Source organism: Myxococcus sp. XM-1-1-1 (assembly GCF_020037095.1).
In the GTDB taxonomy this organism is placed as follows: Bacteria; Myxococcota; Myxococcia; order Myxococcales; family Myxococcaceae; genus Myxococcus; species Myxococcus fulvus.
Window position 1 is genome coordinate 1 of record NZ_JAIQDH010000025.1, and the last position, 57,671, is coordinate 57,671.

General features: G+C 71.1%; 35 protein-coding genes (1 of these 35 running past the window's edge). 10 read left to right on the plus strand and 25 right to left on the minus strand.

Annotated features, from left to right (window positions below; translation table 11 throughout):
* The 6 genes from K8640_RS34895 to K8640_RS34920 form a co-directional block, all read right to left on the minus strand.
* The coding region (locus K8640_RS34895) for a condensation domain-containing protein (RefSeq protein WP_223751027.1) at positions 1 to 1,566 on the minus strand (1,566 nt) is incomplete at its 3' end.
* Between the two features lie 106 nt (positions 1,567 to 1,672).
* Positions 1,673 to 6,046, minus strand: a complete 4,374-nt coding sequence (locus K8640_RS34900) for a type I polyketide synthase (RefSeq protein ID WP_223751028.1) — start codon at positions 6,044 to 6,046, stop codon at positions 1,673 to 1,675.
* A 20-nt stretch (positions 6,047 to 6,066) separates the two neighbouring features.
* Positions 6,067 to 7,365 carry a glycosyltransferase gene (locus K8640_RS34905; protein WP_223751029.1) on the minus strand — a complete coding sequence of 433 codons (1,299 nt, stop codon included), beginning with the start codon at positions 7,363 to 7,365 and terminating at the stop codon, positions 6,067 to 6,069.
* A gap of 31 nt (positions 7,366 to 7,396) precedes the next feature.
* Positions 7,397 to 12,073 carry a type I polyketide synthase gene (locus tag K8640_RS34910; protein WP_223751030.1) on the minus strand — a complete coding sequence of 1,559 codons (4,677 nt, stop codon included), beginning with the start codon at positions 12,071 to 12,073 and terminating at the stop codon, positions 7,397 to 7,399.
* A 19-nt stretch (positions 12,074 to 12,092) separates the two neighbouring features.
* Positions 12,093 to 16,673, minus strand: coding sequence for a type I polyketide synthase (locus K8640_RS34915; RefSeq protein WP_223751031.1), 4,581 nt, complete (start codon positions 16,671 to 16,673; stop codon positions 12,093 to 12,095).
* A 7-nt stretch (positions 16,674 to 16,680) separates the two neighbouring features.
* Entirely contained in the window at positions 16,681 to 23,145 is a 6,465-nt protein-coding gene (locus tag K8640_RS34920; RefSeq protein ID WP_223751032.1) for a MupA/Atu3671 family FMN-dependent luciferase-like monooxygenase, read from the minus strand.
* Between the two features lie 378 nt (positions 23,146 to 23,523).
* Between K8640_RS34920 and K8640_RS34925 the strand changes: the two genes are divergently transcribed.
* The gene (locus K8640_RS34925; RefSeq protein ID WP_223751033.1) at positions 23,524 to 24,873 is read left to right on the plus strand and encodes a cytochrome P450; all 1,350 of its coding nucleotides are present in this window, start codon (positions 23,524 to 23,526) and stop codon (positions 24,871 to 24,873) included.
* A gap of 28 nt (positions 24,874 to 24,901) precedes the next feature.
* Here the strand turns inward: K8640_RS34925 and hppD are convergent, their stop codons facing one another.
* Entirely contained in the window at positions 24,902 to 25,975 is a 1,074-nt protein-coding gene (gene hppD / locus K8640_RS34930; RefSeq protein WP_223751034.1) for a 4-hydroxyphenylpyruvate dioxygenase, read from the minus strand.
* A gap of 158 nt (positions 25,976 to 26,133) precedes the next feature.
* Positions 26,134 to 27,774: a cyclic peptide export ABC transporter gene (locus K8640_RS34935; RefSeq protein ID WP_141322873.1), complete on the minus strand. Its 1,641-nt coding sequence runs from the start codon at positions 27,772 to 27,774 to the stop codon at positions 26,134 to 26,136.
* A gap of 164 nt (positions 27,775 to 27,938) precedes the next feature.
* Here K8640_RS34935 and K8640_RS34940 point away from each other — a divergent pair, with 164 nt between their 5' ends.
* Positions 27,939 to 28,955 (plus strand): DUF4105 domain-containing protein, encoded by a 1,017-nt coding sequence (locus K8640_RS34940; protein WP_223751036.1) that lies wholly within the window; start codon positions 27,939 to 27,941, stop codon positions 28,953 to 28,955.
* Here K8640_RS34940 and K8640_RS34945 read toward each other — a convergent pair.
* The 3 genes from K8640_RS34945 to K8640_RS34955 form a co-directional block, all read right to left on the minus strand.
* A complete protein-coding gene (locus K8640_RS34945; protein ID WP_223751037.1) occupies positions 28,944 to 29,693 on the minus strand; it encodes a hypothetical protein in 750 nt (249 codons plus the stop codon). The genes K8640_RS34940 and K8640_RS34945 overlap by 12 nt on opposite strands.
* 82 nt (positions 29,694 to 29,775) lie before the next feature.
* On the minus strand, positions 29,776 to 30,732 hold the full coding sequence (locus K8640_RS34950) for a ketopantoate reductase family protein (protein WP_223751038.1): 957 nt from the start codon (positions 30,730 to 30,732) through the stop codon (positions 29,776 to 29,778).
* 56 nt (positions 30,733 to 30,788) lie between these two features.
* Positions 30,789 to 32,096: a styrene monooxygenase/indole monooxygenase family protein gene (locus K8640_RS34955; protein WP_223751039.1), complete on the minus strand. Its 1,308-nt coding sequence runs from the start codon at positions 32,094 to 32,096 to the stop codon at positions 30,789 to 30,791.
* 240 nt (positions 32,097 to 32,336) lie between these two features.
* On the opposite strand from K8640_RS34955, the gene K8640_RS34960 reads away from it, so the two are divergent.
* Entirely contained in the window at positions 32,337 to 33,347 is a 1,011-nt protein-coding gene (locus K8640_RS34960; RefSeq protein ID WP_223751040.1) for a nucleoside 2-deoxyribosyltransferase, read from the plus strand.
* A 1-nt stretch (position 33,348) separates the two neighbouring features.
* On the opposite strand, the gene K8640_RS34965 is transcribed toward K8640_RS34960, so the two are convergent.
* The 3 genes from K8640_RS34965 to dacB form a co-directional block, all read right to left on the minus strand.
* A complete protein-coding gene (locus K8640_RS34965) occupies positions 33,349 to 34,449 on the minus strand; it encodes a D-TA family PLP-dependent enzyme (protein ID WP_223751041.1) in 1,101 nt (366 codons plus the stop codon).
* A 123-nt stretch (positions 34,450 to 34,572) separates the two neighbouring features.
* A complete protein-coding gene (locus tag K8640_RS34970; protein ID WP_141322867.1) occupies positions 34,573 to 36,750 on the minus strand; it encodes a prolyl oligopeptidase family protein in 2,178 nt (725 codons plus the stop codon).
* Between the two features lie 168 nt (positions 36,751 to 36,918).
* Positions 36,919 to 38,406 (minus strand): D-alanyl-D-alanine carboxypeptidase/D-alanyl-D-alanine-endopeptidase, encoded by a 1,488-nt coding sequence (gene dacB, locus K8640_RS34975; RefSeq protein ID WP_223751042.1) that lies wholly within the window; start codon positions 38,404 to 38,406, stop codon positions 36,919 to 36,921.
* 102 nt (positions 38,407 to 38,508) lie between these two features.
* Here dacB and K8640_RS42705 point away from each other — a divergent pair, with 102 nt between their 5' ends.
* Positions 38,509 to 38,631 carry a hypothetical protein gene (locus K8640_RS42705; protein WP_255653719.1) on the plus strand — a complete coding sequence of 41 codons (123 nt, stop codon included), beginning with the start codon at positions 38,509 to 38,511 and terminating at the stop codon, positions 38,629 to 38,631.
* Here the strand turns inward: K8640_RS42705 and K8640_RS34980 are convergent, their stop codons facing one another.
* Together K8640_RS34980 and K8640_RS34985 are read right to left on the minus strand one after the other, a co-directional pair.
* Complete coding sequence (locus K8640_RS34980; protein ID WP_223751043.1) at positions 38,632 to 40,578, minus strand: sulfatase-like hydrolase/transferase; 1,947 nt, start codon at positions 40,576 to 40,578, stop codon at positions 38,632 to 38,634.
* A 199-nt stretch (positions 40,579 to 40,777) separates the two neighbouring features.
* Complete coding sequence (locus K8640_RS34985; RefSeq protein ID WP_223751044.1) at positions 40,778 to 42,898, minus strand: DUF4114 domain-containing protein; 2,121 nt, start codon at positions 42,896 to 42,898, stop codon at positions 40,778 to 40,780.
* Positions 42,899 to 43,099: 201 nt separating this feature from the next.
* Here K8640_RS34985 and rdgC point away from each other — a divergent pair, with 201 nt between their 5' ends.
* Both rdgC and K8640_RS34995 read left to right on the plus strand, forming a co-directional pair.
* Positions 43,100 to 43,750 carry a recombination-associated protein RdgC gene (gene rdgC, locus K8640_RS34990; protein ID WP_141322884.1) on the plus strand — a complete coding sequence of 217 codons (651 nt, stop codon included), beginning with the start codon at positions 43,100 to 43,102 and terminating at the stop codon, positions 43,748 to 43,750.
* The gene (locus K8640_RS34995) at positions 43,737 to 44,426 is read left to right on the plus strand and encodes a hypothetical protein (RefSeq protein WP_141322863.1); all 690 of its coding nucleotides are present in this window, start codon (positions 43,737 to 43,739) and stop codon (positions 44,424 to 44,426) included. The genes rdgC and K8640_RS34995 overlap by 14 nt, the downstream gene beginning before the upstream one ends.
* A gap of 45 nt (positions 44,427 to 44,471) precedes the next feature.
* Here the strand turns inward: K8640_RS34995 and K8640_RS35000 are convergent, their stop codons facing one another.
* On the minus strand, positions 44,472 to 45,338 hold the full coding sequence (locus K8640_RS35000) for a hypothetical protein (protein WP_223751045.1): 867 nt from the start codon (positions 45,336 to 45,338) through the stop codon (positions 44,472 to 44,474).
* A 41-nt stretch (positions 45,339 to 45,379) separates the two neighbouring features.
* A complete protein-coding gene (locus K8640_RS35005) occupies positions 45,380 to 45,820 on the minus strand; it encodes a hypothetical protein (RefSeq protein ID WP_223751046.1) in 441 nt (146 codons plus the stop codon).
* A 130-nt stretch (positions 45,821 to 45,950) separates the two neighbouring features.
* Here K8640_RS35005 and K8640_RS35010 point away from each other — a divergent pair, with 130 nt between their 5' ends.
* Positions 45,951 to 46,991 carry a cupin-like domain-containing protein gene (locus tag K8640_RS35010; protein ID WP_223751047.1) on the plus strand — a complete coding sequence of 347 codons (1,041 nt, stop codon included), beginning with the start codon at positions 45,951 to 45,953 and terminating at the stop codon, positions 46,989 to 46,991.
* 15 nt (positions 46,992 to 47,006) lie between these two features.
* Here the strand turns inward: K8640_RS35010 and K8640_RS35015 are convergent, their stop codons facing one another.
* A complete protein-coding gene (locus K8640_RS35015) occupies positions 47,007 to 47,174 on the minus strand; it encodes a hypothetical protein (protein WP_223751048.1) in 168 nt (55 codons plus the stop codon).
* A 117-nt stretch (positions 47,175 to 47,291) separates the two neighbouring features.
* Between K8640_RS35015 and K8640_RS35020 the strand changes: the two genes are divergently transcribed.
* Both K8640_RS35020 and K8640_RS35025 read left to right on the plus strand, forming a co-directional pair.
* Entirely contained in the window at positions 47,292 to 48,287 is a 996-nt protein-coding gene (locus tag K8640_RS35020) for a cupin-like domain-containing protein (RefSeq protein ID WP_223751049.1), read from the plus strand.
* Positions 48,284 to 49,021, plus strand: a complete 738-nt coding sequence (locus K8640_RS35025; protein WP_223751050.1) for a hypothetical protein — start codon at positions 48,284 to 48,286, stop codon at positions 49,019 to 49,021. Before K8640_RS35020 ends, K8640_RS35025 begins: the two co-directional genes overlap by 4 nt.
* Here K8640_RS35025 and K8640_RS35030 read toward each other — a convergent pair.
* From K8640_RS35030 to K8640_RS35040, 3 genes are all read right to left on the minus strand, one after another.
* Positions 48,990 to 49,388 (minus strand): hypothetical protein, encoded by a 399-nt coding sequence (locus tag K8640_RS35030; protein WP_223751051.1) that lies wholly within the window; start codon positions 49,386 to 49,388, stop codon positions 48,990 to 48,992. The genes K8640_RS35025 and K8640_RS35030 overlap by 32 nt on opposite strands.
* 8 nt (positions 49,389 to 49,396) lie before the next feature.
* Positions 49,397 to 50,668 carry a hypothetical protein gene (locus tag K8640_RS35035; RefSeq protein WP_223751052.1) on the minus strand — a complete coding sequence of 424 codons (1,272 nt, stop codon included), beginning with the start codon at positions 50,666 to 50,668 and terminating at the stop codon, positions 49,397 to 49,399.
* An 82-nt stretch (positions 50,669 to 50,750) separates the two neighbouring features.
* Positions 50,751 to 53,516 carry a CHAT domain-containing protein gene (locus tag K8640_RS35040; RefSeq protein WP_223751053.1) on the minus strand — a complete coding sequence of 922 codons (2,766 nt, stop codon included), beginning with the start codon at positions 53,514 to 53,516 and terminating at the stop codon, positions 50,751 to 50,753.
* Positions 53,517 to 53,698: 182 nt separating this feature from the next.
* Between K8640_RS35040 and K8640_RS35045 the strand changes: the two genes are divergently transcribed.
* Positions 53,699 to 54,658: an FAD-dependent oxidoreductase gene (locus K8640_RS35045; protein WP_223751054.1), complete on the plus strand. Its 960-nt coding sequence runs from the start codon at positions 53,699 to 53,701 to the stop codon at positions 54,656 to 54,658.
* Here the strand turns inward: K8640_RS35045 and K8640_RS35050 are convergent.
* The 3 genes from K8640_RS35050 to K8640_RS35060 all read right to left on the minus strand — a co-directional run.
* Complete coding sequence (locus K8640_RS35050; RefSeq protein ID WP_223751055.1) at positions 54,637 to 55,521, minus strand: hypothetical protein; 885 nt, start codon at positions 55,519 to 55,521, stop codon at positions 54,637 to 54,639. The genes K8640_RS35045 and K8640_RS35050 overlap by 22 nt on opposite strands.
* A 217-nt stretch (positions 55,522 to 55,738) precedes the next feature.
* On the minus strand, positions 55,739 to 56,434 hold the full coding sequence (locus K8640_RS35055; protein WP_223751056.1) for a hypothetical protein: 696 nt from the start codon (positions 56,432 to 56,434) through the stop codon (positions 55,739 to 55,741).
* A 272-nt stretch (positions 56,435 to 56,706) separates the two neighbouring features.
* Positions 56,707 to 57,671, minus strand: partial view of a WD40 repeat domain-containing protein gene (locus tag K8640_RS35060; protein WP_223751057.1) — the 3' portion only. It continues 1 nt past the right edge of the window; 965 of the gene's 966 nt are visible here — the last part of the coding sequence; its start codon straddles the right edge of the window (only 2 of its three bases are visible, at positions 57,670 to 57,671); its stop codon occupies positions 56,707 to 56,709.

Genomic DNA, 57,671 nt, shown 5'->3' on the forward strand with positions numbered 1-57,671 from the left:
GGCCTGGGCCTCGAAGAGGGAGTGGAGGGTGGCGTCCTCGGGGTAGCGGACGTGCTCGCCCTGGAAGTCGGAGAGCAACTGGACGTGCTCATCCTGGGTGAGCAACGGCAGCTCGGACAGACGGGTGTCCGGGTTGGCGGCCACCGCGCCGAGCAGCGTGTAGAAGTGCCCACGCAGCCGCTGGACCGTCGTCACGTCGAAGAGGTCGGTGTTGTACTCGAGCCAACCGAAGATCTCGTCCGGCCGGTCCTCGCGCAGCTCCAGCAGCAGGTCGAACTTGGCCGAGCCCGGGTCCACGAGCAGATACGTGGACTGGAGCCCCGGCATGGACAGGTCCTGGCGCGGGGTGTTCTGGAAGCTGAACATCACCTGGAACAGCGGGTGACGGCTCAGGTCGCGCGGAGGCTGCAGCTCCTCGACGAGCTTCTCGAACGGCAGCTCCTGGTGCGCGTACGCCGCCATGCACACGTCCTTCGCGCGGCGCAGCAGCTCGCGGAAGGTGGGGTTGCCGCCCAGGTCGTTGCGCAGCACCAGCGTGTTGACGAAGAAGCCGATCAACGACTCCAACTCCGGCACGTTGCGGCCGGCGATGGGAGAGCCGACGGTGATGTCCGTCTGCCGCGAGTGACGGTGCATCAGCGTCTGGAACGTCGCCAGCAACGTCATGAAGAGGGTGGCGCCCTCCTGCTGGCTCACTTCCTTGAGCGCGCGCGTGAGCGCCACCGGGAGCGTGACGAACTGACGCGAGCCCCGGTACGTCTGGCGCACGGGACGCGGCCTGTCGGTGGGCAGCTCCAGCGGCGCGGGCAGCGTCTTCAGGTGCTGCTTCCAGAAGTCGAGCTCGACGCGCAGCCGCTCGCCCTGCATCCGCTCGCGCTGCCACTCCGCGAAGTCCGAGTACTGGATGGCGAGCTCCGGAATCGCGGGCGATTGTCCCGTGACCTCCGCGGCGTAGAACGCCATCAGCTCGCGCACGAAGACGCCCAGCGACCAGCGGTCCGTCACCAGGTGGTGCATGGTGACGAGCGCCACGTGGTTGTCGGGCCCCAGGCGCAGCACCTTGCCTCGCAGCAGCGGACCCTTCGCCAGGTCGAACAGGCGCTGGGACTCCTCGCTGGTACGGCGCTCCACCTCCGCGTCCTGCTCCTCCTTGGCCAGCGCGGAGATGTCCTCCACGGGGATGCTCAGCGTCAGCTCCGGCAGGACGACCTGCACGGGGAGACCGTCGTCGCGCGCGGCGAACACCGTGCGCAGCGACTCGTGCCGGCGCACCACCTGGTTCACGCACCGCTCCAGCAGCGGGATGTCCAGTGTGCCGGTGAACTGCACGGTGATGTGGACGTTGTAGGCGAACGCCTGGCCGCCCTCGAGCTGGTCCACCACCCACAGCCGCTGCTGCGGGAAGGACGCGGGCGCCGGCTCGGTGCTGGCGCGACGCGGAATGGTCCGCTCGAGTGCCTGGGCCGACGAGGCCTGCAGCTGGCCCTTCTTCTCCTTGAGGAGCAACTCGTACAGCGCGCGCTGCTTGGGAGTGAGCTTGTCGAGGTTCTTGGAACTACCGCTCATTGCTGGACTCCGGGTCCTCCGGTGGCTGGGGATGGCCCAGGGCGGAGGGAAGTTCGAGGGGACCGGACGAGCAGGGCTCTCCGGTCCAGGAAAGGTTCAGGGCCGGCTATCGCGAGCGACGCGCGAGCTCGGCTTCGATTTCTTCGTCACTGAGGTTGGCCAGCTCATCGAGCGCGGCCTGACTGGCGGCCTCTTCCAGCGCCGCCTGATGGTCCGCCACCAGCTTCGCCAGCGAGGCCACCGTGGCGGCCTCGAAGAGCTTCGCCAGGGGAATGTCCAGGTCGAACTGGGTGCGCAGCCGTCCCGCCACGCGCGTGGCCAGGAGCGAGTGGCCACCCAGGTCGAAGAAGTTGTCGTTGAGGCCCACGGAGTCGACGCCGAGGACCTCCTGCCAGAGCGCCGCGAGCTGCTTCTCCAGCTCGGAGCCGGGCGCGACGAAGGGCGTCTTCGAGCGACGCGGCTTGCCGGCCGCGCGGGCTCCCGCGGTGGGCTGCGACGTCTCCCGCTGAATCCACAGCCGCCAGCGCTGCGCCAGGTCACCGGTGGCGACCACCACCTGACCATCCACGCCGAGCGTCACCAGCCGGCGCACGGCCTCCGCGCCCTCCGCGGGCGTCATGGCGTACTGGTCCATGCTGGTGCGCACGTTCGTGTGCTTCGTCTCCTCGGGCCACGGGTCCCACGACGCGCTCACCCAGCGCGTCCCCGTGCGGCCCGCGCGCGCCTGCGCGAAGGCATCCATGAACAGGTTCGAGGACGCGTACGTCAGGTAGCCCAGGCCGCCGAGCACCGCGGCGTTGGACGAGAAGAGCAGCACGAAGTCCGCCGAGCGCCGGCTCAGCACCTGCTCCAGGGCATAGGTGCCGTGGACCTTGGGACCGAACTGCGTCTCGGACTCGCTCCGGCCGATGTCCGTCAGCGGGTTGTAGAGCGACGGGCCCTGCGTGACGCCCGCGCAGTGGAGCACGCCGTTCAACGCGCCGAAGCGGGCCTCCACCTTGGCGACGGCCGCCTCCAACCGCGCCGCGTCCGCGACGTCCGCCTGCACCACCATCACCTGGGCGCCCGCCTGCTCCAGCTCCCGCACGCGGAGGATGCGGCGCGCCACGGCATCGTCCTCGGGATGCGTGGCCAGGTAGGAATCCCACTCGGAGGGCGCGGGCAGCGCCGTGCGACCCAAGAGCGCGATGCGCGCGTGGAGCGTGCGCGCCAGGTGCTCGGCCAGCATCAGGCCGACCCCGCCGAGGCCGCCCGTGATGAGGTACACGCCCTGCTCACGCAGCGGCGTGGGAGCCTCGCCGGCGGGCTCCAGGCGCAGCGGCGAGTGCGTCTGCGCGTAGCGGAGGCTGCCGCGCCATGCGACCACGGCGTCACGCGAGCGCTGGCTCAGCTCGGCGAGCAGTCGCTCCGCGAGCTTCTCCACCGCCGGGCTTCCGGGCGCGGGGGCGACGACGTCGAGGCAGCGTGTGGAGACGTGCTCCTGCTCCTGCGGAATCACCTTGCAGGGCCCCAGCAGCGTGGCCTTCTCGGGGAGCGCCGTGCCCTCGCCCGCGACGTCCTGCACGCGGTCCGTCACGACTTCAACGCGCACCGGGCGCGACGTGTCGCCCTTCGCGAGCGCCTGCCCCAGGTGCAACAGGCTGTAGTAGCCCGTGTCCTGGACCTTGCGGAACAGCTCGGGGCTGGACGGCTCGTCGCCCGAGGAGCCCAGGCTCCACAGGTGCACCACCACCGAGGGGCTCAGGTCCTGGTCGGCCAGGTCCTTCCACAGCGTCGCGTAGTCACCGCGCAGCCGGGCATCCAGCGCGTAGCGCTTCGCCGCGTCGCGCATGAAGGCGCCGCCCTGGCGCACGCGCACCACGTCCTGCCCGGCCTCCTCCAGTCGACGGGCCAGCGCCTCGCCGACGCCCAGGCCGTCCACGAAGAGCACCCAGCACCGGCGCTCCTGCAGCGCCTTGCGGTCCAGGGCGATGGGCGCCGTGCGGTGCCACGCGGGGACATGGAACCAGTCCGCGACGTCCGCGAGCTTTCCTTGCGGCGTCTGGGACGACACGGCCTGCGTGGACTCGGCGCGCGCGGCGGGGGCCACCCAGTAGCGCTGTCGCTCGAAGGGGTAGGTGGGCAGCGGCACGCGGCGAAGGCCACGGTCCTCGTTCACGTCGTCCCAGTCCACCTCCACGCCGTCCAACCAGAGCTGGCCCAGGGTGTTCAGCACTGAGGCCAGCGCGGGCAGCGAGTCCGCGAGGCTGGTCCTGATCGCGCGCGTGCCCGTGGTGCCGGCCAACGCACGGGCGCGCTCGACCAGCGCCCCCGGGGTCCCCATCGTGAGGACGACGCGGGTGGGCTCCTTCACCAGCTCGCGCAGCGCATCGTCCAGGCGGGACGTGTTGCTCGCCGCGTCCAGCCAGGTCTCCGGGCGCACGGCCTCGGCGTCCGTGACGAAGGCGCCTGTCGCGGAGGAGAGCAGCGGCGTCTCGGGAGCCTTCAGCCCCGAGCCCGTCAGGCCCGCACGCTGACTGCTCGGGTCCCCGAGCAGCGCCATCGTCAGGGCCTTCTCCAGCGGGAGTGCTCCCGAGAGCGCCGCCGCGACCCACGCGCCGGTGCCCTCTCCGAGCACGGACTCGGGCACCAGGCCCCAGGCCATCCACAGCCGCGCCAGCGCGTACTGCTCGACGAAGCGCGCCATCGTGCCCAGCGGGGCGGGGAGCGAGGGACGGCTGCCGTCCTCGGGATACATCGCGGCGCTCAGGTCCAGGTCCAACGGCGAGCGCAGCAGCTTCGCGCACGCGTCCACCTCCGCGCGGAACACCGGCTCCGAGCGGTAGAGCGACTCCAGCGGCGTGCCCGCGCCGGCATCGGAGAAGAGGAACGACACGGGCCGCTGGCTCGTCTCGTGCGTCGCCGTGAGGACGCGCTGGGGCTCGGCCATGCGCAGCACACGCACGGCGTCCTGGACGTCACGGGCGACGAGGACCCGGCGATGCGAGTGCGCCTTGCGACCCACCTGGAGCGTGTGGGCCACGTCCGCCAGCGACAACCCGGGCTGCGACTCCAGGTGCTGCGCGAGCCGCGCCGTCGCCGTATCGAGCGCCGTGTGACTGCGCGCCGACAGCACGAGCAGCTCCCAGGGCCGGCTCACGGACGACGCGGGCGTGGCGGGTGCCTCCTCGAGGATGACGTGTGCGTTGGTGCCGCCGATGCCGAACGAGCTCACGCCCGCGCGCCGGGGCGTGCGCCCACGGGGCCACGGCTGGAGCGTGGTGTTCACGTAGAAGGGGCCGCTGTCGAAGTCGATCTGCGGGTTGGGTGACTCGAAGTGGAGGCTGGGCGGGAGCTGCTGGTGCTTCATCGCCAGGATGGCCTTGAGCAGGCTCGCGCTGCCGGCCGCCGCGTCCAGGTGTCCCACGTTCGTCTTCACCGAGCCGATGGGGATGGTGCGGCGCCCCTTCGTCTTGTTGCCGAAGGCCTTCGTCAGCGCGCGGAGCTCGATGGGGTCGCCCAGCGCGGTGCCGGTGCCGTGCGCCTCCACGTAGTGGATGCTGTCGGCGGACACCTCGGCTGCGGCGAGCGCGTCCTTGATGACGGTGGCCTGGCCCTGCACGCTGGGCGCGGTGAAGCTGGCCTTCACGGCGCCGTCGTTGTTGATGGCGGAGCCCTTGATGACGGCGTGGATGGTGTCACCGTCGGCGAGCGCGTCCTCCAGCCGCTTGAGGACGACGAGGCCGATGCCGCTGCCGAAGATGGTGCCCGCCGCCTTCGCGTCGAACGCGCGGCAGTGGCCGTCCGGCGAGACGATGCCGCCGTACTGGTACAGGTAGCCCACGTTCTGCGGGACGTTGATGGCCACGCCGCCCGCGACGGCCATCCGGCACTCGTCGGCGAGCAGCGCCTGTCCGGCCAGGTGCAGGGCGACGAGCGCGGTGGAGCACGCGGTGTGCACCGAGTACGCGGGGCCGCGCAGGTTGAGCCGGTGCGCCACGCGCGTGGTGAGGAAGGCCAGGTCGTTGCCCAGGCCGATCTCGAACGGGTCCAACCCGCCCAGCGCGGCGGGGTTCGAGAAGAGGTTGAAGACGTACGTGTCCGTGCGCGCGCCGGCGTACACGCCGATGCGGCCCTTGAAGCGCTCGGTGTCGTAGCCCGCGTGCTCCAGGGCCTCCACGGCGCACTCCAGGAACACGCGCTGCTGCGGGTCCATCACCTCCGCTTCCTTGGGGGTGACGCCGAAGTAGCCCGCGTCGAACAGGTCCGCGTCCTCGAGGACGGCCGCGGCCTTCACGTAGTTCGGGTCCGAGCGCACGGCGGCGGTGTCGAGCGCGCTGGGCTCCAGGTCCGCGTCCTCCAGGAACCGGATGGACTCCACGCCGTCGCGCAGGTTCTTCCAGAAGGCCTCCAGGTCGCGCGCCCCCGGGAACCGCCCCGCCATGCCGATGACGGCGATCTCCAGTCCGGTGGTGTCCGCGTTGGACGAATCCGTGGCCATGTCTCTCTCCCGAGTCCCGCTCAAGTGTCGACCTTCCTCGCCCGCTGCTGCTTCAGCGCGCTCCTGCGCCGCTGACGCCGCCCCTCGTCTTCCGCGTCCTCATCGCCCTCGTCCCCGCTCACCGGGTCCGAGGCGAGCCCCACCCGACGGACCAGGTCCTCGATGTGGTGACGCGCCTTCGTCGTTCCATGTTCTTCGCGGAGCTGCTCGCCCAGCCGCGCCGCCGTGGCGCGCAGGCCAGTGTCCTCGTGCGCCGCGCGCAGCGCCGTCGCGAGCCGCTCCACGCTCAGCTCGCCGATGGGAATCGCCGGTCCACCGCAGCCGCGCTCCTGGACGACCTCGCCCCAGGTGAACTGGTCATACGTGTGCGGCACGACGACCTGGGAGATGCCCGCTCGGAACGCCGCGCCCGTGGTCCCCGCGCCGCCGTGGTGCACCACGCACGACACCCGCGAGAACAGCCACGAGTGCGGCACCTGTCCCAGCGCGTGCGCCGTCGGAGGTAGGGCGCGCTGGCCCAGGCCGCTCCAGCCCTGCTGGATGAGGGCCCGTCGTCCCGCGCGCTCGGCGGCGGCCACCAGCGTGTCCGTCAGCGCCGCCGGGTCCGCGTGCGTCATGCTGCCGAAGGTGATGCACACCGGCGGCTCGCCTTCCGCCAGGAACGCGGCCAGCTTCGGGTCCGGCGTGAAGTCCGGCTCGTCGAGCAGGCAGTAGCCGACGGTGTGGTGGTGCGCCGGCGCGTCCGAGGCGGGCGGACGCACGTGCCGGCTCAGCGCGGTGAGGACCAGCTGCGGTGACAGTCCATCCACCAGCGGATTGTCGAGCGGAGGCAGTCGCAAGGACTCGCGCAGCGGGTTCACCAGTCCGCGCACCGCGGCCTGGAACGCCGGGCTCCCGCCGCCGCTGCCGCTGTGCTCCACGAGCACCGTCACGAAGGGCAGGTGCGTGAGGTCGTGCACCATGCGGGCGGCGGGCTGCACGCGTCCGCTGACGAGGACATCCGCGTTGCGGCATGCCGCGCGCAGGTCCTCCAGCATGAGGGGCACGGCCTCGGCGAGCGGCTGGAAGAGCTGGAGCATGCCTCCGGCGGAGTGGGCGACCGCGGGGTTGCCCATCATCGCCTGGGTGATGCCGCTCTGTGCGTCCCTCAGGTCGGGACCCACCGGGGCGAACTCCAGGCCGTGGTGCCGCGCCAGCGCCTCGTACGAGGGCGCTGCGGCGAGCACCGGCTGATGGCCGTGGCGCTTGAGCTCGACGGCCAGGGCCACGAAGGGCTGGACGTCACCGAGAGACCCGAAGTTGGTGAGGATGACTCGCATGGTGCGCGGGCAGGGTCGACTGCGGGCCGACTCAGCCCTCGTCCTCCACTTCCTCGTCGTCGGAGCGCCGCCGGGAGCGCTGCCGCTGGAGGTTCTGCTTGCGGCGCTGCACCGTGGACTCGCGCTCGTCCGTCTCCGCCTGCACCGTGCCCGCCTCGGGAGGCTGGAGCAGGGCGGCCAGGGCCTTCACCGTGACGCCTTCGTAGAGGCTGGAGGCGGGCACGCTGATGTCCAGGCGCCGCTTGAGCCGATCACTGAGCTGCACGGCGATGAGGGAGTCACCGCCCAGCTCGAAGAAGTTGTCCTGGATGCCGATGGGCGCGACACCGAGCGTCTGCTGCCAGAGCTCCGTGAGCGTGCGCTCCATCTCCGTCGTGGGCGCGACATAGGCGCTGCGCAGGTTCGATGGCCGGGGATGCTGAGGCCGCGCGGCCGGGGTGGCGGAGTCCACCGCCTCGACGGCGCGGGGGCGGGCCTGTCGCGCCACCGGGTCGTGCGTGGACACCACCCACCAGCTGCCCTCGGACTGCGAGAGCACGCGCGCGAGGGCCTCGGCGCCCTGCTCGGGGGCGATGGCCAGCCGGTCCAGGGCCTCTCCGCGTGCACCCGGATGCGCGCCGTAGTCCTCCACGCGCACCACGTCCCAATCCAGGCTCACCCAGCGCCGCCCCGCGCGAGTCGTCGCCTGGGCGAACGTGTCCTGCCACGCGCTCGCCGCGGTGTGCGCGACGGTGGCCATGCCGCCCAGCACGGAGGAGATGGAGGACGCCACCACGCGGAAGTCCAGGGGACGCTCGCCGAGCACCTGGTCGAGCAGCGCCAGTCCCCGCACGCGCGCATCGAAGTGCCACGCGCTCTCCTCGGGCCCCGTCTCGGAGACGAGCCGCGCCACCAGCTCGCGCGGCAGCCAGGCCCCGTACACCACGCCGTGCACGGTACCGAAGCGCGCCAGCACGGTCTCCACCGCTTCGCGCAGGGACTCCTGCCTCGTCACGTCGCCGGAGATGACGGTGACCTCGGCGCCCAGGCTCTCCAGCTGACGAGCCCGACGGATGCGCTGCGACGAGGGATGCGCCTCGCCGTGCTGGGACAGGTGCGTGTCCCAGTGCTCGCGTGACGGCAGGTCCGCGGGCTCCAGGCAGACCAGCTTCGCGCCGGGCGAGATGCCCGCGAGGGCGCGGGCGTTCATCGCGCCCACGCCGCTGAGGCCATGCACCAGCAGGTACACGCCACCCGGGCGCGAGAGGACCTTCGCGCCCGTCGCGTCGGGCAGCGGCAGCGGCTCCAGCGTGCGGACCCAGCGGTGCGGACCTCGCAACGCGACCACCGTGTCCAGAGCCGTCGAGCGCAGCTCCGCGCGCAGGGACTGGAGGCTCGCGGGGGGCAGCTTGAAGTCCGCGTCCGTCACCACGTCGATGTGGCGCAAGCGCAGGAACGGCTGCTCCTGCGAGACGACCTGGCAGGGGCCCAGCACCGTGGCCTTGTCCGGCGAGAGGGCTTCGTCGCCCGTCACCTCGTGGACGTGATTGGTCACCACCCAGATGGAGCAGGGCTTCTCGGGGGCGTGCTCGACGAGGGCACGCGCGAGGGCGACGAGCGAGTGGTACCCGCTCGCCTGCGCCTGCGCGAAGGACGTGGGCAGCCCGGGCGTGAGGCTCCACAGGTGCAGCACGGCGTCGGGCAGCAGGCCCGCGTCACGCAGCGCGCCGAGCAGCGCGCGGAAGTCCGACAGCGAGCCGGGCGCGATGGTGAACTCGGAGTCCCCCGTGCGACTGAAGGCCGTACCCGGGCGCACGCGGAGGACTCGCCGCTCCTCACCAGGGGCGGCAGCCAGGAGCGCGTCGGTGGGAGAGGCCTCGTCCTCGAACACCAGCCAGACGCGAGGCGTGGCCTCTCGCGCGACGAGCGAGGACGACAGCGGGGCGCGCTTCCAGGACGGCACATGAAACCAGCGCTCCATCGGCTCCTGGACGAGGGCGGCCTCCGTGGCGACGGGCGTGCGCTTCGCTTCGGAGGACGGCGTGCTCCGCGTCTCCGGCTCCACCCAGAAGCGCTGACGCTCGAACGGGTAGGTGGGGAGGGGGAGCCGCTGGCGTCGCTCCTCGCCGTGGAAGCCCTTCCAGTCGATGGTGACGCCCGCGAGCCAGAGGCCGCCCAGCGTCGAATACGCGATCGGTGGTGCGCCCGGCGCGACGGTGTCCTGCGACGTCGGCATGGACGCGAGCACCGGGCGCGACGCGACGGTGTCCGGATGTCTCCGCGCGAGCCTGCTGAGCACCTGTCCCGGGCCGCATTCGAGCAACACGCGCTTCGGGTCCGACAGCAGGGCGTGGAGCCCATCGGCGAAGCGCACCGCGCCGCGCAGGTGCTGTGCCCAGTAACGCGGGCTCGTCGCCTGCTCGGTGGTGATCCACGTCCCGGTGACGTTGGAGACGAAGGGCAGGGTGGGCGGCCGCAGCGGCATGGCCGCCGCGCGAGCGGTGAAGGCGTCGAGGATGGGGTCCATCATCGACGAGTGGAACGCATGCGACGTGGCGAGCACGTGGCTGCGCACGCCGGCCTCCTCGAGCAGGCGGCGCACGCGCTCCACCGCCTCATGCGGCCCGGAGACGACGCACTGCATGGGCGAGTTCACCGCGGCAAGGCTCAGCTCGGTGCCCAGGTAGGGGCGCACCTCGTCCTCGCTCAGCGGCACGGCAAGCATCGCCCCGGACGGGAGCGACTGCATCAGCCGTCCACGCGCCGCCACCAGCTGGAGCGCGTGCTCCAACGAGAAGACACCCGCGAGGCACGCGGCCACGTACTCACCAATGCTGTGGCCGAGCATCGCCGCGGGCTTCACGCCCCAGGACATCCACAAGCGCGCGGTGGCGTACTCGAGGACGAAGAGCGCGGGCTGGGTGAGCTCCGTCCTCGCCAGCGTGCGCTCGTTCTCCTCCGGCGTGCCGGACTTCGGATACAGCACGTCGCGCAGGTCCTTGCCGCCCAGGTGCGGAACCAGCAGCGCCGCGCACCGGTCCACCTCTGCCCGGAACACGGGCTCCGCGTCGTACAGCGCGCGGCCCATGCCCACGTGCTGCGAGCCCTGGCCGGGGAACAGGAACGCCACCGGCCGGTCCACGCTGTCCAGGGACTCGGGGGCTGACTGCTCGGCGGGAGTCCGGGTCAACGCCTCCACCGCGTCGCCTACGTCGCGCGCGAGGATGAAGCGGCGGTGCGAGAAGCGCTGACGACCCGCCTGGAGCGTCCACGCCACGTCCGCGAGCTTCGCGTCGGGGAGACTCTTCAGCGCCTCCGCCAACCGCTGCGTGCTCGCCTCCAGCGCGGAGGGCGTGCGGGCCGACACCGGGAGCAACTGCCACGCGCGGCGCGGAGTCGCGCTGTCGAGCGGACGCGGCGGCTGTTCCAGGACGACGTGCGCGTTGGTGCCGCCCACGCCGAACGAGCTCACCCCGGCGCGGCGAGGCATGGCGGTGGCGGGCCACGGCTTGAGCGTCGCGTTGACGTAGAAGGGGCTGTTGTCGAAGTCGATGGCCGGGTTGGGCCGCTCATAGTGGAGGCTGGGCGGCAGCTCGCCGTGCTTCACGGCCATCGCCGCCTTGATGAGGCCGGTGACGCCGGCCGCGGCGTCCAGGTGGCCCAGGTTGCCCTTCACCGAGCCGAGCGCGCAGTAGCGCCGTCGCTGCGTGGACGCGCGGAAGGCTCGGGTGAGCGCCTCCACCTCGATGGGGTCACCCAGCGGCGTCGCGGTGCCGTGCGCCTCCACGTAGCCGATGTCGTCGGCCTCCAGCCCCGAGGCCGCCAGCGCCTCGGCCACCACCTGTGCCTGCCCCTCGACACCCGGCGCGGTGTAGCCCGCTTTGAGCGAGCCGTCGTTGTTGATGGCCGAGCCCTTGATGACCGCGTGCACGGTGTCGCCATCGCGCACCGCGGCCTTCAGCTTCTTGAGCACCACCACGCCCGCGCCGCTGCCGAACAGCGTGCCTCGCGCCTTCGCGTCGAAGGGCCGGCAGCGTCCATCCGGAGACGCCATGCCGCCCTCCACGTGCCGATAGCCATGGAGGAAGCTCACGTTGACGGAGGCGCCGCCCGCGAGCGCCATGTCGCACTCGCCGTTGAGCAGGCTCTGGCAGGCCAGGTGCACCGCCACCAGCGACGTCGAGCACGCGCTCTGCACCGCGTGGCTCGCGCCCCGGAGGTTCAGCTTGTACGAGACGCGGGTGGCCAGGAAGTCCGTGCCGTTGCCGATGTTCACCTGCACCGGCTCCACCGACTCCAGCACGCGCGGGTTGCGCGCCAGGTTCATCAGCAGGTACGTGTTGAGCGTGGCGCCGCCGTACACGGAGATGGCGCCCGGGAAGTCGCGCGGCGAGTAGCCCGCGTGCTCCAGCGCCTCCCAGCAGACCTCCAGGAAGACGCGGTGCTGGGGGTCCGTCAGCTCCGCCTCACGGGGCGGCATGTCGAAGAACGCGGCGTCGAAGGACTCGGGCTCGGGCATCACCGCGGCGGCGCGCACGAAGTCCGGGTCCTCCACCTGCTCCGGAGCGACGCCCGCGGCGAGGCTCTCCTCGGGCGTGAAGAAGCGGATGGACTCCACGCCGCCGCGCAGGTTCGCCCACAGCTCGGCCGTGCTCCGCGCGCCAGGGAAGCGCCCGGACATGCCGATGATGGCGAGGTCCGCGTCGTCGATGTCTGACGGCTGCTTCACGTCCACGGCGTCCGCTCCTTCACTCACGGCGGCTGCGCCGCTCGCGTCGCGCGGCTCCACGGTTCTGACTCGACTCGAACCCGGGCGGGTCCGAAGGGGCGCCGAGCGCTCCCAGCTTCTTCGCCAGCGCGGCCACCGTGGGCGCCTCGAAGACGGAGGTGAGGGGAACCTCGCGCCCCAGCTCCCGCTTCAGCCGTCCGACGATCTTGAGCCACAGGAGCGAGTTGCCGCCCAGGTCGAAGAAGTTGTCATGGATGCCCAGCCGCGACAGCCCGAGCTGCTCCTGCCACACCTTCGTCAGGGCCAGCTCCAGGTCGCCGGTGGGCGCCACGTACTCGGTGCCCAGCTGCGGCCGCTCGTGCGTCGCGCCGCCCGAGGTGTCCTGGTTCTTCTGCCCACCCTCACGCTTCAACCAGCGCGCCACGCGCGCCTCCAGGTCTCCGGTGGAGACCACCACCTGCCCGCCCAGAGAGGACTCCGCGACGCGGCGGAAGGCCTCCACGGCCTCGTCCTCCGTCATGGCGAATGCGTCCAGGCTCGTCTTCGTCTCACGGGACTCCTCGTCCACCGAGGGCCACCCATCCCAGTTCGTGCTCACCCAGCGCGTCAGCCCCTGCTTCGAGCGCGAGGTCGCGAACGCGTCGAGAAAGGCATTCGCCGCGCCGTACGCCGCGAGCCCCAGGCCCCCGAGCACCGAGGCGTTGGACGACACCAGCATCACGAAGTCGAGCTCACGGCCCGCCAGCGCCAGCTCCAGCGCGTACGTGCCCTGCACCTTCGCGCGGAAGTGGGGCTCGCACGCGGCGGCATCCAATCCGGAGAGCAGCGCCACGGCGCCTTCGCCCGCGAGGCCCGCGGCGTGGATGACGCCGTGCACCTCGCCGAACTGCATCGCCCCCTGGGTGATGGCGACGCTGAGCAGCATGTCATCCGCCACGTCCGCGCGAGCCAGCAGCACCTCGGCGCCCGCCGCCTCCAGCTCCCTCACCGCGTGGCGCTTGTGGCCGCCGCGGTCCATCTCCAGACCCCACCGGCTCACGAGCACGAGCCGCGCCTGATGCTGGCGCGCCAGGTAGCGGGCGATCATCAGGCCAACGCCGCCCAGGCCGCCGGTGATGACGTAGACGCCCCGGTGACGGAAGGGCCGCGCGGGCTGGGTGTCCGCCTCCAGCCGCACCGGCTCATGCGTCTGCACCAGCCGAGTCGTCCCGCGCCAGGCGACGACGGGCTCGCGAGCCTCCGTGGCCGTGCTCGTCACCTCCTGCAGCAGCGCCCGTGTGTCGAGCGCCACCGGGCCACGGCCCAGGTCCACGTAGCGGCAGGAGAGGAAGTCGTGCTCCTGCGGGATGACCTTGCACAGGGCCGGAAGCGTGGCGCGCTCGGGGGCGACTTCATCCGAGCTCTCCACGTCGAGCGCCTGACGACCGACGACCGTCAGCTCCACGGGGCCGGGGAGCTCCGCCTCCGTGAGCGCCCGCGTCAGGCGGAGGAGCGGATGGAACCCTCGCGCCTGGGCCTGCTCGAAGCGCTCGTTGCCGAAGGCGTCCTGCTCGCCCTCGCGAGAATCCAGGCTCCACAGGTGGACGATGTTCTCCACCTTGAAGTCCTTCGACTTCAGCGCGAGCAGCAGGAAGCCCGGCTCGTCGGCATCCGCCGGGTCCAGGCTGAAGTGGTTCTCGCCCAGCTCCTCGAGCCTCGCGCCCGGAGTCACCCGCGCGACGCGATGTCCCTGCTCCTCCATCGCCATCGCCAGGGCCGAGCCCACGCCGGTGGAGTCCAGGAACACGACCCAGTCCTTCGGCGTGACGGCCCCGGCGCGCGGCGGCGCCAGCGGGGCGCGCTTCCAGGACGGCAGATAGAACCAGTTGGAGACATCCGCGCTCTTGTTCGCCGCGGACCGCCGACGCGCGGAAGGGGCCTGGGGCGCGAGCCAGTAGTCCTGTCCCTCGAAGGGGTACGTCGGCAGCGGGACGCGCAGCCGCCGCGCCTTGCCGCGCACGGCCGACCAGTTCACCTCGACGCCCGCGGCCCAGAGTCGCCCGAGCGTCGCGGTGAGGTGCTCCTCGTCCGCCACCGGGTCCTGCGGATGGCGCAGGGACGAGAGCACCGCCGGCGCGGAGGGGCCGTTGACCTGGAGCCGCGCGAGCGTGCTGAGCGTCCGGCCCGGACCGACCTCCAGGTAGACGCGCGCGGGGTCCTTGGCCAGCTCGCGGATTCCGTCGCCGAAGCGCACCGTCTGCCGCAGATGCTTCACCCAGTACGACGGGTCCAGCGCGTCATCCAGGTCGATCCACGTGCCGGTGAGGTTCGACAGGAACAGCACGTTCGTCGGCGGGTTGAGCTTGATGGTGCGGATGAAGTCGCTGAAGCGGTCGAGGATCGGGTTCACCACGTACGAGTGCGCGGCGACGTCGATGGGGATGTGACGGAACTCCACCTCGCGGCGGGTCAGCTCCGTGGCCAGGGCTTCCACGGCCTCCACCGTGCCCGCGACCACGCACTGCGCGGGGCCATTCACCGCCGCCAGGGACAGCGTCTCCCCGAGCAGAGGACGGACCTCCGACTCGGGCAGCGGCACGCTGAGCATGCCGCCACCGGGCAGCTCCTCGAAGAGCTTGCCGCGCATCACGACCAGCGCGAGCGCGTCCTCGAGCGAGAAGATTCCCGCCAGGTGCGCCGCCATGTACTCACCCAGGCTGTGGCCGATGACCGCTTCCGGCTTCACACCCCAGGACTCCCACAGCTTCACCGTCGCGTACTCGATGGTGAACAGCGCCGGCAGCGCCAGGGAGGTGCGCTTGAGGCGCTGGCCCGCGCTCTCCGCCGAGGCCGCGTCCGGGTACATCACGGGCTTCAGGTCGAAGCCCAGCTTGGGCCGCAAGAGCTTGCAGCAGTGGTCCACCGCCTCGCGGAACGCGGGCTCGGCGTCGTAGAGGCCACGGCCCATGTCCGGGTACTGCGCGCCGCCCCCGGGGAACATGAAGACCAGCGACACCGACGTCGTGCCGGGCGAGTGCGTGAAGAACCGCTGTGGATCCCGCGTCTCCAGGACCCGCACCGCGTCCTCCCGGTCCTTGCACACGATGACCCGGCGCAGTTCCAGGGCCTTGCGGCCGGTCTGCAGCGTCCACGCCACGTCCGCGAGCTGCTGCTCGGGATGCGCCTTCAGGTGGGCGAGCAGCGCCGAGGTCTGGGCCTCCAGCGCCGTCTGCGTCCGCGCGGAGAGCACGAGCGACTGCCAGGCGCGAGAAGCGTCGCCCGGCTGGGTGAACGGCGGCTCCTCCACGATGAGGTGCGCGTTGGTGCCGCCGATGCCGAACGAGCTCACCCCGGCGCGGCGCGGCGTCGGCCCCTCGGGCCACGGCGTGAGCTTCGTGTTGACGTAGAAGGGGCTGTTCGCGAAGTCGATGCGCGGATTGGGCTTCTCGTAGTGGAGGCTCGCGGGCAGCTCCGCGTGCTCCAGCGCGAGCACCGTCTTCACCAGGCCCGTCACGCCGGCCGCCGCGTCCAGGTGTCCGACGTTCGTCTTCACCGAGCCGAGCCCGCAGAAGCCGCGCTTGTCGGTGCTCCGGCGGAACACCATGTCGAGCGCCTGCACCTCGATGGGGTCGCCCAGCGGCGTGGCCGTGCCGTGCGCCTCCACGTAGGTGATGGAGTCCGCCGGCGTCTCCGCGAGGCTCTGCGCCCGGGCGATGACCTCCGCCTGTCCGCTCAAGCCCGGAGCGGTGAAGCCGACCTTGAGGGCTCCGTCGTTGTTGATGGCCGAGCCACGGATGACGGCGTGGATGGTGTCGCCGTCCGCCAGCGCGTCCGCCAGGCGCTTGAGGACCACCACGCCCGCGCCGCTGCCGAACAGGGTGCCCTGGCCCCGCTCGTCGAACGCGCGGCAGTGCCCGTCCGGAGAGGTGATGCCGCCTTCCTGATAGTGGTAGCCCGTGCGCTGCGGCATGTGCACGGAGACGCCGCCGGCCACGGCCATGTCGCACTGGTAGCCGAGCAGCGACTGGCAGGCCAGGTGCGTGGCCACCAGCGATGTGGAGCAGCCCGTCTGCACCGTCAGCGCCGGGCCGCGCAGGTCCAGGTGGTAGGCGACGCGCGTGGCGAGGAAGTCCTTGTCGTTGGCCACCATGGCCGGGAAGGTGTCTTCGGCCCGTTGGAACTCCTCGCGCGACAGCAGGTTGAAGAGCAGGTAGCTGCTGAGGCTCGAGCCCGCGAAGACGCCCGTGGAGGTGCCCGGGAGCCGTCCCGTGGAGTAGCCGGCGTGCTCCATCGCCGTCCACACGCACTCGAGGAAGACGCGGTGCTGCGGGTCCAGCAGCTCCGCTTCCCGAGGGGCGTAGCCGAAGAGGCCCGCATCGAAGCGGCCCGGGCGCTCCAGCACGGCCCCGGCGCGCACGAAGTTCGGGTTGGCCAGGAACGACGGGTCGACCCCGAGGGACTTCAGCGCGTCGTCGGAGAAGAGGGTGATGCCCTCCACTCCGTCGCGCAGCATCCGCCAGAACGCGTCCACGTCCGCGGCGCCGGGCACACGCACGGCCATGCCGACGATGGCCACCGCCAGCCCCGAGTCACCCTCGTACACCTTGTGACGACGACCCATGACGGACCTATCCCTGTTTCCTTGCCCGTTGCTGCTGTCGCTTCAGGCTCTCGAGCTGGCGTTTCGCGCGGTCCTGCGCCGTCTCCACCGGATTGGCCTGCGGCGTGGTGGCGCCCTGGCGCAGGTGACGCGCGAGCGCGCTGACGGTGGGGTATTCCAGCAGCTTCAGCAGCGGCAGCTCCCCACCGAGCACCGCCCTGAGCCGCGCGTGGACCTGGACCATGAGCAGTGAGTGCCCACCCAGGTCGAAGAAGTTGTCGTTCACGCCGACCTGCTCGACCTTGAGCACCTGCTTCCAGATGTCGGCGATCTGCTGCTCGAGCTGACCCTGCGGCGCCACGAAGGCCGCGCGTGAGCTCCGCGTCGCGCTGGGGGCGGGCAGGGCCTTGCGGTCCACCTTGCCGTTGGGCGTGAGCGGCAGCGCCGGCAGGTCCACCACCACGGAGGGCACCATGTGCTCGGGCAGCTTCTGCGCCACCGCGTCGCGCAGCGCCGTCGCGTCCACCGTCTGCCCGTCGCGCGCCACCACGTAGGCCACCAGCCGCACGTCGCCCGGTGAGTCCTCGCGGGCCACGACGACCGCCTCGCGCACCTCGGGGCGTGCGCTGAGCACCGCCTCGATTTCACCCGCCTCGATGCGGAAGCCGCGCACCTTGAGCTGGTGGTCCACGCGGCCCAGGAACTCCACCGTGCCGTCGTCGCGCCAGCGGGCCCGGTCTCCGGTGCGGTACAGCCGGGCGCCCGGCTCGGAGGAGAACAGGTCCGGCACGAAGCGCTCGGCCGTCAGCTCCGGACGCGACAGGTAGCCGCGCACCACGCCCGCGCCGCCGATGTAGAGCTCGCCCGGCACGCCCACGGGCACGGGCCGCAGCCGCGCGTCGAGCAGATAGAAGCGGGTCCGGAGGAACGGCGTGCCGATGGACACCACCGGCCCCGACTCGCCGCGCACGTCGTGCGTGGAGGACCAGATGGTCGTCTCCGTGGGGCCGTACATGTTGAGCAGCCGCGCGTCCTCGGGGAGCACCTGTCGCAGCGACGTCGCCAGGGAGGAGGGGAGGGCCTCGCCGCCCACCATCCACCGCTTCAGGCCACGCAGGGCCTCGGTGGACTCGGAGTCCGCGAGGAGGGCGCGCGCCAGCGAGGGCGTGCACTGCAGATGCGTCACGGCGTGCTCACGCAGGTTGAGCGGGATGGAGCGCGCGGTGCGCTGGCGCGCGCCGTCACGGTCCGCCTGGCACTTCACCTCGTGCAGCAGCGGCAGGCTGGCCAGCACGGTGTCCGCGGGGATGCCGAAGTCGATGAGGCAGCCCACCTCGTCCACGCCCAGGGCGCGCAGCTGCTCCATCCGCTCGCGCACGGAGCGCGGCGTGCCGAACAGTCCGCTCGTCTCGAAGTAGCGCTCGAAGGCCTGCGCGGCCAGCCGGTCCAGGTCCGCCTCGGTGGCGGTGTCCAGGTCCACGCCCAGCGTGCGGCCGAGTCCGCGCATCAGGTCCGCGGAGCTGCGCAGGTAGTTCCGGAAGGGCTTCTCCACCACCGAGCGCACCGTCGCGGCGTCCTCACCGATGAACGTGTGCAGCATCAACGTGACGTGTCCGTCGCCCGCGTGTCCCGCCGCGCGCCAGGCCTCACGGTAGAGGGCCAGCTTCTTCTCCAGGTCCTCCCACGTCTGCCCCAGCAGGTGGGTGAGGACGTTGCAGCCCAGGCGCCCCGCGGTGACGAACGTGTCGGGGTTGCCCGCCGCCGTGAGCCACACCGGCAGCTCCTGCTGCACCGGCCGCGGCCGCAGGGTGACGTCCACCTGGGCACCCGCGCCGCCCGGGAAGCGCAGCGTGTCGCCGCGCCACAGGCGGCGCACCGTGTCCAGCCCCTCCAGCATCAGCTCGCGGCGCTGCTCGTAGCGCTCGGGCGCGAAGACGAAGTCGTTCGCGTGCCAGCCGGAGGCGACGGAGATGCCCACGCGGCCTCGCGACAGGTTGTCCACCAGCGCCCACTCCTCCGCGACGCGCACCGGGTGGTGCAGCGGCAGCACCACGCTGCCCGCGCGGATGGCCACGCGCTCCGTCACCGCGGCGATTGCCGCGCCCGCCACGGACGGGCTGGGATACAGCCCACCGAAGGCATGGAAGTGACGCTCCGGCGTCCACACCGCCGCGAAGCCGTGACGGTCCGCGAACTTCGCGCCCTCCAGCAGCAGCTTGTAACGGTCGCCGGCCGAGGCCTCCGCGTCGTCCGCGAAGTAGAAGAGGCTCATCTGCATCGGCGTGGCACGCGCGGCCGAGGCCCGGGCCGGCGCCTTGATGGACGCGCCCTCGCCCTGGACCACCACCTTGAAGCCGCGCGTGAGCGTCCACAGCAGCTCCAACACGGAGATGTCGAAGGAGATGCTCGTCACGGCCAGCCACGTGCCCGAGGGCGGATGGCCGATGCGCGTGTCCATGGCCGAGAAGAAGTTGGCCACCCCTCCGTGCGGCACCATGACGCCCTTGGGGCGGCCCGTGGAGCCGGACGTGTAGATGACATACGCCAGGTGCCCCGCGCCCGTGGTCGACGGCGGAGGCGTGTCCCGCTGCGTGCCCTCCGTCAGGGACAGGTCCTCCAACGCGACGACGCGCGCGCTGCCCGTGGGGATGGCGCCGCGCAGGTGCGTCTGCGTGAGCAACACCGGCGCGCCCGAGTCCTCCAGCATGTACGCCAGTCGCTCGCGGGGATACTCGGGGTCCAACGGCACGTATGCGCCGCCGGCCTTGAGCACCCCCAGCATCGCCACCACCATGGCGGCCGAGCGCTCCACGCACAGCCCCACGCGCGTCTCGGTGCCGACGCCCTGGGCGCGCAGGTGCCACGCCAGCGCGTTGGAGCGCGCGTCCAGCTCCGCGTACGTCAGCGTCGCGTCGTCACCTGCCACCGCCACCGCGTCGGGAGTCCTGGCCACCTGCGCCCGGAACTGCGCGTGGATGGAGGTGTGCTCGGTGCTCGCGGGCGTGAGGTCGTTCCAGTCCACCAGCAGCTGTCGCGACTCGTCCGCGCCGAGCAGCGGCAGGTCGTCCACCCGCGTCTCCACGGTGTCGACGACCGCGCGCAGCAGCGTCTCCAGCTGTCGGGCCAGCCGCGCCACGGTGGCGGGGGTGAACAAGTCGGTGCGGTACTCGAGCGCGCCGGTGAGGCCGTCCGCGCCCTCCGCGAGCGAGAGCTGGAGGTCGAACTTCGACGTGCCCTCCACCGCGCCATCCGGCACCGGCAGCACCGGACGCCACTGCATGCCGGGCACCGACAGGTTCGTCGGGGGCAGCGCCTCCAGCAGCAGGGCCGTCTGGAACAGCGGATTGTCCGCGCCGCCCCTCGGCGCACGGGCCGCGCCCACGACTTCCTCGAAGGGGAGGTCCGCGTGCGCCAGCGCCTCGTGGAACGTCTGCCGCGTGCGGGAGAGCAGCTCGCGGAAGCTCGGCGTGCCGGAGAGGTTCGCGCGCAGCACCAGCGTGTGCGCGAAGAAGCCCACCACGCCGCGCAGCTCCGGACGCTCGCGGTTCGCCACCACGGTGCCCACGGCGAAGTCGGCCTGTCCGCTGTAGCGGTGCAGCAGCGCCGTCCACGCGGCCGTCAGCGTGACGAAGAGCGTGCAGCCCTCGCGACGCCCCAGCGCGCGCAGGGATTCGACGAGCGAGCGCTCCAGCGCGAGGTGATGCAGCGCGCCCTGGAACCCGGGCTCGCGCGGACGCGGGAAGTCGGTGGGCAGCTCCAGCCTTGGCAGCCCCGCAAGCTGCTTGCCCCAGTATGCGCGCTGCGCGTCGAGCAGCGGCCCCAGGCCCTGCTGCCACCGGGCGAAGTCCGTGTACTGGAGCTTCACGGCGGGCAGCTCGGTGGCCGCGCCCGTCACCTGCGCGCGGTACAGCGCCGCCAGCTCATGCGCGAGCACGCCGATGGACCAGCCGTCGGTGGCGATGTGGTGCTGCGTCATCAGCAGCACATGCTCGTGTTCGCCCAGCGTCACCAGGGACGCGCGCACCGTGGGGCCCTCGGCCAGCCGGAAGGGCTCACGCGCCTGCTCCAGCGACAGACGGCGCAGCTCCGCGTCACGCGCCTCGGACGCGATGGAGCGCAGGTCCACGACGGGGAACGACAGCTTCACGCTGGCGCGCACCAGCAGCCGGGGCTGTCCGTCGACCTCCGGGAACGCCGCGCCCAGCACGGGGTGACGCTCGACGAGCGCATCCAGGCTCCGCGCCAGGGCCCCGGTGTCCAGCGCACCGGTGAGCCGGAGCTGGAAGTGGAGGTTGTACAGCGCGCTGTCGGGGACCAGGCGGTCCAGGAACCACAGGCGGAGCTGACCGGAGGAGAGGGGATGCTCGCCCTCGCGAGGTCCCGCGCTCAGCGGCGGCGCCACCAGCGAGTGCTCGGGCCGGACGCCACGCCACGCCTCCAGGAGCCGCAGGGCCGCGGCCTCCAGCGTGGGGCTCACCCAGAGGAATGCAGCGGGCAGCGCCACGCCCAGCTCCGACTCCAGCTGGCCGTGCACCTCCAGCACCATCAGCGAGTCGAGCCCCAGGCCCGCGAGCTCCGTGTCGCCCGGGAGCGTCGAGGCATCCAGCCGCAGCGCGCGCGCCACGGCCCGGCGCAGGAAGTCCTCCACCAGCGCGAGCCGCTGGCCGTCCTCCGCCGTGGCCAGCTGCTCCTTGAGCGGGATGGCGGACTCGGGGACGCTCGGCGAGGGCTCCGCGGCGGCGACCGAGGCCTCGACGATTTCGAGCTCACCTGCGAGCCAGGCCGCCTTCGTGGCGCGGCGCTGAATCTTCCCGCTCGACGTCTTCGGGATGCTGCGCGCCTGGAGCAGGACGACGGCGTGCGCGTGGACGGCATGCTGCTCCGCCAGCGCCTTGCGCACGGCGGCCACGACGACGCCCGCGTCGAAGCCGTCGCGCACGTCGACCTCGGCCGCGACCACCAGCCGCTCCTCGCCCTCCACCTCCACGCTGAAGGCGGCGCAGCAGCCCGCGCGGATGGCGCGATGCGCGCGCTCGGTCTCCAGCTCCAGGTCCTGGGGATACAGGTTGCGGCCGCGGATGATGAGCAGGTCCTTCAGCCGGCCGGTGACGAACAGCTGCCCCGCCTCCGACAGGAAGGCCAGGTCACCGGTGCGCAGGAACGGCCCCTCGCCCGACGCGAGCCGCGCGTCGAACGCGTGCGCGGTCTCCTCGGGACGCTCCCAGTAGCCCGTCGCCACGCTGGGGCCGCGCACCCAGACCTCGCCCACCTGGTTCGCGCCGAGCCGCTCGCGCGTCTCCGGCTGGACGATGAGCACCTCCTGGTCCACCGCGCTCACGCCCGAGCCCACCAGCGTCCGCGCCCGCGTGTCTCCGCTCTCCGGCGCCGCCGCGCGACCCTGCTCCAGCGCGTCCGCGGAGAAGTCGCCGTGGACGAACGCCTCGCCCTGCGTGCCGCCGGTGACGATGAGCGTGGCCTCCGCCAGACCGTAACAGGGGTAGAATGCCGTGCGCTTGAAACCACAAGGCGCGAAGGCTTCCGCGAAGCGCTCCAATGTCTCTCGCCGCACCGGCTCCGCGCCGTTGAACGCCAGCTCCCAGCTGCCCAGCTTCAGCTTCGCGCGGTCCTCGTCGGTGGCCTTCCGGACGCACAGGTCGTACGCGAAGTTGGGCCCGCCGCTGCACGTCGCCTGGAAGTGGGAGATGGCCTCCAGCCAGCGCAGCGGACGCTGGAGGAACGAGATGGGCGACATCAGCGTGCACGGGAAGCCCAGGTACAGCGGCTGGAGCACCTTCCCGATGAGCCCCATGTCGTGAAACATGGGCAGCCACCCCATCCCCGACGAGCGCGACGCCTCCAGCCCGAAGCCCCGGGTGATGAGCGCCTCGTTGTGCAGGATGTTGGCGTGGCTGACCATCACCCCCTTGGGGTTGCCCGTCGAGCCGGAGGTGTACTGGAGGAACGCCGTCGTGCCGCCCGTCAGCTCCGGCCGCCGCCAGTCCGCCGCCATCGACTCCGGCACCGCGTCGCTGGCCAGCCACTGCAGCGCGGCGAGCTCCGGCGCCTGCGGCTTGAACAGCTCCGACATCTCCAGGATGAAGCTCGTGGTGAGCACGTAGCGCGCGCCACAGTCCTGCGCGATGGCCCGCAGGCGGGGCAGGGTGCGCTCCAGCCGCGTCGGGTCCGGCGGATAGCACGGCACCGCGACGACGCCCGCGTACAGGCAGCCCATGAAGCCCGCCACGAACTCCATCCCCGGCGGATACAGCAGGAGCGCACGGTCTCCCGGTGAGCCCGAGGCCCGCAGCAGCGCGCCCAGCGCCCGCGCTCGCGCGTCCAGCCGGGCGTAGCTCCACTCCTCCACCGGGCCGTCCACGTCTCCCGTTTCGAGAAAGCGATACAGCAGCGCGTCGCCCTGGGTGCCCGCCCGATGGCACAGCAGGTCCACGAGGTGGTGGAAGTCCCCCGCGGACGTCTCATGGTGCTGTTTCATGCGTGCTCCCCGGCGGACGACTCGCGATGGTGGTACCGCGGGCCCGGGCGTGGCCGTCCCGGTACCGCTTCACGTCCTGGTGGCTGGTGGGGGTCTGGCGTCTAACAGCGACGACACGAAACGCCGCGGCGCCTCAGGGGGGACGCTGTCCCGATCCGCCCCTGGCTCTGCCGCGAGTGGCCCGCTACCGCACGCCGGCACGGCACCGTCGTCCGGAGCCGTGAGTGAGGAAAATTAGGTCGAAGGTGAAGCATGCCCTCTGCCTTCATCCCTTGTTTTATCTGGAATGTCTAGTCAGCCACGAACCGCTCTAACTCCTTGGTTTGTCAGGGGGTCAGGCTCTTCTGATAAACTGGAGAACTTCGCTCGCGAGACCTCATGGCATCGCCTCAAGCACCTTCGTCCGCCCCCGGCCCCCGGGGTCTTCCCGTCTGGCTCAATGTCCTGCGTCAGGAGCACGACCCGCTGGGTTACTTCACCCAGGGTTTCCGCAAGTATGGGGACGTGGTCCGCTTCGACACGGGCGCCTCGGCGACCTACATGGTGAGTCATCCGGATCAGATCCGGTACTTCCTCACCGAGAACGCGCCCAACTACTCGAAGCAGGAGCTGTCCGAGGACCCCTTCCTGGGCAACGGGCTGTTCGTGAGCGAGGGGAACTACTGGCGGCGCCAGCGCCGGCTCGTCCAGCCCTCGTTCCACCGGGACCGCCTGGCGGGCCTGCTGGCGGGCATGGTGGACCTGGTCCAGCGGACGCTCACCGCGTGGGAGGCGGACGCCACCGCGCGGCCGTTCGACATGGCCGCGGAGATGGGGAGCCTGTCGCTGCGGATGACCACGCGCGCGCTGTACTCGGAGGAGCCGGACGCGGCGGCGGCGGCGGCCGTCGGGCGGATGATGTGGATCATGAACGACCGGGGGACGTTCATGTCGCGGCTGCTGCGGCTGGAGCGGCTGCCCATCTACAAGAAGAAGTGGGCGGACTTCTTCGGCACCCTCCGGATGCTCAACGTCAAGGCGAAGGAGGTCATCGCCCAGCGCAAGGCCGGCGGCCCCCAGGACGACATCATGGCGATGCTGGTGGCGGCGAAGGACCGCGACACCGGCGAGTCGATGACGGACAAGGAGCTGCGTGACGAGTTCATGAACCTGTTCTCCGGCCACGAGGGGCCGGGTGTGGCGCTCTCCTGGGCCTGGCACCTCCTGTCGCGGCACCCGGACATCGAGGCACGCCTCGCGTCGGAGTGCGCCGCGGTGCTCGGTGGCCGCGCCCCGACGCTCGAGGACCTGCCCCGGCTCCGCTACGCGACGCAGGTGTTCGAGGAGACCCTCCGCCTGTATCCCCCCGCGTGGCGGCTGCTTCGCACGGCGAAGGACGCGGACACGCTGGGGGGTTACACCGTGGAGCCGGGCGCGTCCGTGCTCGCCGTGCCCTACGTCTTCCACCGGCATCCGGAGTTCTGGCCGCGTCCGGACGTGTTCGACCCGGAGCGCTTCACGCCGGAGCAGAAGGCCGCGCGGCACAAGTTCGCCTACCTGCCGTTCGGCGCGGGCCAGCACATCTGCATCGGCAACAACCTGGCGCTGATGTTTGGCGCGCTGGTGCTGGCCATGGTCTCCCAGCGCTACCGCTTCCACGCCATCCCTGGCCGGCGCGTGGACATCTACCCGGGCATCGCCCTGTTGCCCAAGGGCGGCATGCCCATGCGTCCGGAGCGGCGCGGCTGAAGCGCCTCGAAGCAACGCCGCGCGCGGCTCAACCCACGGCGCGCGTGGCGTCCTGCTCCTTGGCGGCGTAGAGCGCCTGGATGTTGGCGCCGCCGAAGCCGCGCGCCTGGTGGCGCTGGATGACCTCGAAGAACAGCGTGCGCCGCGCGTGCTGCGAGCGGGTGAAGACCTGGAGCAGCACCCCCCACGCATCGCGGTCCATCAGGATGTTGCGCGACTGGAGCTGCTCACGGGGGAAAGGCCCCAGCGAGCCGAGCCGCGCCTCCAGCGCCTCGTAGTAGCCCCGAGGCGCGTCGAGCAGGCCCACGCCGCGCTGCCCCAGCGAGTCCACCGCGCGGACGATGTCGTCCGCCAGGAAGGCCAGGTGCTGCACCCCCGCGCCACCGTGGGCGTCCACGAAGTCCTCCAGCTGTCCCCGACGCGTGCCGGAGACGGGCTCCTGCAGCGGGAAGCAGATGCGTCCGCCCGCCGCCTGCACCACGCGCGAGCTCATGCCGCTGTACTCGGTGCGCACGTCCTCCTGGTGGGTCTCTTCGAAGCCGAGCACGTCCACGTAGAAGGCCACCGTGTCCAGCAGCGTGCCCGCCCGCAGCGCGAAGGCGAGGTGGTCCACGTCGCGAAACAGTGACGCGCCTCCGGACGGCCCCGTGTCCACGGGCAGGTAGACGCCCGGAAGGAACGCGCCCCCGGGCGTGTCCCGCTGGATGAGTGAGTGCACCCAGCCTCCGGGCCCGGCGAGCGTGGCCTTCACCACGCGCTGGCCTGCCGCCTCGAAGACCGCGGGCCGTGCCACCGGACGCGCGCCCCGGCGCACCGCCTGGTCGAACGCGGCGACGACGTCGGGCGTGCCCAGCGCGATGTCCCGCACGCTGTCACCGTGTGCACGGACATACTCCGCGACCTCACCTTCGGCACCCAGCGCCGAGGTGACGACGAGCCGGGCTGCGCCTTGCTCCAACACGAAGGAGCGCTGTCCCGCGAGCCCCGACTCCGGCCCGCCGCTCGCCACCATCCGGAAGCCCAGCGCATGGCAGAAGTAGTAGGCGGAGAGGACCGCGTCGCCCACATACAGCTCCGCATGCTCCACGTTCGTGAGCACCACTCGCAGAACCTCGATTCAGGGGACCTGAGTGAACCGCGCTCAGTCCGGTGCACGTGCCAGGCGGTCACTCCGTTACAAAAACCATTATCACGGATTGCCACTGAAAGCGTGACACTCAGGTATCCGAGTGATGTGTCGGAGTCTGTATCACCCTGTCTTCATGCGGGCACGGCCGCCACCAGGGGCGTGGAGGAGGGCACGAGCTGCCCGGCCTCGAGCTTGAGCACCCGGTCCGCCAGGTGGAAGTAGCGGTCATCGTGGCTGATGACGAAGACGAGCTTGCCCTGGTCCCTGAGCGCCGGGAGCATCTCGCGGTAGAAGAGCTCGCGGAACACCGGGTCCTGGTCCGCGGCCCACTCGTCGAAGACGTAGATGGGGCGGTCCTCCAGGAACGAGGTGAGCAGGGCCAGGCGCTTGCGCTGCCCCTGGGACAGCGCCACGGTGGACAGCTTGCCGTCCTCCACCCGGACCTTCTTCTCGAGCTGCAGGCGGGTGAGGTACTGGCGGGCCTTGTCCTCCATGCCAGGGTGGTCCAGGCCGAGCATCCGCTCGAAGAGGTGGAAGTCGAAGAAGACGGCGGAGAACAGCTGACGGTAGGCGCGCCGGGTGGCGGCGGTGACGGGGACGCCGTCCACGCGCAGCTCGCCCTGCTCGGGGGCGTAGAGGCCCGTGAACAGCTTGGCCAGCGTCGTCTTGCCGCTGCCGTTGCCACCCACCAGGAACACCAGCTCCCCGCGCCGCAGCGTCGCGTCGATGGGGCCCAGCGTGAAGCTGGCGCCGTCCAGCTCCCGCCGGTAGGTGTGGCCGAGGCCGACCAGCTCGATGCGCTGGAAGTCGCGCGGCATGCCGTCGTCGGACGCGGAGGGCTCCGGGTCCTCCAGCGACAGGCCCAGCTTCTCCAGCTTCTTCATCGCCACGTGGCTGCGCGACAGGTTGGGCCACTGGTTCATCAGCCCGTCGAGCGGCTGCTGCAGGTACAGCACCACCAGCGCGTACGCCGCCAGCGTGGACATCTCCACGTCCTGGAAGCGCGGCACGCCGAAGAGGATGAAGCCGATGACGGCCATCACCATGAAGCCGCCCCAGCTGCCGGTGATGATGAAGAGCTTGCTCGTCGTCAGGGAGATGCGTGAGACCTCCTCCGCCGTCGGCTTCAAGTCCCGGTTGAAGAAGTCCTCGCTGCGCGCGTGGTGGAGCTGCAGCTCCTTCGAGCCGTCGATGAGCGTGCGAAAGCCGCTGTACATCGCGTCATGGGTTTCACGCCGCTTGAAGAACTGCGCGTAGGCATAGCGGTTGGGCAGCGCCACGCTCGCCATCACCACCGCGATGACGCCCAGGATGAGCCCCAGGAGGGGACCGGACAGCCACGCCAGATACACGAGACAGCCGACCAGCGTCGCCAGACAGATGATGACCCCGGGGATGACGGCGATGGTGCTGTTGATGACGCTGATGTCCTCGGTCAGCGCGGCGAGCAGCTTGTGCGGCCCGGCCTCCTCCAGCTTGCGCAGGGGCGCCTCGAGGATGCGTCGACACAGCGACAGCCGCAGGTCCAGCAGCGCCTCCTGCTGCATGGAAGCCAGCTGGAGCTGGGAGATGATTCGCAGCACCAGCACGGCCACCGCCAGCCCCACGAAGACGGGCATCAGCGGCATCGCGTCCGCCACCGTCCGGGACGTCAGGGCCTGATTCATCGCCGCGACGAGCGCCGCGCTACAGGCTCCCGTGAGGATGCCCAGCAACGCGGCGAGGATGATGGGCAGCTTCGACTTCTTGAAGAGCAGGGCGAGCAATGACACGACGGCTCCAGGAGACCCGGAGGGCTCTGATAACCGAGCCCTCCCGGCTCTCATATGTCATCGCCGCGCGAAGTGATACCCGGGGGCAGGCGGCTTCTCCGGAGAACCGGGCGGGCCCGACGGGCGGGGTGGCGGTGGACGGCGGGGCAAGGAATACTGGGGACATGCGATTCTCCTCGGGGGCTTCCAATGTCATCACCGGGCTCATCGTCCTGGGCGGCACCGGCTGGGCCGCGCTCGCGCTCGCGCTGACGGGAGCGGGGCCGGAGGGGCCGCACTGGGTGCGGGCCCTGGGCGCGCTGCTGGTGGCGGGGCTGGCCGTCTTCGTCTGGAAGAAGGGCTCGAAGCTGGGCGCGGTGGGCGTGGTGGTGGCGGCGGGCGCGGGCCTGCACTTCTGGGCCTTCTCCCACGCGCCGTCCAACCAGCGGGAATGGGCGCCGGACCTGGCGCGGATGGCCCGGGCCGATGTGGAAGGCTCGCGCGTGACGATTCACGACGTGCGCGACTTCCGCTACCGCAGCACGACGGACTGGGATGCCTCCTGGTACACGGCCACCTACGACGCGAAGGAGCTGACGGGGGCCTGGTTCATCGTCGAGCCGTTCTCCGGCTTCTACGGCGCCGCGCACACCATGGTGAGCTTCGGCTTCTCGGACGGGCGCTACGTCGTCTTCTCCGTGGAGGTGCGCCGCGAGAAGGGCGAGACGTTCTCCGCCGTGGGCGGGCTGTTCCGCCAGTTCGAGCTGGTCTACGTGGTGGGTGACGAACGGGACTTGGTCCAGCTGCGCGCAAACCACCGCCGCGACGACGTGTATCTCTACCCGGTGAACGCGTCGAAGGAGCGCATCTCCGACTTCTTCCTGGACATGGTGGCGCGGATGAACGCGCTGCACGAGCACCCGGAGTTCTACAACTCCGTCTACAACAACTGCACCACCAACCTGGTGCGTCACTTCGAGAAGGTGAGCGCGCTGAAGGTGCCGTACGACCACCGCACGCTCCTGCCGGCCTTCTCCGACGAGCTCGCGTACGAGCTGGACCTCATCGACCGCGACGCGCCCCTGGCGGACGTGCGCGCCCGGCACCTCATCAACGCGCGTGCCCTGGAGGCCGCGGGGCAGGCCGACTTCTCGCAGCGCATCCGCGAGGGCGCGGCCCGCGCGACGACCTCAAGCCCCTGAGGCGGCCTTCATCTCCGGGGGTGGGGCGGGCGTCGTCAGGTGGCGCGCGTAGTGCGCCTCCAGCGTCGTGAAGTAGCCGCGCTCCTCCCAGAGGAGGGCGAGCAGGCGCTCCGACAGCGACTTCACCTCGGTGCCCTCGCCGGGCTCCGGCGTGCGGGGACCGACGTTGCCCGGGTTCCGGAACACGCGCGTGGCCTCGGCCATCAGCACGCGGCTGCTCGCGAAGAGCCGGCGCAGGGCCTGGTTGATGGGCCGGGCGTCCACCTCCGCGCAGGCCGCGACGATGGCCGCGTGCACCGCCGCGGGCTTGTCGCCCTGCAGGCTCAGCGCGTCCAGGTCGCCTCGCTCCAGCGCGTGGTGCAGCAGGTAGCCGTGGTGCAGGGACACCGAGGCCACGTCCACGCAGTCCTTCACCCACAACACGAAGAAGACCTTGCGGAACACCTTCTTCACCGGCAGCAGCATCAACCCCTTGAGGTAGCTGGCCAGCCGTCCGCCCAAGGTCCTCCCCAGGCTGGAGCCCGCCAGCGCCTCCACCGCCTGGGTCGAGGCGCGCAGGCCGCGCTCCTCCAGGAGCGAGCGCACCAGCTGCTCGCGCACCTGGTAGAGCGCGTAGTCATCCAGGAACGGCACCGGGATGAGGGGCGTGAGCCCCGCGGCGACGGCGTGGAGCGCCACGCGCCCCAGGGGGGCGGACGACGGGGCACCGGGCGGTAGACGGGGGTTCGGCTCGCTCATCGCTCTCCTCTATGCGCGAAAGGGCGAATCATTGCATCCGGACCGGACCGCGCGCCTGCTCGCCCGGGGGGCTGCCGGGACGTCACTTCTGGCGCGCGCCCTTCGCGTGCGGCAGCAGCACGGAGTACAGCGTGCTCATCACGGGCGTGGGGACGCCGAGCGCGTGGCCGCGCCGCGCCACCGTGCCCTGGAGGTACTCGACCTCCAGCGGCTTGCCCGCGTCGAAGTCCACCATCATCGAGGGGCGCACCTCCGCGGGGACGCCGTCCATGTAGTTCATCACGTCGTCCGCCCGCGTGGTGGTGGTGACACCCTCGGCGGCGGCGACCCGGAGCACCTCGGCCGCGGCCTCCCGGAACGTCTCCCGGAAGAAGGGGCCTTCCCGCAGCGGCCCCACCGGGGTCCTCGCGGCGGTGCAGAAGCCCGCCATGGGGGCCAGGAAGGCGAGCTTCTCCCACAGCGGAGCGCGGACGTCCGCCACCGCCTCCGCGTTGAGCCCCGCCTGCGCGAGCACGTCCCGCACGACCTGCACCCGCCGCGAGACGCGCGAGGTGTCACCGAAGGCCTCGCCCAGCACGATGCGGTGCTGCGTGCCCGTCTGCTTGATGACGCCCGGCTCGCTGATGGCGGTGGAGATGTACGTGGTGCCGCCGATGACCGCCGCCTCGCCCACGGCCGCGGCGACCTCGGACGGACTGTCCACGCCGTTCTGCAGCGTGACGACCCCCGCGGTGGCGCCGCCCAGCGCGGGCTCCCTGGACGCGGCCAGCAGCGTCTTCACCTGGGGAAGCACGCTGGCGACGTCGTAGTTCTTCACGCCCAGGATGACGACGTCCACGGGGCCCAGCAGGGCGGCGTCCTCCTCGGCGCGCACGGGGACGGTGAAGTCGCCCTCCGGGCTGAGGATGGTGAGGCCCTTCTTCCGCAGGGCGGCCAGGTGCGCACCCCTGGCGAGGAAGCCCACCTCATGACCCGCGCGAACCAACCGCGCGCCGTAGTAGCCGCCCACTCCTCCCGAACCGACGATGGCGAATCGCATGGTCCGGGAGGATAGCGAAGGCTCGCGCCCGCGCCACGACGCTTTCTGGGCGCCGGTCAGCCCGCGAGCGGCCGGATGCGCGTGCCGGTGTCCCAGCCCAGCACGCCCGTGGCCGCCAGCACCTCCGCGCTCGGGCGGCTCGCGTTCATCACGAACTCCGCGGTGGCCTCGGGAGAGGCGCACGCGCCCAGGATGCGCTCGGGAATCATGAACGCGCTGACGATGGCGTCCGCCACCCGGCTGTCGCGGCTGCCCGCCACCAGCAGGTCGATGACGTGCGCGGGAGGCGGCTCGAGCAGCGCGTTGGTCCACGTGGTGGCCGGCGCCACGGCGGCCCACATCCGGGCCTCGGTGTCGCGGCAGAACGTCTCGTCGAAGGGGCGCTCCGACAACAGCGTGTCGTGGATGGCCACCGCCAGCGTGAAGGCGGACGCGGACGCCGCGTTGGCGCCCTGGCCCGCGATGGGGTCGTTCGTCACGTGCGTGTCGCCCACCGCCATCGCATAGCGCCCCTCGCCCAGCTCGGCCCACGCGCGGCGCACCGTCGGCGCGAAGCCGCCCTGCAGGAAGTCCAGCGGACCGCGCACGCCGAACTCCGTCGGGTCGATGCGCTCGTACGTCGCGGGCGCGAAGCGGCGGAAGATGTCCAGCAGGCCCGCGTCGAACGCGGCCGGGTCGTCGTCCCGCTTGCGGGAGATCAGCGCCGCCAGCTCCGTGCCGGGGAGCGCCTCGATGAGCGTGCTGGGCACGCGGCCCTGGCGGGTGATCATCTGCGACTCGAAGACCTCGCCCTGGCCGGGCACCAGGTTGACGTGCATGCCGAGCGGCTCCGGCATGCGCAGGCCCTTGAGGATGGCCGCGAACAACACCCGCGGAGGCTTGGTGTGCGGGGACAGCTCCGGCACGCGCGGGAACAGCGCGTTGAGGCCGTTGCGGCCGGTGGCCACCACCATCAGCGTGTGACGGCGCGACAGCGCCTCCAGCTCCCTGGCGTCCACCGGGCGGACCTCCAGGTGGCCCCCGCGCTCCACGAAGGCCTCGGCCAGGCGCGGCTGGTACAGCCGGTAGTCCACGCACAGGCTGGGCTCGCCCACCCGTCCCCTCAGGCTGATGAGCTCCGGCCCGTGGACGTGGATGGCGCAGCGGTTCATCGCCAGCTCCGGCGCGCCCCAGAAGTCCACCCACAGCTCCCGCTCGCGCGTCCGCGTGGGCGCGTGGTGCGTCACCGTGTTCATCAGGCGACCCGAGCGCAGCGCGTCCGGCTCCTGCTCCGCGTAGATGCTGACCGGGATGCCCTGCGAGAGAAGCTTCAGACCCAGGTGCAGACCGGCAGTGCCGGCGCCGACGATACCGATGCTCGCCATCTGTCTCTCCTTCACTTTTCCCGAGCCGGAAGCTTCGAGGTCGGGAAGGCCCCCCCAGGGGATGTGGGGTTCCCCGGGTGTTCCGGGGTGTGCAGGGCTCCATATCACAATGCGAATGGAGTTCTTCAGATTGGACATACCCAGAGTCTTAGAGCCAAGGGGGTCTGGGGGGCCCCGTTCGCGAATGGACCGTTGGGTCGGACCTTGGGCCAACCCGTCCGGAGCCCTACAGTCCGAGGGATGAGCGCGGCTCTCGACGTGGTGCTGGAAGTGGGGGACGTCACCGAGGCGACCGCCGACGTCGTCTTGTTCAAGTTTGCACAGAAGCTGTACGGCGCGGCCGGGAAGGCGGTGCGTCTGCTGGAGGTGGTGGGGGTGCCACCGACGCAGGTGTCGGTGCTGCCCGGGGAGCACCGCTTCGTGGAGACGCACGGCGCGCTGGGCTCACCGTTGGCGCTCTTCGTGGGCACGGTGCGGCTGGGCGAGTTCGGCTACCACGAGATCCGCCAGTTCGCGCTGCGCGCGCTCAAGGCGATGGAGTCCAGGCCCGGGCTCAAGCACGTGGCGAGCACGGTGCACGGGCCCAACTACGGGCTGGACGAGGACGAGGCGGTGCTCGCCTTCGTGGGCGGGCTCATCGAGGCGTTCCAGCGGGGCTCGGGGCCCAAGGAGCTGGAGCGCTTCACGGTGGTGGAGGTGGACGAGCGGCGCGCGCTGCGGCTGCGCAGGGCGCTGGAGCGCGGGCTGGGGGGCACGCCCGGCGTGGAGCCCCTGCCCGGCGGTGGTTTCCGCGTGCGCCGCGAGCGCGGCTTCGTGCAGGCGCCTTCCATGGCGAGCGCGGGCACGGTGTCCAGCGCGAAGCCCCACGCCTTCGTGGCGATGCCCTTCACGCCGGAGCTGGAGGACACGTTCCACTACGGCATCCAGGGGCCGGTGAAGGCCGCGGGCATGCTGTGCGAGCGCGTGGACCAGGACGTGTTCGACGGGCCCATCATCCAGCGCATCAAGGAGCGCATCGACACGGCGAAGGTCGTCATCGCGGACCTGTCGCTGGCCAACCCCAACGTGTACCTGGAGGTCGGCTACGCGTGGGGCAAGGGGCGGCCCACGCTGCTGCTGGTGCGCGACGTGCGCGAGCTGCGCTTCGACGTCGCGTCGTACCGCTGCATCGTCTACCGGAACATCCGCGAGCTGGAGACGCTGCTGACGCGGGAGCTGGAGCGGCTGGACGTCGTGCGCGTGCCGGGCTGATTCACCAGCCGCGCGCCGCGACCTCCCAGGTCTCCATCACGGTGTCCTTGCTGAGGACGTGCAGCCGCTCGTGCAGGTTGACGGCGGCGCAGACGTGGTTGGGCACCACGCGCACGCGCTCGCCCACGCGCGGCCGCCACGACGTGGACGAGACGTCGAGCAGGCCGTGCTCCTCGGAGACGCTGCGCACCACCAGCTCCGGCCTGTCCAGCAGCGCACCGTAGCCGCCCGAGGGCGCGAGGCCCTCCTCCTTGGCCAGGGCCTTGGAGCCCGCGTCGAGCACCACCTGGCCGGGCACGGCGGTGCTCACCACGGTGGCGAGCACCGAGAAGGCGCAGTCGCTCCAGGCGCACGCGCCCAGCGAGGCCGTGTTGCGGTCATTGAGCACGTTGATTCCGGGGCGTATCTCCGTCAGGCCCGGCACCTCGTGCGAGCGCCACAGCATGGGCGTCGAGCCGCCGCTCACCACCTCGGGCTCGAGCCCCTCGGCCCAGAGCGCGTCCAGGAAGGCGCCCAGTCGCGCGCGCTGGTCCGCGAGCGCCGCGTCCTGCTGCTCCACCGGTGCGCGCACCTGGCCCGGATAGAAGATGACGCCGCGATACGCCACGGACTTCGTCTCCGCCACCGCGCGCGCCAGCGCCACCGCGTCCGCCGGCGTCTGTACGCCCACCCGCCGCATTCCCAAGTCCAGCTCCACCAGCACGCCCACGGAGCGCCCGGCCTCTCGCGCCGCGCGGCCGAGCCCATCGAGCGCCTCGGCGGAGTCGAGCGCCACGGTGAGGCGCGTGCGCGAGGGCAGGGCCATCAGCCGCGACAGTCGCGCCGGGCCCACGGGTGGGTAGGCGAGCAGCACGTCGTCCGCGACGGTGGCCATGACCTCGGCCTCGCGCACGGTGGCCACCGTGGCGCCCACGGCCCCCGAGGCGAGCTGCAGCCGCGTGAGCTCCGCCGTCTTGTGGGTCTTCGTGTGCGGCCGCCAGTGGAGCTTGTGCTGGCGCGTGTAGTCCGCCACGCGGCGCAGGTTGGCTTCCACGCGGTCCAGGTCCACGAGGGCGGCGGGCGTGGTGAGGGCGTCGAGCGGGGTGGGGGACATGCCGCGCATGGTGGCACGCGTGCCCGTGGCCACTCCAGGCGACAGTGCACCCCGGACATGTCGAGGCCCGCGCACGTGTCCGGAAGAACAGTCCCGGACCCGCGGCGGGCCCTGTGCACGACGACGCTGTGACTACTGCGGCTTCGGCGCGGCCACCTTCTTCGCGGGCGGCAGGTACTTCACGCCCAGCTGGCTGAAGATGAACGAGTACGCGTCCACCTCCTCCTCGATGCGCGCGTTGAGCGGCGTGCCGGCGCCGTGGCCCGTCTCCGCGTCGGCGCGCAGGAGGATGGGGTTCTTCGTCGACGTGGCCGCCTGCATCCGCGCCACCATCTTGCGCGAGTGGAACGGGTCCACGCGCGGGTCATTGGCGCCGGAGGTGAAGAGCACGGACGGGTACTTCGCGCCGTCCTTCACGTTGTGCACGGGCGAGTAGGCCAAGAGCGCCTTGAACTGCTCGGGGTCCTTCACCGAGCCGTACTCGGTGACGTTGAACTGGCCGTTGGACGTGCGCTCCGAGCGGAGCATGTCGTAGAGGCCCACGCGGGCCACCACGGCGCCGTACGCCTCCGGGTGCTGCGTGACGACGGCGCCCATGAGCAGCCCGCCGTTGCTGCCTCCCTGGATGGCCAGCTTCCTGGGCTGCGTGTACTTCTGGTCCACCAGCAGCTTCGCGCACGCGTGGAAGTCGTCGAACACGTTCTGCTTCTTCGTCAGCGAGCCCTCGGCGTGCCACTTCTCGCCGAACTCCGAGCCGCCGCGCAGGTTGGCCACCGCGTAGACGCCGCCCTGCTCCAGCCACAGGCCCGCCAGCGCGTTGAAGCCCGGGGAGATGGAGATGTTGAAGCCGCCGTAGCCGGTGAGCAGCGTCGGGTTCTTCCCGTCCAGCTTCGTGCCCTTCTTCTTCAGGATGGAGAGCGGAACCTTGGTGCCGTCCTTGGACGTGGCCTCGGTGCGCACCACCTCCACGTCGCTCATGTCCAGCGGCGCCGTGCGCGCCAGCGCCGTCTTCGTCACCTGGCCGTCCTTGGCGGAGAAGCGGTACCAGGCCTGCGGCTGCACGAAGCTGACGTTGCTGAAGTACACGTCGTCACCGCCCGCGCTCACCAGGCCGCCGGTGGAGGACACGGGCGGCGTGGGCACCAGGCCCAGGTCCTTGCCCTTCAGGTCCACGATGCGGACCTGCGACGGGCCACCCAGCTGCTCGTTGATGTACAGGCGCGTCTTCGCGGGGAAGAAGCCCTGGATGCTGGCCTCGCCCTCGGGCACCAGCACCGTGGCCTTGTCCAGCGTCGGCGTGGCCAGGGGCAGGCGCAGCACCTTGCCGCGCGGCGCGTCCTGGCGGCTGAGCAGGTAGAGGGCACCGTCGTGGCCGAAGCGGCTGCGGATGACCTTGTCCGCGAACTTCGTCACCTGCGCCCACTTCCCGTCGGGGCCGTGCAGGTAGAGCATGTACTCGCCGCCGTCGCCGTTGGCGACCATGGCCGCGATGTGCTTGCCGTCCGGAGACGTCTCCAGCTCCGTCATGGCGATGCGCGGGAAGTCCTTGCCCAGCGCGTACGTGTCCTGCTCGGTGGGCGTGCCCAGCTTGTGGAAGTAGACCTGCTGGAAGAAGTCGCGGTCCGCGGCCGGACGCTCCTCGCCGCGCGGATAGCGCGTGTAGAAGAAGCCCGTCCCGTCCGCGTTCCACGCGAGCCCGCCGCCGGCCGTGCCGCCGTTGACGCGCGGCACCACCTCGTTGGGCAGCGGCTTGCCGGTGGCCACGTCATAGACGGAGACGTCGCCGCTCTCGGTGCCGTTCTTCGACAGCGACACCGCCAGCTTCTTGCCGTCCAGCGTGGGCTCGAAGAAGTCGATGGTGGTGTGGCCCTTGGGGTCCAGCACCATCGGGTCCAGGAGCACGCGCTCCTTGGACGGGTCCTCCACCGAGCCGAGCACCGCCAGGTACGGCTGCTGGCGCGGCGGCTGGAACTTGATGACGAAGAGCGTGCCGCCCGCCTCGGTCAGCGCGCCGTAGCCCGGGGACTTCCACCCGAGCAGCTCGGAGATGCGCTGGCGCAGCGGCTCACGGCCGGGCAGCTTGTCGAGGATGGCGCGCGTGTGGGCGTTCTGCGCGTCGTTCCACTGCTTCACCTTCGCGTCGTCGGTGGCCTCCAGCCACTGGTACGGGTCCTTGACCTCCGTGCCGTGGTAGGTGTCGACGACGTCCTTCTTCTCCGTGGCGGGCGGCTTGGAGGGGCCCTTGGCCGCGGCCAGGGACGCCAGGGGCAGCATCAGCGCCGCCGCGGCCATCGCGGTTCTCAGCTTCATGTTCACACCTCGGAAGGGGGATTTGGCGGGCCGCAGCCTGCCATGTCCTCCCACCTCCTGGGGTGGGTTCCGGCCAGGGGAATGCCGCGAGGGGCCGGGTGTTGCCTCGGATTGCCTCCAGGCGCGCGGCGCGTCAGGCGCGCCGGGAATACCGGCCGTTCCCGCCTTCTATGGCGCGCGCAGCGGCAGCTCCACGAGGGCCGCGGCGAAGCGGTCGAACGCCTCGTTGGCGGGCAGCGCGGTGGCCTCGTCCATGTTGCCCAGCATCAGCGCGAAGACGACGCGCGGGTGCTCGGCGTCCCCGGGGCGCTCCACCACGCCCGCGAAGCACTTCTGTCCGGACAGGGTGCCCGTCTTCGCGCGGATGCGGCCTGCGGTGACGGGCGTCACCGGGCGGTTGGCGAGCGTGCCGTCCACGCCCGCCACGGGCAGGCTGTCCACCAGCGCCGCGCCATACGGCTCGCGCAGGCTGGTGAAGAGCACGCGCGCCAAGCCCCGCGCGGTGGCCAGGTTGTAGCGCGACAGGCCGCTGCCATCGACGGGGCGCAAATCACGGGCGGGGATGCCTCGGCGGGTGAGCTCCTCGGCCAGCGCGGTGCGCAGGTTCGCGTAGCCCTCCGCGCCGCCGCGCTCACGGGCGAAGCGCAGGCCCAGCCGCTCCGCATAGAGGTTGAGCGACTCCTTGTTGGTGACCTTCACCAGCTCGGACAGGGGCGGGCTGGCCAGCGTGACGAGCGGCTCGGGGACGGGCGGACGCAAGGGGGCGGGGGCCTCCAGCGTGAAGGGCAGGCGCGGCACGCCTCGCTTGAGCAGAGCCTCCTCGACACACGCGGCGAAGAGCACCTGGGGCTCGTCCACGGAGAGCCGCACGTTGGCCGTGCGCGGACACTGGTTGACGGGCGAGCGCCACACACAGCGAACGCCCGGAGCGCCGCGCTGACGGGTGCAGGAGAGGTTGGCGCGCTCCGCGTTCGGGTCCACGCGCACGACGGTGGAGAGCGTGGCGAAGGCGGGCGTGAGCTGGACGTGGGGCGGCTGCGCGCAGTCCGCGCCCTCGGGACGGGAGAGCGCGAGGTCCACCACGTTCTCGCGGAAGACGAAGGGCGTGGGCGCCGCGCTGTAGGCGTACGCGACATCATCCCAGGCCCAGCCGGGGCCGAAGGGAACGTCGTCGTCGATGCCGCGCACGCGCACCTGTCCCTTCCACTGCCGCACGCCCTTCGCCTGGAGCGCGTCGGCCACCTGCTCACAGGCGAGCGCTGTCTCGGGGAAGCGCCACGAGCCCAGGGACGGGTCTCCCGACGAGTCCACCACGAGGTCGCCGAGGAACAGCCCGTCGGTCAGCGTGCCCTCCAGCGTCACCGGCGTCTGGAAGCGATAGTCCGCGCCCAGGGCGGAGAGGACGGATGCGGTGGAGACGACCTTCATCGTCGACGCGGGGAGCAGCCGCACGTGCTCGCGGTGGGCATACAACGGCTCGCCCGTCGTCGCGTCCAGCACGAAGGCGCTCGCCAGCGCACCCTCGTCCTCCAGCGTGGCGAAGAGCGAGCTCGCCACCGAGCTCACGGTGGGCGTCGCGGGATGTCGGGTGTGACGGCAGCCGACGGGCAGGGCGGCGGCGGCCAGGACGAGACAGAAGGAGAGGGCGCGGCTCATCACGGGCGCCACGCTAACGCCCACGACCTGGGGTGTCATGTGGCGCGACGGGCCCCGCGGGTCGCTGCGGCACCCCGGCCGTCCGGTATCCGACCCGGCCCGGTGACCTGTCGGGCGGACGCGTCCGGCGCCGAGCAGTCGACGAAGGGGGTCACCCGCCACCGGCTCGAGGACGGCGTCTACTCCGAGCTCGAGCCGGTGGGCGCCGCCGCCGCGTCCGAGTGACTACGAGGCGGGCCAGGGCGACAGCTTCTCCGCCTCGTACTTCAGGAGCAGCGCGTGCGTCTCGCGCGCGGCGGACTCGACCTCCCCGGGGGAGAGCCCGGGGGGCAGCTTGGGGACGAGGGTGGGGAACGGGCCGTCGAAGACGAGCAGGTTCTCCAGCTCCAGCGCGTCATTCTGCAAGTCATACAGCTCCCACTGGTCCGCGTGCTCGCCCGACGGGTCGAACGTCCGCGACAGCTTCCAGCGCGGCGTGCGCACGCAGCGCACGTGGTTGGGCTGGCACACCGGCCCCGGCGCGAGCCACGGCAGATGCCCCGCGCGCGTGGTGCCTTCGCGAAGCGCCTCCACCGAGCGCACGAACACCGAGTAGATGGCCTCGTCGTGAATCTGGTGCGGGTCGCCGGTGCGCGGCAGGGGCTCGGTGATTTCGTCGTCCGTGATGAAGAGCACGCCCTGACGGGCCGTCCCGTCCTGCTCCGTCACCGTGTCCGCGGTGCCCTGCACCAGCGGGCTCAGGTCCGCGCCGACGAACGGCGGCACGGGGTGATGCAGGCGCAGGTCCGTGCGGATGGCGTCGACCTCTCCCGATGACAGGCCCGCGAGCCCCAGCAGCGTGGGCAGCACGTCCACGTGGCTGGTGAGCGCCTCGTGCTGACGCGTCTGGGGACGTTCCTTCTCCAGCGGCATCCGCACCACGAGCGGCACGTGCAGCGCCTCCTGATAGGCGGTGTGCCACTTCTCCATCATGTAGCCGTGGGAGCCGGCGTACTCACCGTGGTCCGAGAGGAAGACGACGATGGTGTTCTTCGCGAGGCCACATTCATCGAGCGTGCGCAGCACGCGCTCGATGTGTCCGTCCACCAGGTGGATGAGCCAGGTGTAGTACTGGTTGAAGCGCAGCGTGGACTCGTCCGGGGCGGCGGTGAGCTGGAAGGGGATGCCCGAGTTGAGCGTGACGGCGACGGGGTCGATGGACTCCTTCGCCTGGTGCATCGCGAGCCCCGTCTTCGCCGCGAGCGCGAGCCCCATCTTGTACGCGTAGTCGCGCTGACAGGTGGGCTTGTTGGCCAGCGAGTCATGCACGTTGGGCGGCAGGTGCGAGTTCTCCTGCGGGAAGCCCATCGGATTGAGCGGGAGCGTCCAGCTGCCCGCGACGGGCGTCGCCGACTGGCTGTGCTGACCGGGCACGAGCAGGGGGCCCACGGGACGCGCGTCCGGGTCCATCTGCCTGGGGAGGATGGGATACGTCGCGATGTCGTGCGGGTTGGTGAACGACGCGACGGCGAACCACGGCTGCGGCGTCGTCGACGGTCCGTCGGCGCGGGGCGCCGCATAGGCCTGCTCGGCCAGCGCGCGGTTGTAGGGCTGCCCCAGGCCCATCCTGCGCAGGAAGGTGCACGCGAGGTCCGCGAAGCCCACGTCCCGGAAGGTGCCCAGGTTGTTGACCGAGGACCCGTGGGGCTCCGGATAGGACAGCTCCCAGTCGTCGAAGCCGAGCCGCTTCAGCGAGTGCTCGGGCGGATTGGCGAAGTGACACTTGCCGAAGTAGTGCGTGTGATAGCCGGCCTTCTGGAACCAGTGGCCGATGGTGGGAATCCCCTCCGGCACGAGCCACGGAAAGGCCGCCGCGTCGCCGCTCTTGAAGAGGCCGTCCGTCTGGGTGACGCCCGTGCGCGTGCCGTACTGGCCCGTGTAGATGGCGGCGCGACTGGGGATGCAGGCCGAGGCGGCGATGGTGTGGTTGCGGAAGATGGACGCGTTGCGCCGCAGCGCCGCGAAGCCCGGGAAGAACTTCCGATAGGGATTGTCCTCGCCCCCCTCGTCGATGAACCCCAGGAGGTCCTTGATGCCGGGAAGGAATCCTCCCCCCGCGCCATAGGCGAAGCGCGGGAACATGAGCTGGTCCACCGTCAGCAGCAGGATGTTGGGGCGTGTGGGGTTGTCCATCCCGACGGCGATTGCAGCCACCGTGCCCGGTTGTCCCGGTGCACGCGGGGGCTCGGGAGGACAACCCCGTCGATGCGCCATCGCGCGTCGCAATGGTACGCGTCTGCGTTCATCGCGGACGCGAGGCGGTGCCTGGGAGAGGGGGTGGGAGCCGGACCCGCGAGGCGTCACGACTCCCGCCCCCTCCTTCACGCTCCCGTCATGGCGTGCGCGTCAACTCGTAGCCGATGTCGACGTTGAAGACCTCCGGCTGGCACATGAAGTCCCGCGTGCCGAGCGACGCCTGCCAGCACAGGCTCTGGCCCTGGAAGGTCGAGACATCCATCACCGTCTCCGTCACGCCCGTCGCCAGGGGCGCATGCAGCCAGGTGGGCGTCGGGTTGGGCACGCAGGTGCCCGCCGAGCACACCCTGCAGTCGGGGGAGATGGCGTAGGAGGCGTAGACCTCGCTCGTGGAGGCGCAGTAGGGGCCGAACGCGTCCGACTTCGCCACCCTCACGCGCGAGACGAAGCAGCGCGGGTCCAGGTCCTGGGGCAGGGCGCCGAGCGAGGCGGCGCGCGCGAGGCCCGTGGGCTCCGCCTGCAACTGGAACACGACGTTGGCGAAGTCCCGGTCGCCGCCGCCATTGAGGTCCTCCCAGCCCATCAACCAGCGCCGCGGGTACGCGGGTGTCGAGGCCAGGGCCAGGTGCGGCATGGCGCCGTTCGACGCGGCGGGGACGACCAGCCGCTCCGAGGGGAGCATCATGGCGCCGTACTCGGGCCTGCGCAGCGTGTGCATGCCCAGGTCATCCAGCCAGCCACACATCGGCCGCCCGTTGCCCGGCAGGGCGCACGCGGTGGGCGTCGTGGGGTGCACGCGGTCGCAGGTGTCGCGATAGGTGCAGCCCTGGTTGAACTCGGCCGCGGGGCTGGTGCCTCGCGTGTCCATGTCCAGGTTCCAGGCGGCCTTGGAGAAGAACACGGAGACGGGGGACTGGAGGAACAGGGCGCACCTGCCATCCGGCGACTTCTTCAAGCAGGGGAACGTGATGCCCGTGTCGGCGGGCGCGTGCTTGCTCTCGTAGTAGGTGACGAGGAAGAAGACGATCTCCCGGTGACGGTCGATGGTGCCCAGGGTCATCTTCCGGTCGCGCGGCGTGATGCCGGGGTCGGGGTTCTGGGGATTCGGCAGGCCCTGGGCCGTGTACGCGGAGACGTCATAGTCGGGGATGCCATCCGGCAAGGCCAGCCGGCCGTCCTGGACGGGCCCCATCTGATTGTAGGTGGTCGCGTCCTCGTCGTCGTCCGTGAGGAGGACGGCGAGCCGGCCCAGCCCCTTGAAGTCGTTGTCCGGCAGCGCGGGCTCGAGCAGGTTGGGGATGCGCGCGAAGCGGCCTCGGTCCGAGTAGCCGTTCGGGTGGGCGTCGACGGTCCACTGCCCCACGATGTCCGTGGTGTACGCGGTGTTCCCCTGTCCCGGACGGGGATCCGCCAGCGGCTGACGCCGGAAGGTCGAAAGACAGGTGGACCTCATCGCGAGGTCCGGCTCGCTGTACGCGAAGCCCCCCGAGACGAAACTCCGCGGGCACCGGGGATTCACGCCGATGTAGGGCCGCGCCTGGGGACCGCTGTGCGGCGCGACGTTGTAGAGGTCCTCGTGCAGGTCGGCGATGCCATTGGCATTGGTGTCGAGTAGCTCGTCGTTGGCTCCGACGTACCCGCGCGCCACGAGCTCGTCGTGGTACATCCACCCGAGCGTGTGGCTGGCGACGGCGCTCTTGCGCACCATCTGGAGCGACAGGAACACCGGCTCCTCGAAGATGATGCGCTCCGCGCTCATCGGCCTGTGCGACAGCGCGAGCCGCAGCGAGCCGCTCTCGGAGAGGGTGACGCCGTCCAGGTGACTGAACTGCGAGGCGGCGAAGGGCTTCTGGTAGTCGAGGTACAGGTCACCGCCGACGTTGAAGGTGAAGGCCACCTCGGACGTGAGGCCGTGGCCGTTGGTGATGGCCACCTTCACCGGCGCGCTGCTGGGAGGAAGGCAGTCCGGCGCGGTCCAGGTGACCTCGCTCGTGGTGGCGCCGTGGACGGGCGGCGCCAGGGCTCCCTCCGTGGAGGTCCACGTGAAGGTGAGCGGCGAGCCCTGTGGGTCGCTCGCCGTCACGCCGAGCACCGACGTGCCTCGCGACGGGACCTGCTCGGCGGACTGGGTGGTGCTCTCGACTCGCGGTGGCAGCAGCGCGAGCGAGGCGGGGTCCGCGTGTGCGCTCGTGGCGGCGAGAGACAATAGACAGCCCAGGGCCATCCACCTTGGGGCGGGGCGGGATTGCTGTGGCATGTGCGTCCTGTGGGGTGGCGTGGACCGCCAGGCGCCGTCCACGCGTTGGGGCTGTCACGCCCGGACAGGGGTGACAGCCCGCAGACGCGGGCTTCATCAGAAAATTCTAGAAAGCATGAGAATCCCGGAGAGGGTCCGTCCGAGGAGAGCACCAGGAGTGCCTTGACGAGGTCGCCCGCGCCCCCCATCCTGCCGCGCCCCATGCCAGTCCTACGTGGTGCCGTCACCTTCTCGCGCTTCCGGGTCGAACCGTCGAAGGAAGCGCCTTCCGACATCAAGCGTTCGCTCCCGCGGGGCCTCAAGGCGAACGCGTTCGAGCCCATCGACCGCCGCTCCGAGGATGACCGGGCCGCGGGCTTCGTGGAGCTGGAGAACGCGGACGCCGTCGACTTCTCCGTCGGGCGCGTCTTCTATGGCGAGTACGCGCTGTTCTCGTTCCGCATCGACTCGCTGAAGGTCCCCGCCGCCGCGATGAAGGCGGAGCTGGCGAAGTGGACCACCCAGTTCGAGGCGGAGAACGACCGCCCCGCGTCGCGCGCGGAGAAGACGCAGGCCAAGGCGCAGATCAAGCAGATGCTGCGCACGCGCACCACGCCCCGCACCAACGTGCTGGACGTGAGCTGGAACCAGAACACCCAGCAGCTGCAGATCTGGGCCGCGTCGCGCAAGGTGGTGGAGGAGATCCTCATCGCGCTGGAGAACGCGCTCGGGCTGAAGCTCGTCGCGCTGACGCCGGCGGCCATCGCGCAGGCGTCGGGCATCGACGAGGGGGCCCTGGGGCCCACCGCGGAGCTCATCGGGATGGACCTGCCGGCGGGTGCCGGGGCGGAGGTGGTGCATGGCGAGGCGTGAGCAGGCGCGGGCGGATGCCGCCTTCGCGCGAGGAGACATCGGCGTCGACGGCGCCTCCACGGAGGAGACGAAGGACGTCGCCGAGGTGGAGAAGGGGCAGGCGCGCGAGCAGCTCCTGCGAGGCCGCGCGTACCTGGGCCGCGAGCTCTTGACGTGGATGCTCTGGCGCTCGGAGTCGGGTGACGCGCTGGTGGAGCTGGAGGGCACGGGCGTCAACGTGCTCTTCATGGGTCGCATCATCCTGCGCGGCGTGGCGGGCGACGTCACGGAGCTGAGCGCGAAGGGCACGCTGGCGCCGTACTCGGAGCAGGTGAAGCACGCGCTGGACAAGGGCCTGCTGGTGGCCCAGGCGCGCATCCGCTTCACCCATGGCGAGAAGGAGTACGAGGCCACCATCGACTCGGAGTTCCTCGACATCCGCGCCGCGAAGCTGCCCGCGCTGATGAGCGAGGAGGAGGATGACCAGCTCAGCGAGCGGCTGTTCCTCACCGAGCAGCTCTCCGCGATGGTGGACGCGCTGGTGAACGACTTCCTCAAGGTCCGCGTCGGCAAGACGTGGAGCAAGCAGGTCGTCCCGGCGATGAAGGAGTGGATGCGCGGGGACGAGCAGGGCGCGGATGCGCTCTCCAAGGCCGCGCGTGCCCGGGGCCGCGAGGCCCGTGCCCCCCGGCACTGAGTCCGTCTGAAGTCGGCTTCGTGAGCTCGCCCCGGACCGGCGGGCTCACGGAGCGGGCGGCGCGAGCGCGCGGAAGCCCTCCGCCAGCGCCAGCCCGATGTTCCCCATCAAGTCCTGTCGCGCGTTGACGACGTACAGGTGCGGCGTGAGCGCCCACACCTCGCGGACGATGCGCCGGGGTGGGGGAGGCGGCTGGACGCTCAGCTCCGCTTGCAGCAGCGGCAGCACCTTGTCGGAGAGCCGCAGCGCGGTGTCCATGACGAAGACGCTGACGTGGGGGCGCAGGGCGCGGACGCGGCGGAAGAACGCGCCCACCTCGTCCGGCGCCAGGTGCTTGGGCGGCGAGGACTTCATCTCCAGGTAGACGAGGCGGCCCTCCGCGCTCGCCACCACGTCCAGGTCTCCGCCGACGTCGGGCGCGTGGAACTTCACGCCCGCGGCCACATCGAAGCGCAGTCGCTCGCGCAGCTCGTGCGCGACGTACCACTCCAGCGTGCCGCCGAAGCTCAGGGCGGGGTGGGTGAGGCGGTAGCGGCCGGCCTCCTCGCGCGTGGCGAGGTCCATGGACACCAGGTCCTCGGCGAAGGCGGTGGCGCGGTCCTCCTCGAGGTAGCGGGTGGCCTCCTGGGGCGTGAAGCTGCCGCGCCGGAGGATGGCGCCGCGCAGGAAGAGTCGGAACGCGTAGTGGCCCAGGCGCTCCACCAGCCGCTCCGCGCGGCTCGGGTCCAGGTCGGCGGGGAAGGGCAGGTCGAGCGGCGCGACGGTGGCCTGGAAGCCTCGGCGCGCGAGCATGGCGAGCGGCTCGTTGCCGGGGGGAAGCAGCAGGCGCGACGTGGGCGTGGCGCTGGCCTCGTCCTGCTCCAGCTCACGGGCCGTGGGAAGCTCATCCTCGGAGGGCGGCTGCACCGTCATGACGCCACCCTAGCCCGTATCGGGGCGACAGGTGCGTCAGCCTACTGCACGGGCACGGGGCAGTAGCGCAGGAACTCCGTCACCGGAGGCTGGCAGAGCTGGAGCAGGCGCGCGTCGTCGCCGAAGCTCTTGCCTCGCGCCTGGAGATAGCATGCGGCCGGGTCGTCCTCAGCGGTGGCGAACTGGCAGAGCTGGAGCGCCTGCGCCTGCGTCAGCGAGCCCTGTTCCTGCACGCGCAGGAAGCACTTCGCCGGCGCGGAGGAGCGCGCGCCGCGACACAGCTGGGTGGCCGCGGAGTCGTCCGTCAGCCCGCCCTGGCTCGCGGCCGTGTAGCAGGCGACCTGGGGCGCCACCGCCTCCTCGTCATCATCGTCGTCCTGTGCCAGCCCGCTCGTGGGCGCGAGGGTGAGCAGCCACGCTGTCAGGCCACCCAGGCCAGCGAGCGTGCGGACGAAACGGAACCGGCAGTGGGCTGGTGTCATCGCGTGTCCTCTCGGCCCTCAATCTAGGGAGTGCGCGCGTCGTGCTGTCCCACCGTGCCTCCCGGCCGCTCCAGGACGGTGCGAGCGACGGGGCGCCACGCGCCACGCACGCAGACGCGGATTCGGTAGAGTGGCCCGCGCACGCGACAGCGATGGGGGCATGGTGGACGTCGCTTCATCCAGCCTGGATCCGGAGTGGCGAGCGTGGCTCGCCGAGAACGTCGCGCGAGGCGTGGCCCCGACGCGACTGGTGGACACCCTGGTGTCCGCGGGAGTGCCGCTGTCCGAGGCGCACGCTCACGTCGAGGCCGTCCAGCAGCATCCCGCCGTGTCGATGGGACGTGGCCACCTCACCCGACACGAAGACGTCCTCTCGCTCCTCGACACCCGCGTCGCGCTCCATCGTCAATCCGGTCGACACCGCCACCTGGCGCGTCACACGGACCTCTCCATCCCGGCGCTGATGGAGCGCCACTACCTGGCCCACGAGCCCGTGCACCTCCAGGGCTTCATGCGCGACTGGCCCCTGATGGAGCACTGGCGCCCAGCGTCCCTGGCCCGGCGCTACGGCCACGTGGACGTGGAGGTCATGGCCGGCCGGGAGGCGCGCGTGGACCACGACCTGGACCCGGACGCGTGCCGCGCGGTGATGCGCTTCGAGGAGTTCCTCCGTCGCCTGGAGGAGGGCGGGCCGTCGAACGACCTCTACCTCACGGCGCGCAACTTCGCGCTGGAGCGCGAGGAGCTGCGCGGCCTGCTCGACGACGTGCGCTACCCGTCAGGCCTCCTGCGCGCCTCCGACCGGCCGGGCGCGGTGAAGCTCTGGGTGGGCCCCGCCGGCACGCTGACGCAGCTGCATCACGACCTGGGCACCGTCCTGTTCGGACAGGTGCATGGACGCAAGCGCTTCCGCCTCATCCCCTCGTTCCACACCCACCACGTCTACAGCCACCTGGAGGTGTGGAGCCAGGTCGACGCCGAGCACCCCGACCTCACGCGCTTCCCCCTGTATCGCGAGGCCGACGTGCTCGAAGTCGTGGTGGAGCCCGGTGACATGCTGCTGATTCCCGCGGGCTGGTGGCACTGGGTGCACGCGCTCGACGTCAGCGTGTCCGTCACCTTCCAGGAGTTCGACGTCGCGGGAGGCAACACGTGGTGGAGGCTCGGATGAGGCCCGCGGGCGTCGTCACTTCTTCAGCGGCGGCGTGGTCGGCGGCTCGGTGGGCGTCGTCCTCTCCACGGAGGGAGCGGAATGCCCTCCCGGGTTGGGGACGATGCGCGGCGCCTGCCGCGTGGCCGGGTTGGGCGGAGGATTCGGAACGATTCTTGGAGCAGGTTCCTTGGACGTCGTCATGCCATCCCCAGTGCAACGTGGTTGCCTTCGTGGGTGGTATATCGCACCGCGCGAAACATGACTCGTGACGACAGCGAGACCCTGCCGGCGTCCCTGCGTTCCTGGCTCGCGGAAAACTTGACCGCGGGGGTGGGGTCCGCCCGGCTCGTCGAGGTGCTGCTCACGCTGGGGCTGTCCGAGCCCCGGGCCCACGAGGCCGTGCGCACCATCGCCGAGCACCCCGCGGTGCGTCACGGGCAGCGCTCCGCGCCCCTGCGCGACGAGCTGGAGGCCTTGTTGACGGCGCGCGCCGCGCTGCACGCCCAGCGCCACCCGGGGCCCACGCCCACGGCGGTGGAGCGGTGTCACGGGCTTCCGGCCGAGGACTTCTTCGAGCGCTACTACGCGCGCAACCAGCCCGTCGTCATCGAGGGGCTCCTGGACGAATGGCCCGCACGGACGCGGTGGACGCCGGAGTGGTTGGAGGAGCGCTTCGGTGACGAGCCGGTCGAGGTGATGGCGGGCCGGGACGCGGAGGCGGACCCGGACTTCCACGCCGAGCGCCTGCGCCGCACGTGGCTCCTGCGAGAGCTGGTGACGCACGTGCGCGGGACGCGAGGCTCCGACGACGTCTACCTGGTGGCGCGCAACAGCCTGCTCCTGCGCCCCGCGTTCCGACCGTTGCTCCAGGACCTTCGTCCTCCCGCGGGCTACATCCATCCGGACCTGAGCGCGCCGGACAGCGTGCACCTGTGGTTCGGTCCCGCGGGCACGGTGTCCAACCTCCACCACGACCACCTCAACGTCCTGTTCTGCCAGGTGCTGGGGCGCAAGCGCTTCTGGCTCCTGCCGCCCTGCGAGACGCCCCGCCTCTACAACGACCGGGGGCTCTACAGCGCGGTGGACATCCGCGCCCCGGACCTGACGCGCTACCCCGGCTTCGCGCGCGCCACACTGCATTCGTGTGTGGTGGGGCCGGGAGACACGCTGCTGATTCCGGTGGGCTGGTGGCACGCGGTGGAGGCGCTGGACGTGAGCATGTCGGTGACGTTCGTCAGCTTCGACAGACCCCAGCGCAACGTGGAGTGGCGCGACTACTGGATTGGCCCCAGGCCGGAGAGGGCTCCCCGATGACGGAGGCAGGCAAGCCGGACGTGCTCGCGCCGGAGTGGCGGCGCTGGGTGGTGGAGAACCTGCTGCGAGGCTCCGAGGTCGAGGACCTGGTGGCCGTGCTCTCGCGCGCCGGAGTCGACCCGGAGCTCGCGCGCGCCGCGGTGCACGCGGAGGCGGAGGACCCGTGCTTCCAGGGCGCCGCGCGGGCCGTGGCGATGCAGCGCAAGCTGGAGGGACTGCTCGACCTCTATGGAGACCTCCATCGGCAGTCGGAGGGACACGCGCGCATCGACCGACACGAGCACCTGTCGCCCGGGGACTTCTTCGAGCGCTACTACTTCCAGAACCTCCCCGTGGTGACGCGCTCATCCGTGGGACTGGTTGCCCCGGAGTCCCCCTCGGTCGAGTGGCGGGACGCGCCGGGCGCCGCGCGCGCGTTGACGCCCGTGCGCCGCAACACCTTGCTGTGTCAGGTCCAGGGTCGCGCATGTCTGGAGTTGCTCCCCGCGTATGCGTTGCACCGCGTGTTGGGCGCCAGGTCGTCGGTGCCGGAAGGGGTGCCGCGTCTGGAGGTGGAGCTCCTGCCCGGTGAGCTGCTGCTCCTTCCCGTGGGCTGGTGGTTCACCCATCACTCCCCGGAGGGCGGTGCCGCCACGGTCCACGAGTCCTTCGCCGTGCCCGGGCCCGACGTGTCGTGGACTCCCCGGCCGGAGTCCCGTGAGCCTACGCCGGCTCCTCTCCGCCGCCCCGGTTGAGCAGCCGTCGCGCCATCGCCTTCAGGGCGGGGGAGCCGGGCTCGCGGTCGAGCCGCTCCAGCACGTCCTGGGCACGGTCGATGCGTCCCGCCTGCTCGAGGATCTTCAGCGCCTTGAGCTGGAGCAGCTCCTCCGGTGGCATCGAGTGCGTCGCCGGTGTCTGTCCCCGCATGGGCAGTCGGCCCTTCTGGTTCAGCAGCTCCACCAGCGCGCTCACGTCCTCGCCCTCCAGGGGCGCCGCCGCGAGGGGCTTCGCGGCGTCCTCCAACTCCTCCAAGGCCTCCATCAGCTCTGCCCAGCCGAAGCCTCGCGGCGGGACGTCGCGCTCCGTCACCATCCGCCTGAGCTGCTCGCGTATCGTCGGCATGACAACTCCTAGCGTGTCCACATGATGTCTATCTCTGGGACCTGCTCCGTCCCGACGGTGATGCCGAACGCGTTGCGCTCCAGGTCCACCTCCCAGAGTCGCCCCTGGGCTCGCAGCGTTCCCATGAGGAACGGCAGGGTGGGGTGCAGGTAGCGACGACGCAGCGAGGAGTCCTTCCCCAGTCGGACGGGCCTGCCGTCCGCGGGAGGCAGCGGCATGTCCAGCTCCACCGGCTCGCTGCGGAAGCAGGCGTCGTAGAGGTAGAGCCGGCCGGAGTCCTCCAGGAAGTTCAGGCAGTGGCCGTCATCCCAGCCCGCCATGAAGGCATAGCGGGACTCCACGCGGCCCAGCAGCTCCACCGGCTCGTCCGGCGCGAAGGGGTAGTGCGCGCAGTCCTGGAAGCGGCCGTGCAACCGCGTCAGCCGGCTGGGCTCGGGTTGGTTGATGCCCGGCGCCACCGCCACCATCGCCTCCCAGCGCACCTCGTCCGTGCGCGCGTCCTCCCGAGGCATCAGGTGCAGCGTGCGCCCCTCCAGCCTGACGCCCTGGATGTTGGCCAGCTGCTGGAGCAGCTGATACCAGCCGCCGCACATGCCACCGCCGACCGCCAGCATGTGCCGCACCGTCCACGCCGGCACGCCGTAGCGCAGCCCCGTCTCCGGGAGCCCCCGGAGCACGGCGTCGCAGATGTCCTTGCGCGACTCCAGCCCCGCGCACCAGCGCGAGGACCAGCGCACCAGCGGCGCGTAGGCCCCCGAGACGGGCGCCCCCGTCTCTCCGTGGCGCATCGGCGCGCCCGTGGTGAAGAGCTCGTGCTGGCTGTCCCCGAGGAAGAGGGTGCGCGGGCTGCCGTCCGCGTCCGTCCACTCCGCCACCCATTGGAGCTCCAGCGCGTGGGTCCCGATGTGGTTGGGCAGCGGCCGGTTGAAGGGCACCGGCTCCGCGAGCGTGCTCCAGCCCGCCGTGCGATCCAGGCTCACGGGATGGGGACCGAGCCAGCGGATGCGCGTGCCCGGACTGCCCGGCGTGGAGAGGGCGGGGCCGAAGGCGCTCAGCTCGAAGGAGGAGGGGACGAAGTGGTTGGCGAGCAGGGACACCCGGACGGAGGGGCGCGCGCCTCGCACGTACGCGACGGGCTCGGCGCGATGGTTTCGAATCCACTCCGGCAGCTCGCCCAAGCGGGTGTCCGTGACGGGATTCCAGAGTGGAATCGTGCCGCTGTCCGCGTCACCTCGGTCGAAGTGCAGGCTGTAGATGGCCAGCGGTTCCGCGTGGTGCATGTCCACCTCCCCCTCGCGCGTGCTCCCGGGCACGGCTCTGCTTCACCAGCACCCGCGGCCTCCCCGAAGGCCGTGGGTGGCGCTACTCGTACAGCAAGACCTGGCTCACCCAGGGCGCGCCCTTGACCTCGCGCAGCCAGCGCAGCCGCTCCGCGCGCAAGGCCACCGCCGGCGTGGCGCCGCCGTGGATGCGCTCTCGCACGCCCTGGAAGAAGCGCCCCGCGGAGTCCGGGATGTCCACCGTCGCCGCGAACACCGCGCGCGCTCCGGCGCCCACGAAGGCCTGGGGCAGCGACGACGTCTGATGTAGCAAGGGGGGCAGTCGCGCCGCGCTGCACGCGCCCAGCAGCACCACCGGCGAGCCCTCCAGCTTCACCTGCCGCAGCGCCTCCGAGGTGAGCGCGTAGCGCCCGTCGTACTCGGGGGCCAGCGCGATGACCGGTGCCTCGGACAGGCTGCGGTCCACCACGCCGTGAGCGTGGAACTCGATGTCGGTGGCGCGCGCCATGGCCTCCAGCACGCGCGAGGGCGTGGCCTGCGCGCCCGACAGCTCCATCGACTGACCGACGGGCGCGGGCGTCGACTCCCACGAGGACAGGCGCGCGAGTCCCAGCCCCGCGGGGGTCTCCACGTTGGCCACCACCACGTGCAGCGGAGCCGCGGGCTTCCTGTCGGGCGCGATGGCGGTCCGCGTCGCCACGCGGTAGCTCCACGCCATCTCGGGCGGCAGCAACCCGGCGCGGCTGTCGAGCGGCGGCGCGGCGAGCACGTCCACCTGGGGACAGGGCCTCAGCAGGGCCAGGAGCGACTCCGGCACGAGCCCCGACAGGTCCTCGCCCAGCGGCTCCTTGCGCGAGGCTTCCAGGTGTCCCAGCACCTGACCCCGGGGCCCCAGCGCCACCGCCACCGTGCGCTCGGCCTCCATCGCGGCGATGAGCGCGCACTGCTGGGGCCGTGTCACGCCGAGCTGCCTGGCCACCACGTCCGGCACCTCCTTGAAGGCCCCGGCCTCACCCGCGGTGACGGCCATCGTCTGGTAGGCCACCGCCGCCGCGTCGCGCGCGTCCGCATCGGTGGAGAGGTACGGCTCCGCGTCGCGGATGACGGCGGCGAGCTTCTGGTTGCCGACGCTCCGGTTCAGGAGCAGCTCGAAGCGCGCCTCCACGAGCCGGGCCAGCATCCTTCGCCCGGGTGTCTCGCGGGCCGCGAGGGCCCGGGCCAGCTCCGCGCGAATCTGCTGTTCGTCCTGGGGCTTGCGGTCCAGCCGCATCAGGTCCGTGAGCGTCCACGCGCCGACGAGCCCGACGGTGGGTCCACACTCCTGCGCGCGCACCAGGGCTCGGCGCGCCTCCTGGGGCCGCAGCCGCATCAGCTCCAGGGCCGCCACGTTGCGGTGGACGTAGTTCTTCACGTCACAGGTGTCGGGCGCCCGGGCCAGGTACTCGGCGAGGTAGGCGCGAGCGGCGGCCACGCGGAACTGGAAGCGCGCGGCCTGCGAGAGCGCGCGCAGCGCGGCGGACTCCAGCTCCCACTCGCCCATGGACTGCGCCTCGCGCCAGCTCGCGCGCGCCGCCTCGTCGGCCTCCAGCAGGCGATTGGCGGACGTGGCCCGGTGGCTCACCTTGCGCAAGAGGTCCGCGCAGCGCGGGCGCAGCCGCTTCTCCCGGCACAGCGTGAGCGCGGCCTTGAGCCGCTGGTCCGCCTGCCACGCCTCACCCGCGAGTCCCTCCTGCATCGCGAGCGCGTCCTGGACGAGCAGCTCCACCCAGGGGTCATTCCACTTCCGGGCCAGCGACTCCCATTCGTCGGGAGGGCTCGGCGCGTCGGGGGAACGCAGCTTCGCGCCGAGCAGCAGATCGGCCTCCCCCGAGGCGCGCAGCCGCGTGAGGAGGTCCGCGGAGGCGGCAGCACGCGTCTCGAGGAGCCTGGCGTACTCGGCGGCCAGCGGCGCGCGACGGGTGAAGTCCCGCGCGGCGGTGGCGCGCGTGTACTCGGCCAGCGCCGTGCCGCCGTGGATGCCGTCGAGCAGCTCGGCCAGGGGCAGCAGCGCCGTCACCCGCGCGGAGGAAGGGGCGGTGCGGACGGCGTCATAGAACAGCCCGCGCGCGATGCCGGGATGCTGGCGAGCCTCCTCCAGCGGCACGGGCGCGCGTGCGTCCGTGCTCAGCCGCGTCATGGCCGCGTGGGTGCGCTTCCAGGACTCCATCCGCTGCGTCACGGAGCGCCGCAGCGCGGCCGCCTGCTCGCGGGCCTCCTTGCTCCAGCCCGCCTCGCCCAGCGCGGCCACCTCGTCGAAGACCGAGGCCGACACCAGGTGCAGCCCCATCTCCCGCAGGACGAGCGCCCGGTTCCACAGGGCCTGGGGATGGCGCCCGGATGCCTCCAGCAGCGTGTCGAGTCGCTCCAGCGCGTCGTCATGCCGCCCGAGCAGGAGCAGCGCCACGGCCTGGTCATTGTCCCGGTTCAGGGACGGCTGTGCGTGCTGCAGGTGCGCGAGCCCCTGCTGCGGGTCGCCATGCACCAGATAGGACGCGGCGATGCCGGCGCGGTCTGCCTGCTCCTCCAGCCGCGCCAGCTCTCGCAGTGGCACGGCGACCGAGGCGCGCTCCTCGCGGGGACGCGAGTAGGGACGGTGCACATCCGCGGCGGGGACGGAGAGGCGCGCTTCCAGCGGCCGGGTGCGTGCGTCGGTCAGCCAGAGCAATTCCTGGCGGCGGTGGGCCAGCGGCCCCGAGCGGGCGATGAGGATGGCCGGGAACACGAGCAGCGGGATGAGGTGCCACGCACGCAGGCGAGGGGCGCGTCGCCCTCGAGTGGACTTCCCTGGTGCATCCAGCTCGGCGGCCATCCGCTGGACCCTCCCCGTCACTTCGCGTCCCGGGGCGCGAAGCCAGCACTGCGTTCGTGTGTCTTAAGCCAAAGACGCGGATGTCGACAAACCGTGGAAAATAGAGGCGCGAATCGCACACCGCCTCGCGGATGACGCTGCGGGTCAACCCTGACGTGCCGCGCGCGGTAGGCTGCGGTCCCATGTTCATCGTCGTCCTGGGTGGTGGTGTGTCAGGTCTGACCTGCGGCATCCGCTTGCTGGAGGCGGGGCACACCGTCGAGGTGTGGGCGCGGGAGGTGTCACCGCACACGACGTCGGATGTCGCGGCGGCCGTCTGGTATCCCTACCGCGCCTGGCCGCAGGAGCGCGTCAACGCCTGGGCCAGGAGGACATACACCGTGCTGGCCTCGCTCGCGCACGAGCACCCCGAGGCGGGCATCCTGCAAGTCTCCGGCGTCGAGCTGTTCCGTCGCCACGTGGAGGACCCGTGGTGGCGCGACAGCGTGCCCGACTTCCGCCGCGCGAGGCCGGAGGAGCTGCCGCCAGGATTGTTGGAGGGTTATCACTTCACCGCGCCCGTCATCGAGATGCCGCGCTACCTGCCGTTCCTGATGTCACGGCTGCGCGCGCTGGGCGGAAGGATTGTCCAGCGCGAGGTGCGCTCGCTCGACGAGGCCTGGGCGCGCGCGTCGCTGGTGGTCAACTGCACGGGGCTGGGAGCGCGCGAGGTGGTGGGGGACTCGACGCTCTATCCGGTGCGGGGCGAGGTGCTGCGCGTGTCGCCGCCGCCCACGGACCGCTTCCTCTTCGACGACGAGCACGAGGGCGGCATCGCCTACGTGATTCCTCGCTCGGCCGACTGCATCCTCGGCGGCACGGTGGAGGAGGGGAACGGCTCACTCACTCCGGACCCGGCCGCGGCGCGCGGCATCCTGGCTCGCAACGCGCCGCTGTTGCCGCCGGGCGCGGTGTTCGACGTGGTGGAGCACAAGGTGGGGCTGCGCCCCGGACGACCCACCGTGAGGCTGGAGGCGGAGGTCATCGCGGGGCGCTGGGTGGTGCATGACTACGGACACGGAGGCGCGGGCGTCACGCTTTCGTGGGGTTGCGCGGAGGAGGTGGTGGCGTTGGTCGCCGCTCACCAGACGCAGCTGACGTAGCCCGTCTTGCCGTTGGTGACCTTGAGGTCCGTCCAGCCGGTGGCGTCGTTCTTGGTGAGCGTCACGCCGTCCTCGTAGCCGCCGGTGAAGTCACCGAAGACGCCGCGCAGCAGGCCCACGGTGGAGGCGCCGTTGCACATCTGCACGGTGGCGTTGCCCTCCCACGAGCCATCCGCCACGCCGCCGCCGGGGAAGTCCACGCAGTGCGCGGTGCCGCCCATGTTGGCCGGCTCGCTCGCGTCGTCGGACGACCAGCCCTTGAGCACCCACGCGTCGTAGGACGCGCCGCCGTTGGGCGGGAAGATGGTCTGCTTGCTGACGAGCAGACCCGGCTTGGAGTCACCCTGGTAGTGGAACGTCATGCCGGCGCGCGACCAGATGCTGGTGATGAAGCAGCGGCGATTCGTGTTCACCGGCACGTAGGGGAAGGCACAGCTGAAGGACGTGCACTCCGACCAGCTCATGGACACGCGGTTGGCGGTGTTGGCGATACAGGTCGCCTCGCCCACCACGCCCGTGCCGATGCCGTCGCGCGTCTTGAGCTTCCAGCGGCCGCCCTCCTCGTACACGCCGACGCTGGAGATGGGGTTGTAGGGGTGGGCGGACTGGCCCTTGAGGTTTCCGCGCACGCCCGTGAGGAAGCACGTCTGGGTGTTGGAGGGACCCAGGTCCAGGTCCGGGCCGCTGTTGCCCGGCGTGCCCCAGCCCCAGCGTCCGGTGACGACGAGGCCCTGCTTCGCCTCGCCCAGTTCCTCCATCGCCGGGGTGTTCTCCGGCGTCTGCGCCACCTCCATGCCCTCGCCGCAGGCCACGGCGAGCAGGGTGAGCGGCAGGGTCCACAGCAGGTTCGTTCCACGCGTCATGATTCAGTGCCTTTCCAGTCGAGTGCTTCGCCGGGGGTTCAATCCCGGTGTCGCTGGCTGGAACGGACCTTCGCGCGGATATTCCCGCGGCATTTTCCGCCGTCAGGCGTTGGCGCGCAGCACGCCGCCGAAGCCCCGCTCCTGGTCTCATGCTCCTGCCCCCAGGCCGGGCTCATGAATCCAGCCTGAGCCCGTGCAAACACCCCGTACTCCCGGCCTACAGACAACTACCCGCGTTGGCAAAGTCCGGGTAGCACTGCGCCCCGAACATGCGGACGGCGGTGAACGCCACATACCGCCGCCATTCGGGCCGCTGCCGCATCCGGATTTCGAACCTCACCTCAATGTTTGGCGGCAGCATCGCCTCCACCTCACCGTAGAAGAAGACGGCCAGCGGCAGGTTTCGGACCGCGGCGTCAGTCCACGCCGTGCCGTTGAAGGTCTGCAGTGCGAGCACGACCTCGTCCTGGACCGCAGGCCGCAGGTCTCCAGGGCCTATCTCGAACTGCACCGAGCCGCGCACCTTCCCATTCTGGATGTTCGCGAAGAAGCCAGTGACGTGGCCCAGGACCTGATAGCTTGTGCCTTGCGCAAGCACCGAGTCGAGATAGGGAACGTGAGACTCCAGGATGTTGTATAGCGCGTTGCCGCCTCCCCAGTTCATCGTGGCGGGACTCGGCCCACTCCTTGACCGAATAAGCCAGCCAACGTCCGGGGGCGAATAAGTCTCCCAGTTGGACGGCACGAACGCGAGGTTCCAGATGGGCAGCTCGATTTCGTACCCGTGGGTGCCCGGCACGTTTGCGGCCTGCTCCACGACTGAGACAGGCTCAGCCGTCCCGTCGGCCGACTGCGGTCCCTCACCACAACCCAACAGCGACAATACACACAGCAGCGATACGACCTGTCTCACGTCCCAGTTCCTTTCCATAGATCAAGCATGATGAATCCTTCGCCACAAAGGAGATGTCAATACTCCAGGCACCCTGGGGCAGAACTCTTTTGTGCGTGCCGTGCCGAATAGTTCACAACGATGATGAAGCAATTAAATGACATTTCATGAGGCAGCAGTCACGCATCGCGACGCAATCGCATAGGCATACCCATGCGCCAGAGCCCCCTGCGACGCCACTGGCGGAGCGCCTGCCCCGGCTTCACTTGTGAGTGCGGGACGGTAGTGTAGAATTACGCTTTAACACCCCACAGCCCCACCTGCGCCGAGCCCTCGCCCCAGGCGATAAACCGCCCGTCCGGGGAGAAGACTGCGGCGCTTGCCTGTGAATCGTCCTCGTCCGAATGGGCGTAGAGGCGCATGCCCCCGTCTGTCCTTAGCACGACGAAGGCGCCCGTATCAGCACCGACGGCGAGCAGAGAGCCGTCGAAATTGAAGCTCACGCGCCAGGCTCCAGCGGGCGGGCCCTTGCAGGTTCCTACAACCTTCATACTCATCACGTCGACCAGGACGATCTCTCCCGTCGACGTCCCTGCGGCGAGCAGGTTGCCCGTCGGAGCAAAGGCCACTGCCCAGACATAGGAAGCCTGCACGGAGATGGCCCCGCGAGAGGCCCCGGTTCCCACGTCCCAGAGGCGAATCGAGCCCTGGGTGCCGTTCTCGCCCCGGTCATCCGCCGCACCTGCGGCCGCCAGCGTCGCATCGGGCGAAAGGGCGCAGCCGTAGAGCAGCGTGGAGACAGGTTCTAGGTCCCGGAGGGGCCGCCAGTGGGCAACATCCCAGAGGCGGAGATCTCCAATTACCCCTGCTACCAGCAGGAGGTCTCCCTGGCGCGACAGGTCGATCCCCTGGGTGGTCAGTCCAAGAGGGGCAGAGCGCAGCGCCCCGCCGTTGGCCGCAGACCATGCCTGGAGTTGCCCTCCGATAGTGACCGACATGACTGTCTGAGCATCCGGGAGGACCACCGCCGCGAGCCCGCCCGGAAGGTACTGGACGGATCGAGGACGTGGAGATTCGTCCTGGAGGTCCCACCAGCGGAGTCGCCCCTTGCCGCCCTGCTCCATGGAGACGAGCAGGCGTGACCTGGCGTCGAAGGCCAGTAACTGCCCCCGATAGGTCGGATGGAGGGTCCGCTCTCCCAGTTGTCGCAGCCGAATAAGTTGCTTCGCGTTCTGGGAGGTCACAATTCGAGGAGACA

Coding starts and splice junctions, on each gene's coding strand:
- K8640_RS34925 (WP_223751033.1), top strand. CDS start 23,524: ATGGCATCGCCTCAAGCACCTTCGTCCGCCCCCGGCCCCCGGGGTCTT.
- K8640_RS34980 (WP_223751043.1), bottom strand. CDS start 40,578: ATGGACAACCCCACACGCCCCAACATCCTGCTGCTGACGGTGGACCAG.
- K8640_RS34965 (WP_223751041.1), bottom strand. CDS start 34,449: ATGCGCGGCATGTCCCCCACCCCGCTCGACGCCCTCACCACGCCCGCC.
- K8640_RS34950 (WP_223751038.1), bottom strand. CDS start 30,732: ATGCGATTCGCCATCGTCGGTTCGGGAGGAGTGGGCGGCTACTACGGC.
- K8640_RS35015 (WP_223751048.1), bottom strand. CDS start 47,174: ATGACGACGTCCAAGGAACCTGCTCCAAGAATCGTTCCGAATCCTCCG.
- K8640_RS34985 (WP_223751044.1), bottom strand. CDS start 42,898: ATGCCACAGCAATCCCGCCCCGCCCCAAGGTGGATGGCCCTGGGCTGT.
- K8640_RS34955 (WP_223751039.1), bottom strand. CDS start 32,096: ATGGCGAGCATCGGTATCGTCGGCGCCGGCACTGCCGGTCTGCACCTG.
- K8640_RS34940 (WP_223751036.1), top strand. CDS start 27,939: ATGCGATTCTCCTCGGGGGCTTCCAATGTCATCACCGGGCTCATCGTC.
- K8640_RS35050 (WP_223751055.1), bottom strand. CDS start 55,521: ATGACGCGTGGAACGAACCTGCTGTGGACCCTGCCGCTCACCCTGCTC.
- K8640_RS34960 (WP_223751040.1), top strand. CDS start 32,337: ATGAGCGCGGCTCTCGACGTGGTGCTGGAAGTGGGGGACGTCACCGAG.
- K8640_RS35000 (WP_223751045.1), bottom strand. CDS start 45,338: ATGACGGTGCAGCCGCCCTCCGAGGATGAGCTTCCCACGGCCCGTGAG.
- dacB (WP_223751042.1), bottom strand. CDS start 38,406: ATGAGCCGCGCCCTCTCCTTCTGTCTCGTCCTGGCCGCCGCCGCCCTG.
- K8640_RS34915 (WP_223751031.1), bottom strand. CDS start 16,673: ATGGGTCGTCGTCACAAGGTGTACGAGGGTGACTCGGGGCTGGCGGTG.
- K8640_RS34920 (WP_223751032.1), bottom strand. CDS start 23,145: ATGAAACAGCACCATGAGACGTCCGCGGGGGACTTCCACCACCTCGTG.
- K8640_RS34995 (WP_141322863.1), top strand. CDS start 43,737: ATGGCGAGGCGTGAGCAGGCGCGGGCGGATGCCGCCTTCGCGCGAGGA.
- K8640_RS35035 (WP_223751052.1), bottom strand. CDS start 50,668: ATGCACCACGCGGAACCGCTGGCCATCTACAGCCTGCACTTCGACCGA.
- rdgC (WP_141322884.1), top strand. CDS start 43,100: ATGCCAGTCCTACGTGGTGCCGTCACCTTCTCGCGCTTCCGGGTCGAA.
- K8640_RS35040 (WP_223751053.1), bottom strand. CDS start 53,516: ATGGCCGCCGAGCTGGATGCACCAGGGAAGTCCACTCGAGGGCGACGC.
- K8640_RS35030 (WP_223751051.1), bottom strand. CDS start 49,388: ATGCCGACGATACGCGAGCAGCTCAGGCGGATGGTGACGGAGCGCGAC.
- K8640_RS34970 (WP_141322867.1), bottom strand. CDS start 36,750: ATGAAGCTGAGAACCGCGATGGCCGCGGCGGCGCTGATGCTGCCCCTG.
- K8640_RS34945 (WP_223751037.1), bottom strand. CDS start 29,693: ATGAGCGAGCCGAACCCCCGTCTACCGCCCGGTGCCCCGTCGTCCGCC.
- K8640_RS34905 (WP_223751029.1), bottom strand. CDS start 7,365: ATGCGAGTCATCCTCACCAACTTCGGGTCTCTCGGTGACGTCCAGCCC.
- K8640_RS35025 (WP_223751050.1), top strand. CDS start 48,284: ATGACGGAGGCAGGCAAGCCGGACGTGCTCGCGCCGGAGTGGCGGCGC.
- K8640_RS35005 (WP_223751046.1), bottom strand. CDS start 45,820: ATGACACCAGCCCACTGCCGGTTCCGTTTCGTCCGCACGCTCGCTGGC.
- K8640_RS35045 (WP_223751054.1), top strand. CDS start 53,699: ATGTTCATCGTCGTCCTGGGTGGTGGTGTGTCAGGTCTGACCTGCGGC.
- K8640_RS34900 (WP_223751028.1), bottom strand. CDS start 6,046: ATGGCCACGGATTCGTCCAACGCGGACACCACCGGACTGGAGATCGCC.